51 protein-coding genes, 3 tRNA genes and 1 pseudogene (1 of these 55 running past the window's edge) are annotated in these 57,671 nt (G+C 64.4%); 52 read left to right on the top strand and 3 right to left on the bottom strand.

The genetic code is table 11. The features are described from left to right. Positions 1–271 carry the 5' portion of a P-II family nitrogen regulator gene (locus tag WBG82_RS01100; RefSeq protein WP_424420301.1) on the bottom strand. Its footprint begins 68 nt before the window's first position, so only the first 271 of its 339 coding nucleotides appear in the window; it begins with the start codon at positions 269–271; the stop codon falls past the left edge of the window. A gap of 290 nt (positions 272–561) precedes the next feature. Here WBG82_RS01100 and WBG82_RS01095 point away from each other — a divergent pair, with 290 nt between their 5' ends. From WBG82_RS01095 to WBG82_RS01020, 16 genes are all read left to right on the top strand, one after another. After that, the gene (locus WBG82_RS01095; RefSeq protein WP_424420299.1) at positions 562–1,734 is read left to right on the top strand and encodes an aminotransferase; all 1,173 of its coding nucleotides are present in this window, start codon (positions 562–564) and stop codon (positions 1,732–1,734) included. Between the two features lie 75 nt (positions 1,735–1,809). After that, positions 1,810–2,466, top strand: a complete 657-nt coding sequence (locus tag WBG82_RS01090; RefSeq protein ID WP_424420296.1) for an alpha/beta hydrolase — start codon at positions 1,810–1,812, stop codon at positions 2,464–2,466. A 204-nt stretch (positions 2,467–2,670) separates the two neighbouring features. Further along, positions 2,671–2,892: a DUF4167 domain-containing protein gene (locus WBG82_RS01085; RefSeq protein ID WP_424420294.1), complete on the top strand. Its 222-nt coding sequence runs from the start codon at positions 2,671–2,673 to the stop codon at positions 2,890–2,892. A gap of 101 nt (positions 2,893–2,993) precedes the next feature. Continuing rightward, positions 2,994–3,854, top strand: a complete 861-nt coding sequence (locus WBG82_RS01080) for a TonB family protein (RefSeq protein WP_424420292.1) — start codon at positions 2,994–2,996, stop codon at positions 3,852–3,854. A 242-nt stretch (positions 3,855–4,096) separates the two neighbouring features. Next, positions 4,097–5,119 carry an aspartate-semialdehyde dehydrogenase gene (locus WBG82_RS01075; RefSeq protein ID WP_424420289.1) on the top strand — a complete coding sequence of 341 codons (1,023 nt, stop codon included), beginning with the start codon at positions 4,097–4,099 and terminating at the stop codon, positions 5,117–5,119. A 117-nt stretch (positions 5,120–5,236) separates the two neighbouring features. Further along, entirely contained in the window at positions 5,237–6,790 is a 1,554-nt protein-coding gene (locus WBG82_RS01070) for an acetyl-CoA acetyltransferase (RefSeq protein ID WP_424420286.1), read from the top strand. A gap of 149 nt (positions 6,791–6,939) precedes the next feature. After that, positions 6,940–7,686: an outer membrane protein gene (locus WBG82_RS01065; RefSeq protein WP_424420283.1), complete on the top strand. Its 747-nt coding sequence runs from the start codon at positions 6,940–6,942 to the stop codon at positions 7,684–7,686. Positions 7,687–7,831: 145 nt separating this feature from the next. Next, positions 7,832–8,401, top strand: a complete 570-nt coding sequence (locus WBG82_RS01060; protein WP_424420280.1) for a histidine phosphatase family protein — start codon at positions 7,832–7,834, stop codon at positions 8,399–8,401. Between the two features lie 73 nt (positions 8,402–8,474). Beyond that, entirely contained in the window at positions 8,475–9,965 is a 1,491-nt protein-coding gene (locus WBG82_RS01055; protein ID WP_424420278.1) for an NAD(P)H-hydrate dehydratase, read from the top strand. A gap of 205 nt (positions 9,966–10,170) precedes the next feature. Next, positions 10,171–10,255 (top strand) — tRNA-Leu (locus WBG82_RS01050). Positions 10,256–10,324: 69 nt separating this feature from the next. Further along, on the top strand, positions 10,325–11,839 hold the full coding sequence (gene tig, locus WBG82_RS01045; protein WP_424420276.1) for a trigger factor: 1,515 nt from the start codon (positions 10,325–10,327) through the stop codon (positions 11,837–11,839). A 354-nt stretch (positions 11,840–12,193) separates the two neighbouring features. Then, positions 12,194–13,498, top strand: coding sequence for a type III PLP-dependent enzyme (locus WBG82_RS01040; protein ID WP_424420273.1), 1,305 nt, complete (start codon positions 12,194–12,196; stop codon positions 13,496–13,498). Positions 13,499–13,744: 246 nt separating this feature from the next. Next, the gene (locus tag WBG82_RS01035; protein ID WP_424420271.1) at positions 13,745–14,368 is read left to right on the top strand and encodes an ATP-dependent Clp protease proteolytic subunit; all 624 of its coding nucleotides are present in this window, start codon (positions 13,745–13,747) and stop codon (positions 14,366–14,368) included. A 319-nt stretch (positions 14,369–14,687) separates the two neighbouring features. After that, a complete protein-coding gene (clpX, locus tag WBG82_RS01030; RefSeq protein ID WP_424420268.1) occupies positions 14,688–15,953 on the top strand; it encodes an ATP-dependent Clp protease ATP-binding subunit ClpX in 1,266 nt (421 codons plus the stop codon). Between the two features lie 327 nt (positions 15,954–16,280). Further along, positions 16,281–18,719, top strand: coding sequence for an endopeptidase La (gene lon, locus WBG82_RS01025; RefSeq protein ID WP_424420265.1), 2,439 nt, complete (start codon positions 16,281–16,283; stop codon positions 18,717–18,719). Between the two features lie 201 nt (positions 18,720–18,920). After that, entirely contained in the window at positions 18,921–19,196 is a 276-nt protein-coding gene (locus WBG82_RS01020) for an HU family DNA-binding protein (RefSeq protein WP_324300140.1), read from the top strand. A gap of 120 nt (positions 19,197–19,316) precedes the next feature. On the opposite strand, the gene WBG82_RS01015 is transcribed toward WBG82_RS01020, so the two are convergent. Then, positions 19,317–20,564, bottom strand: coding sequence for an MFS transporter (locus WBG82_RS01015; protein WP_424420262.1), 1,248 nt, complete (start codon positions 20,562–20,564; stop codon positions 19,317–19,319). A gap of 184 nt (positions 20,565–20,748) precedes the next feature. Between WBG82_RS01015 and WBG82_RS01010 the strand changes: the two genes are divergently transcribed. From WBG82_RS01010 to WBG82_RS00915, 20 genes are all read left to right on the top strand, one after another. Beyond that, positions 20,749–20,824: transfer RNA gene (locus WBG82_RS01010), tRNA-Val, on the top strand. Positions 20,825–20,943: 119 nt separating this feature from the next. Beyond that, positions 20,944–21,020: transfer RNA gene (locus WBG82_RS01005), tRNA-Asp, on the top strand. A 262-nt stretch (positions 21,021–21,282) separates the two neighbouring features. Further along, positions 21,283–21,648, top strand: coding sequence for an NADH-quinone oxidoreductase subunit A (locus WBG82_RS01000; protein ID WP_324300144.1), 366 nt, complete (start codon positions 21,283–21,285; stop codon positions 21,646–21,648). A gap of 89 nt (positions 21,649–21,737) precedes the next feature. Continuing rightward, complete coding sequence (locus WBG82_RS00995; protein ID WP_324300157.1) at positions 21,738–22,211, top strand: NADH-quinone oxidoreductase subunit B family protein; 474 nt, start codon at positions 21,738–21,740, stop codon at positions 22,209–22,211. 72 nt (positions 22,212–22,283) lie between these two features. Further along, on the top strand, positions 22,284–22,892 hold the full coding sequence (locus WBG82_RS00990; protein WP_424420259.1) for an NADH-quinone oxidoreductase subunit C: 609 nt from the start codon (positions 22,284–22,286) through the stop codon (positions 22,890–22,892). Then, on the top strand, positions 22,889–24,067 hold the full coding sequence (locus WBG82_RS00985; protein ID WP_324300149.1) for an NADH-quinone oxidoreductase subunit D: 1,179 nt from the start codon (positions 22,889–22,891) through the stop codon (positions 24,065–24,067). The genes WBG82_RS00990 and WBG82_RS00985 overlap by 4 nt, the downstream gene beginning before the upstream one ends. Then, complete coding sequence (gene nuoE / locus WBG82_RS00980; RefSeq protein ID WP_424420256.1) at positions 24,064–24,672, top strand: NADH-quinone oxidoreductase subunit NuoE; 609 nt, start codon at positions 24,064–24,066, stop codon at positions 24,670–24,672. Before WBG82_RS00985 ends, nuoE begins: the two co-directional genes overlap by 4 nt. Next, positions 24,672–25,964 (top strand): NADH-quinone oxidoreductase subunit NuoF, encoded by a 1,293-nt coding sequence (gene nuoF / locus WBG82_RS00975; RefSeq protein WP_424420254.1) that lies wholly within the window; start codon positions 24,672–24,674, stop codon positions 25,962–25,964. The genes nuoE and nuoF overlap by 1 nt, the downstream gene beginning before the upstream one ends. 4 nt (positions 25,965–25,968) lie before the next feature. Then, positions 25,969–28,002: an NADH-quinone oxidoreductase subunit NuoG gene (gene nuoG / locus WBG82_RS00970; protein ID WP_424420251.1), complete on the top strand. Its 2,034-nt coding sequence runs from the start codon at positions 25,969–25,971 to the stop codon at positions 28,000–28,002. Positions 28,003–28,008: 6 nt separating this feature from the next. Next, positions 28,009–29,040: an NADH-quinone oxidoreductase subunit NuoH gene (nuoH, locus tag WBG82_RS00965; protein ID WP_424420248.1), complete on the top strand. Its 1,032-nt coding sequence runs from the start codon at positions 28,009–28,011 to the stop codon at positions 29,038–29,040. Positions 29,041–29,059: 19 nt separating this feature from the next. Next, positions 29,060–29,551: an NADH-quinone oxidoreductase subunit NuoI gene (nuoI, locus tag WBG82_RS00960; protein WP_324298555.1), complete on the top strand. Its 492-nt coding sequence runs from the start codon at positions 29,060–29,062 to the stop codon at positions 29,549–29,551. Positions 29,552–29,631: 80 nt separating this feature from the next. Beyond that, positions 29,632–30,240: an NADH-quinone oxidoreductase subunit J gene (locus WBG82_RS00955; RefSeq protein WP_424420246.1), complete on the top strand. Its 609-nt coding sequence runs from the start codon at positions 29,632–29,634 to the stop codon at positions 30,238–30,240. 18 nt (positions 30,241–30,258) lie between these two features. After that, on the top strand, positions 30,259–30,567 hold the full coding sequence (nuoK, locus tag WBG82_RS00950) for an NADH-quinone oxidoreductase subunit NuoK (RefSeq protein WP_324298552.1): 309 nt from the start codon (positions 30,259–30,261) through the stop codon (positions 30,565–30,567). Positions 30,568–30,575: 8 nt separating this feature from the next. After that, a complete protein-coding gene (gene nuoL, locus WBG82_RS00945) occupies positions 30,576–32,507 on the top strand; it encodes an NADH-quinone oxidoreductase subunit L (protein ID WP_424420244.1) in 1,932 nt (643 codons plus the stop codon). Beyond that, positions 32,507–34,051 carry an NADH-quinone oxidoreductase subunit M gene (locus tag WBG82_RS00940; protein ID WP_424420242.1) on the top strand — a complete coding sequence of 515 codons (1,545 nt, stop codon included), beginning with the start codon at positions 32,507–32,509 and terminating at the stop codon, positions 34,049–34,051. The genes nuoL and WBG82_RS00940 overlap by 1 nt, the downstream gene beginning before the upstream one ends. A 22-nt stretch (positions 34,052–34,073) precedes the next feature. Continuing rightward, positions 34,074–35,528 carry an NADH-quinone oxidoreductase subunit NuoN gene (nuoN, locus tag WBG82_RS00935; RefSeq protein ID WP_424420240.1) on the top strand — a complete coding sequence of 485 codons (1,455 nt, stop codon included), beginning with the start codon at positions 34,074–34,076 and terminating at the stop codon, positions 35,526–35,528. Beyond that, positions 35,491–36,300: a biotin--[acetyl-CoA-carboxylase] ligase gene (locus WBG82_RS00930; RefSeq protein WP_424420238.1), complete on the top strand. Its 810-nt coding sequence runs from the start codon at positions 35,491–35,493 to the stop codon at positions 36,298–36,300. Before nuoN ends, WBG82_RS00930 begins: the two co-directional genes overlap by 38 nt. Before the next feature lie 10 nt (positions 36,301–36,310). Beyond that, on the top strand, positions 36,311–37,999 hold the full coding sequence (locus WBG82_RS00925; protein ID WP_424420236.1) for a ribonuclease J: 1,689 nt from the start codon (positions 36,311–36,313) through the stop codon (positions 37,997–37,999). A gap of 73 nt (positions 38,000–38,072) precedes the next feature. After that, positions 38,073–38,477, top strand: a complete 405-nt coding sequence (gene mce, locus WBG82_RS00920; RefSeq protein WP_424420234.1) for a methylmalonyl-CoA epimerase — start codon at positions 38,073–38,075, stop codon at positions 38,475–38,477. A gap of 39 nt (positions 38,478–38,516) precedes the next feature. Beyond that, positions 38,517–38,819, top strand: a complete 303-nt coding sequence (locus WBG82_RS00915; RefSeq protein ID WP_424420232.1) for a DUF1467 family protein — start codon at positions 38,517–38,519, stop codon at positions 38,817–38,819. A gap of 301 nt (positions 38,820–39,120) precedes the next feature. Here the strand turns inward: WBG82_RS00915 and WBG82_RS00910 are convergent, their stop codons facing one another. Next, positions 39,121–40,443, bottom strand: coding sequence for an NCS2 family permease (locus tag WBG82_RS00910; RefSeq protein WP_424420230.1), 1,323 nt, complete (start codon positions 40,441–40,443; stop codon positions 39,121–39,123). A 99-nt stretch (positions 40,444–40,542) separates the two neighbouring features. Between WBG82_RS00910 and WBG82_RS00905 the strand changes: the two genes are divergently transcribed. From WBG82_RS00905 to WBG82_RS00830, 16 genes and pseudogenes are all read left to right on the top strand, one after another. Further along, on the top strand, positions 40,543–40,989 hold the full coding sequence (locus WBG82_RS00905) for a hypothetical protein (protein WP_424420228.1): 447 nt from the start codon (positions 40,543–40,545) through the stop codon (positions 40,987–40,989). 89 nt (positions 40,990–41,078) lie between these two features. After that, the gene (locus tag WBG82_RS00900; protein WP_424420226.1) at positions 41,079–42,746 is read left to right on the top strand and encodes a hypothetical protein; all 1,668 of its coding nucleotides are present in this window, start codon (positions 41,079–41,081) and stop codon (positions 42,744–42,746) included. 130 nt (positions 42,747–42,876) lie between these two features. Then, positions 42,877–44,196 (top strand): proline--tRNA ligase, encoded by a 1,320-nt coding sequence (gene proS, locus WBG82_RS00895; RefSeq protein ID WP_424420224.1) that lies wholly within the window; start codon positions 42,877–42,879, stop codon positions 44,194–44,196. A 42-nt stretch (positions 44,197–44,238) separates the two neighbouring features. Next, on the top strand, positions 44,239–45,537 hold the full coding sequence (locus WBG82_RS00890) for a lipoprotein-releasing ABC transporter permease subunit (RefSeq protein WP_424420222.1): 1,299 nt from the start codon (positions 44,239–44,241) through the stop codon (positions 45,535–45,537). Continuing rightward, a complete protein-coding gene (locus WBG82_RS00885) occupies positions 45,537–46,256 on the top strand; it encodes an ABC transporter ATP-binding protein (protein WP_424420220.1) in 720 nt (239 codons plus the stop codon). The genes WBG82_RS00890 and WBG82_RS00885 overlap by 1 nt, the downstream gene beginning before the upstream one ends. Positions 46,257–46,380: 124 nt before the next feature. Then, positions 46,381–47,445, top strand: coding sequence for a YeiH family protein (locus WBG82_RS00880; RefSeq protein ID WP_424420218.1), 1,065 nt, complete (start codon positions 46,381–46,383; stop codon positions 47,443–47,445). Positions 47,446–47,484: 39 nt separating this feature from the next. After that, positions 47,485–48,390, top strand: a complete 906-nt coding sequence (locus WBG82_RS00875) for a LysR family transcriptional regulator (RefSeq protein ID WP_424420216.1) — start codon at positions 47,485–47,487, stop codon at positions 48,388–48,390. 67 nt (positions 48,391–48,457) lie between these two features. Continuing rightward, positions 48,458–48,598: a hypothetical protein gene (locus WBG82_RS00870; RefSeq protein WP_324298521.1), complete on the top strand. Its 141-nt coding sequence runs from the start codon at positions 48,458–48,460 to the stop codon at positions 48,596–48,598. 102 nt (positions 48,599–48,700) lie between these two features. Next, positions 48,701–52,117: a DNA polymerase III subunit alpha gene (gene dnaE / locus WBG82_RS00865; RefSeq protein WP_424420213.1), complete on the top strand. Its 3,417-nt coding sequence runs from the start codon at positions 48,701–48,703 to the stop codon at positions 52,115–52,117. A 242-nt stretch (positions 52,118–52,359) separates the two neighbouring features. Beyond that, positions 52,360–53,130 (top strand): 30S ribosomal protein S2, encoded by a 771-nt coding sequence (rpsB, locus tag WBG82_RS00860; protein WP_424420211.1) that lies wholly within the window; start codon positions 52,360–52,362, stop codon positions 53,128–53,130. 92 nt (positions 53,131–53,222) lie between these two features. Further along, positions 53,223–54,149: a translation elongation factor Ts gene (gene tsf / locus WBG82_RS00855; protein WP_424420209.1), complete on the top strand. Its 927-nt coding sequence runs from the start codon at positions 53,223–53,225 to the stop codon at positions 54,147–54,149. 155 nt (positions 54,150–54,304) lie between these two features. Next, positions 54,305–55,030: a UMP kinase gene (gene pyrH, locus WBG82_RS00850; RefSeq protein ID WP_424420207.1), complete on the top strand. Its 726-nt coding sequence runs from the start codon at positions 54,305–54,307 to the stop codon at positions 55,028–55,030. Between the two features lie 33 nt (positions 55,031–55,063). After that, positions 55,064–55,630 carry a ribosome recycling factor gene (frr, locus tag WBG82_RS00845; RefSeq protein WP_424420205.1) on the top strand — a complete coding sequence of 189 codons (567 nt, stop codon included), beginning with the start codon at positions 55,064–55,066 and terminating at the stop codon, positions 55,628–55,630. 69 nt (positions 55,631–55,699) lie between these two features. After that, positions 55,700–56,455, top strand: a complete 756-nt coding sequence (locus WBG82_RS00840) for an isoprenyl transferase (RefSeq protein WP_424420203.1) — start codon at positions 55,700–55,702, stop codon at positions 56,453–56,455. Positions 56,456–56,457: 2 nt separating this feature from the next. After that, positions 56,458–57,303 (top strand): phosphatidate cytidylyltransferase, encoded by an 846-nt coding sequence (locus WBG82_RS00835; protein WP_424420201.1) that lies wholly within the window; start codon positions 56,458–56,460, stop codon positions 57,301–57,303. Continuing rightward, positions 57,294–57,671, top strand: a pseudogene (locus WBG82_RS00830) (1-deoxy-D-xylulose-5-phosphate reductoisomerase); the annotation flags it as partial. The gene WBG82_RS00835 and the pseudogene WBG82_RS00830, both read left to right, overlap by 10 nt.

Genomic DNA, 57,671 nt, shown 5'->3' with positions numbered 1-57,671 from the left:
TCTTGCCGTCGCCGATGCGGCCCGTGCGCGCGGCCTGCTGAATGGCCTCGACCGCCTTCGCCACCATCGCATCGTCGAGGACGACCTCGATTTTCACTTTCGGAAGAAAATCGACGACATATTCCGCGCCCCGGTAGAGTTCGGTGTGACCCTTCTGGCGCCCGAAGCCCTTCGCCTCGGTGACCGTGATGCCCTGCAGCCCGACTTCCTGAAGGGCCTCCTTCACTTCGTCGAGTTTGAATGGCTTGATGATCGCCTCGATCTTCTTCATGTCTGACATCCTATGGCTTGGGTCGGAGCATCCGCCGTCAACAGCCTGATAGCATGTGTCGTGCCACACGACGAGAACTAGAATGTTGTTTGAAATCAAATAGTTGCGAATAAGCGCCGAGAGCTTGCCCGGTAGTGGCCGAAAGCGCTGCACAATAAACGGTCAGTTTGGGTAAAAAGCGGGCATGCGGCAAATCGGGCGGAGATTTGCAGGCGCGCCGGCGGTTTGACATTCTCCCGCCCGCCGGCACGGCCGGGCAAGGGTAATAAAAAGGTAAGGGGGAAGGCGCGATGCGGCCGGTGAACGGTGTTTTCGGGAATCTGGGCACGACGATTTTCACGGTCATGTCCGCGCTCGCGGCCGAGCATGGCGCGCTCAATCTCGGGCAGGGCTTCCCGGACGATGAGGGCCCGGACGACGTCCGCGCCGTAGCCGCAAGGGCGATCGTCGATGGGCCAAACCAGTATCCGCCCATGCCCGGCATGCCTGCCCTTCGTCAGGCGGTCGCCGCCGTCAACAAGCGCTTCTATGGCCTCGATGTGGACTGGCAGAAGGAAGTCCTTGTCACCTCCGGCGCGACCGAGGCGCTGAACGACTGCCTGCTCGGCCTCCTCAATCCGGGGGACGAGGCGATCATCCTCGAACCCGCCTATGACAGCTACAAGCCGATCATCGAGGCGGCGGGCGCGAAGGTGGTGAGCGTCGCGCTCGAGCCGCCACTCTGGTCGCTGCCGCTGGAGAAGCTCGCGGCGGCCTTCTCGCCCCGGACGAAGCTCATCCTGCTCAACACGCCGATGAACCCGACGGGCAAGGTCTTCACCCGCGCTGAGCTCGACGCCATCGCCGCGCTTCTGATCGAGCACGACGCCTATGCCGTTTGCGACGAGGTCTATGAGCATCTCGTCTTTTCCGGCCATCGCCATGTGCCGCTGATGACGCTGCCCGGCATGCGCGAGCGCTGTGTGCGGATCGGCTCGGCGGGCAAGACCTTCTCGCTCACCGGCTGGAAGATCGGCTATGTCACGGGCCCCGAGCATCTCATGACGCCGATCATGAAGGTGCATCAGTTCGTGACCTTCACCACGCCGCCGGCGCTGCAAACGGCCGTCGCCTACGGGCTCGGCAAGGGTGACGATTACTTTGCGGGCCTTGCGGGCTCGCTGGAAGCAAAGCGCGATCTCATGGCGCGGGGGCTGAAAGAGGCGGGCTTCGATGTGCTGCCGGCGGACGGCACCTATTTCATCAGCGCCGATTTCCGGCCGCTCGGCTTCAACGGCACGGATGAGGAGTTCTGCCGCGACATCACGGTCAAGGCCAAGGTCGCGGCCATTCCGATCTCGGCCTTCTATGCAGATCCCGCCGCCGCGCCGCGCTATCTCGCGCGCTTCTGCTTCTGCAAGCAGGACGCCGTCATCGCGGAGGCGAGCGCGCGGCTCGGAGCCTACGCGCAGCGCCGGGCCTGAACCGGAAAATTCCGCCATGCGTCTTCGGTTCGCGGCATGACGGTGTATGCTGGCGGCCAAAGAGAAAGCGTTCCCATGCTCAATGCCCTTCGCCGCGATCCGGACAGCGCCGACGCCAGATGGCTCATCGTGTTTCTGCATGGCTATGGCTCGAACGGCGCCGACCTCATGTCATTTGCCGATTTCTGGCAGGGCTCCATGCCCACCGTCGCCTTCGTCGCGCCGGATGCGCCGACGGCAACGGCGGATGGCGGCTATCAATGGATCGGCAAGCGGCCGGGGAGCGATCCGCGCCTTTATGACGATGCGGTCGCCGCGCAGGCGGGCGTCGATGAATTCATCGACGGCGAGCTTCAGCGCCTCGGGCTCGATGCCTCGCGGCTTGCTCTCGTGGGCTTCAGCCAGGGAACGGTGATGGCGCTGCACGCGGGGTTGCGCCGCAAGGCCGCGCCTGCGGCCATTCTCGGCTATGGGGGTGGACTTGTCGGGCGCGAGCGGCTGGCGGCGGAGATCACGGCGCGCCCGCCCGTCATGCTCATCAATGGCGAACTCGACGAACTGGCGCCGGTCTATGGCATGCATGTCGCCGTGAAGGCGTTGAGCGAGGCGGGCGTTGTCGCGGCGGGGCAGGCGCTTCCCGGGCTCGGCCATGCCGTCAATGCCGACGCCCTCATTCTCGGCGGGCGCTTCCTTCTGTCGGCTTTCGCCTATCGCGAGCGTCATGGGGGCTGAGGGCTTGTAAAGAGCGCGCTTCACCCCATTTAAGTTCCAAGCGCGAAGGTTCGCTGCGCGGGGTCGCCCCGGCGCCGGACCTGCGGCATTACAGGCCGGATGTACGCCGTGATGCCTCGCGCCACTTCCCCCTTTTTTCTTTGCCGATACGCAATCGTTTCGCAAAGCAAGGACGCCGTCCCTTTGGGCGGCCTCGAATGACATATGACATCAAGAACTGACCGGAGGACCTCCGGCTCGTCGCGGCGCCATTCGCCGGGGCGCGCGCAGGCGGTGAACCCTGCCCAGTGGCGCCAGAATCTCGAGCGCTACCGCGCGCTCGCCGAAGAGGCGGGCCGTGTCGCCGACCCGGTGGCCCGTGAGAATTACTACCAGCACGCCGAGCATTACCTGCGGCTGATCCATGAGGCTGGCGGACAGGACTAAGCGGCCAGCGTCGGATTTTCCGGGTCTGGCCGTTTGTCTCTGCCGCAGGTAACGTCCGCCCGAGGTGGCGCGGACATTCCGCCGCCCGGGAATTATGTGTTGTGACCCTGACCCTGACGCATGAGCCGGCTTCCGGCACCGTCCAACTCGACCCGTCAGACCCGCTCGCGCCACCGCCGCCAGCCGGGAACGAGCGCTGGAACATTCCCGTCACCCTGCTGCTCGCGCTGCTGCTGAACGCGCTTCTGCTATCGGCGCTTTTTCTTCGCCTGCCTGTCCGTCCGCTGAAACACCCGGCCGAGCCTCCCTCGATCCCGGTTGAACTCGTCCGGCCGCCGCAGCCGCAGGAGCCACCCAGGCCTCAGCCCCAACCGCAGCCAAAGCCGGAAGAAAAGCCGCAGGAGCAGCAGCGTATTCGCGAATCCGGCGGATCGAAGGACATTGCGCCCGGCAAGGCGCCGAAGAGCACGGAAAAGCCGGTCAAGAACGAGCCACCAAAACCCGAGGCGAAGATCAAGAAGCCGGAGCCGCCCAAGACGGCGATGCCCGATTGGGCCCGTCAGCTTCGGCCCGGCTATGGCGTCACGCGGTCGCAAGACAGGACGACCTCGTCGCAGCCGAGCAGGGCGGCGCCGAACGACGCGTTCAGCGACACTCTGGGGCAGGGCGGCGGCGATCCTTATCTGAACCGAATGCGCGACCGGATTCTGGCGGCGCTTGTCTATCCCGCGGAGGTCGCGCGCGGCGCGATCGGCGAGGCCAAATATCAGGTGCTCATCGATCGCTCGGGCATGCTGCGCCGGTTGCGACTGACCAGATCGTCCGGCTCCGTGGCGCTCGACCGCGCCGGTGCCGTGGCGATCCAGAATGCGAGCCCATTCGAGCCGCCGCCATTCGACTTGCCGGGCGAGGTCATCGGCGTCGAATTTGCGCTCCGCATCCAGCCGAAGACGGGCGAGTGAGCCTTGCCGGGCGGGCCTTTTGACAGCTGCGCGACGCTGCTCTATGGTCCGGCCATCATGCAGAACGCGTCGCAGATGCTCAAAAAACAGACCGTCACCACGACCGCCACTCGGCGGGCGTCGAAGGCGCGTATCTGAACGAAAGAGCAGAGCGACCCTTGGACAAGCCCCGCCGGAACCGGACGGGGCTTTTGCTTTTGCGGTCTGGCCCCTCCGTTCATCCGGCATAACGGAGACGAAAAATGGCCTCGAACCTCTCTTCACCTCTCGTCGCGGTGGTTGGCGCGACGGGCGCCGTCGGCGTCGAAATGATCCGCTGCCTCGAGGAGCGGAATTTTCCGCTATCGGGCTTGCGCCTGCTTGCGTCGCCCCGCTCGGCCGGCCGCAAGATGAAATTCCGCGGCGAGGAAGTCGCCGTCGAGGCGCTCACGGAAGAGAGCTTCAAGGGCGTCGGCATCGCGCTCTTTTCGGCGTCGGGTTCCGTCTCCCGCCAGTTCGCGCCCGTCGTGGTGCGCGAAGGTGGCGTCGTGGTCGACAATTCCTCGGCCTTCCGCATGAGTGACGACACGCCGCTCGTCGTGCCGGAGATCAATGGCGGCGAGATCGCGCGCCACAAGGGCATCATCGCCAATCCGAATTGCGCGGCTACGATTTCCATCACGCCGCTCTGGCCCGTGCACCAGCGCAACCGGATCAAGCGCCTCATCATCGCCACCTATCAGGCGGCGTCGGGCGCGGGGGCCGCAGCGATGGAGGAACTGCGTGCCTCGACGGAAGCCTATCTGCAGGGCCGCGACTATCAGAACACGGTGTTGCCGCATCCTTATGCCTTCAACCTCTTCAGCCACAACACGAAGGTCGATCCCGTGACCGGCTACAATGACGAGGAGACGAAGGTCATCAACGAAACGAAGAAGATTTTCGGCGACCCGGACATCTGCGTTTCGGCCACCTGCGTGCGCGTGCCGGTGCTTCGGGCCCATTCCGTCGCGCTCACATTCGAGTGCGAGCGCCCGATCGCGGCGCAGGAAGTGCGCGAGCTGCTGAAGACCGCGCCCGGCGTCAAGCTCGTCGATGACTGGGAGAACAACTACTTCCCGATGCCGAAGGACGCGTCCGGCCAGGACGACATTCTCGTCGGCCGCATCCGCCAGGACCTCAGCGATCCTAGCGGCCGCTCGGTAACGCTCTTCAGCGCGGGCGACCAGCTTCTCAAGGGCGCTGCGCTCAATGCGGTGCAGATCGCCGAGCGTCTCGTCGCCTGACGCAGCGGAAACCGCGATGCCTCGCCTCCCGCTGGACATAGGGAGGCGAGGCATTATTCTCCCCCGCCATTGCAATCAGTGAAGCGCCGTGCACGCGGCCGGAGGAGAATGAACGCGATGTCGAACGTCCAACCCGAAGACCGTACACCGATCCTTGTCGGCTGCGGCCAGCTTGTGCAAAAGGAAAAGGACGTCGAGAAGGCGAAGTCGCCCATGCATCTGATGGCCGATGCGGCGCAGCTCGCGGCGGCGGATACGGGGCTCGGCGACGCGCTCTGGAAGGCCGTCGACAACATCACCGTCGTTCGCTTCATCACTGACAGCCCGGATTCGGGCCGCCTGACCTTCGGCCGCTATCCGAACGCGCCGAAGACGCTCGGCAACATGCTCGGCGCCAACGCCTCGAAGAACTGCTACGGGCCGACCGGAGGCAACACGCCGCAATATCTCGTCAACCACACGGCGGAGCTGATCGCCGAGGGCGAAACCGATGTCGCGCTGGTGGCGGGCGCCGAATGTTTCGCGACCCTCATGCGCGCGCTCGGGCGCGGGCAGACGCTGCCCTGGCATGACGAGCCCGGCGGCACGCGCATCGACATCGGCAATGAGCGCCTCGGCGTCAGCGAGGTGGAGAAGCGGCACAAGGTCCAGTATCCGGTGAACATCTACCCGATGTTCGAGAATGCGATCCGCGGCCAGAAGAAGCTGAGCGTGCGCGAGCACCAGCTCGAGATCGGCCGCCTCATGGCGCCTTTCACCGAAGTCGCGGCGAAGCATCCGCAGGCGTGGTTCCCCGTCGCGCGGACGGCGGAAGAGATCGCGACCCCCGGCGACGACAACCGCTATGTCGGCTTTCCGTACACGAAGTATATGAACGCCATCATGCAGGTCGATCAGGCGGCGGCAGTGGTGATGATGTCGGTGAAGAAGGCGCGCGAACTCGGCGTGCCCGAGTCGAAGTGGGTCTATCTGCATGGCTGCGGCGATGCCAATGACATCTGGTATCTGAGCGAGCGCGTGAACTTCCATTCTTCGCCCGCGATCCGCACCATCGGCCGCAAGGCTCTCGACATGGCGGGCTGGTCGATCGGCGACATCGACTTCTTCGATCTCTATTCCTGCTTCCCCTCGGCTGTGCAGATCGGCCGCAATGAACTCGGCATCGCCGAGGACGATCCGCGCCCGCTGACCGTCACGGGCGGCCTTCCTTACTTCGGCGGCGCGGGCAACAACTACGTCATGCACTCCATCGCGACGATGATGGAGAAGCTGCGCGCGAAGCCGGGCTCGAAGGGGCTCTGCACGTCGAACGGCTGGTATGTGACGAAGCATGGGCTCGGCCTTTATTCGACCGAGCCGGTGAAGGGGTCGTGGAAGCGCGAGAACCCGGCAAGCTATCAGGCCGAGATCGACAACGAGCCGCATCCGCAGGTGGACGAGACGCCGAACGGCAAGGCGAAGATCGAAACCTATACGGTCGTCAACGGGCGCGACGGCCCCGACTTCTCGATCGTGTTCGGCCGCCTCGACGATACGGGCGCGCGCTTCATCGCCCACACGCCGAAGGACCCGGTCACGCTCATGGACATGATGGAGCGCGAGCAGCTCGGACGCGGCGGCACGGTGAAGGCGGCGTCGGACGGAAGCGTGAACATCTTCACGCCCGAGTAAACTGAAACGTCCCGTTTCGCTCGGACGCCGGTCCGCGAAAGCCCGGCCACTATCCATATGCGTCGCCACGGCTGATTATTTACCGTGGCGACACATGTGACCGGACGATAAAATCCCCGCGCTCAGTCAACTGAGGTGAGGGGAAAATCATGCGCATTCTGTTTGCGATCTTGATTGCGTCTCTGGCTTTGGTGAGCGGCGCGAAGGCGGAAGTCTACAACTGGACCGGTTATTACATCGGTGCGAATGCGGGCTATGGCTGGGGCGATTCAGACGTTTCCACGACGACATCGGCAGGCAGCTATTTCGCGCCATCGAGCGTGACCGCTGTCAATGCGGCGGGCCATGGCAAGGTCCATCCCGACGGTTTCGTCGGTGGCGTGCAAGCCGGCATGAACTGGCAGAACGGCAATCTCGTTCTGGGCGGCGAAGTCGATTTCGACGCCTATGACCTCAGCAAGTCGCGAACCGTCACGGCCATCTATCCGGCATTTTCGCCCGACACGTTCACGCTTGGCCAGTCGGTCAAGGCGGACTGGCTGCTGACATTGCGGCCGCGCGTCGGCGTCGCCATGGACAATCTTCTCGGCTATGTGACGGGTGGGCTCGCCGTCACCAATCTGAAGAACTCCAATTCGTTCAGCGACACGCTCGGCCTCGGCGCCGCCGAATATGCTTCCGGCTCCAAGACCAAATATGGCTGGACGCTGGGCGCGGGCGTCGAGTATGCGCTGATGGACAAGTGGTCGGCCAAGCTCGAATATCTTTACACGGATTTTGGTAGCGTCTCTTCGAGCGGGACGCTCACGGCGGCGGGGCCGAGCGCCGCGCCGTTCAGCCATTCGGCGGATCTGACATCGAGCACGCTGCGCCTCGGCATCAACTACAAATTCTGATCGGCCTCGACGGCGAACGGAAAGGTCCGGGCGGTTCTCCGTCCGGGCTTTTTCTCATCCGTGCGCCGCTTCGGCCATGCATGCTTGCTGGATCGGCCATGGGGCGCCTATGTTCCGCCATCGCAATTCGCATGGGAACGAGCAGATGCCCCTCATCTATATGATCCGACATGGCCGCGCGGCGGCGAGCTGGGACGCGGATATGGACCCCGGCCTTGATGATCTCGGCCGCGCGCAGTCGGAAGCGGTCGCGCGCGAGATCGAGGCGCGGGCAGGGCGGAAGCTGCCGCTCGTCACGTCGCCGCTGCGCCGCTGCCGGGAGACGAGCGTGCCGCTCGCCGAACTCTGGGGCGCGAGCCCGCGCGTCGAGGCGCGTGTGGGCGAAATTCCTTCCCCGACGCATGATCTGAAGGAGCGCGGCGAATGGCTTCGCGCTTTCATGGCCGGAAGCTGGGCCGCGGGCGCCGAGCCGCAGGGCGGCGTCGATTTCATGGCCTGGCGGAGGGGCGTCGTCGAGGCGCTGACGGCGCTCGAGGAGGACACGGTCGTCTTCAGCCATTTCATCGCGATCAATGTGGCGGCGGGCGCGGCGCTTGGCGACGATCGCGTGGTCGCCTTCCGGCCGGACAATTGTTCCGTAACGGTGCTCGAAGTGAAGGGGTCCGCGCTTTCACTCATCGAGAAGGGGCGCGAAGCCGACACCAAGGTGAACTGAGGGCGCCGGACGCCGGGACGCAGGCCTGATTTGCCGCCTTGGCGACTCGCCTCATGCCGCTATAGTGGCGCGCATGTTCGATACGAGACATGCCCTGCTCAGCGTTGATGAAATGTCGCGTGCCGATCGGCTGACGATCGAGCGCGGGCGTCCCGGAATCCTTCTTATGGAAAACGCAGGCCGCGCGGTCGCGGATACTGTCTCCGAGCGCTTCGGGGGAGGGCGCGTCGCTGTTCTCTGCGGGCCCGGCAACAATGGCGGCGATGCCTTCATCGCGGCGAGCCTGCTCAAGGAGCGGGGGCGGGACGTTTCGCTCTTTCTTCTGGGCGAGCGCGAGCGGCTGACAGGCGACGCGGCCGAGGCCGCCCATCGCTGGAACGGGCCCGTGCACCCGCTGACGGCCGATGCGGCGGAGGGCGCGGCCGTCATCGTGGATGGCATTTTCGGCGCGGGGCTCTCGCGCGACGTGAACGGCGCGACTGCGGAACTCATCCGCCGTGTGAACCGGGCCGGGCTTCCCGTCGTCGCCATCGACGTGCCGACGGGCCTCGACGGCGATACCGGGCAGGTGCGCGGCGAAGCCTTCAGCGCGCGGGTCACCGTCACCTTCTTCCGCAAGAAGCCCGGCCATGTGCTCTATCCCGGACGCACGCTTTGCGGCGAACTCGTCGTCGCCGGCATCGGCATCGAAGATGACGTGCTGTCGGAGGTCGCGCCCGCGACGTTCGAGAACGGCCCGGCTGTCTGGGGCGCGAATTTCCCGCAGCGGAGGGCCGAGGATCACAAATATTCGCGCGGCCACGCCATCGTCGTCTCCGGCGGCCCGTCCAATACGGGCGCCGCGCGGCTCGCGGCTCGCGGCGCGCTTCGCGCAGGCGCGGGGCTGGTCACCGTCGTCTCGCCGCCCAATGCGGTGGCGATCAACGCCGCGCAGCTCACCGCCATCATGGTCAAGCCGTTCGCCGGGGCGGACTCGCTGACGAAGATCCTCGAGGACAAGCGCAAGAACGCATGCCTCATCGGACCGGGCTGCGGCGTCGGCCCGACCACGCGCGAGAATGTGCTGGCGGCCCTTCTGTCCGGCGCCGCCATGGTGCTCGACGCCGATGCGCTGACCTCGTTCGCCGAGATCCCGCGTGATCTCTTCGTCGCCATCAAGGGCTATTTCGCCGGGCCGACCGTGCTCACCCCGCATGAGGGCGAGTTCCGCCGCATCTTCCCGGCCATCGAAGGAGGCAAGCTCGCCCGCGCCCGCGCCGCGGCGGCGGAGTCGGGCGCCGTCGTCCTGCTCAAGGGCCCCGATACGGTGATCGCCGCGCCGGACGGACGGGCCATCGTCAATACGAATGGCGGTCAGGAGCTTGCCACGGCAGGCTCGGGCGACGTGCTGGGCGGGATCATTCTGGGCCTCCTCGCGCAAGGCGCGCCGGCCTTCGAGGCGGCGGCCATGGCGGCCTGGCTACATGGCGAAGCCGCGAGCTATTTCGGCATCGGCCTCGTTTCGGAGGATTTGCCCGAAATGCTGCCGGCCGTGTACCGGGACCTCGTGCCCGCCCTTCGCTGATCCCGCACCTTGGGCCGGGCGCGGGGCAGAAGGGGTAGAACGGCCCCGATTTTCGCCCGAAAGGGGGCCGAAAGGGCCGCTTCGGGGCGCTTTCTTTCGCCGTGCGGCGCTTCTCTTTTGCTGGCGTTCCCCCGGGTCCCTTGCTATAGAGAGCGCCGATTTGGACACGGGATGGCGGTCGAATGTCGCTGCCCGGGCGGGCCTTGCGGGCGTGGCGGAATTGGTAGACGCGCTGGATTTAGGTTCCAGTGCCGCAAGGCGTGGGGGTTCAAATCCCTCCGCCCGCACCAGGCCGGAAAGCCCAGCAATGACAATGGCCAGGAAGAAAAAACGGCCTAGCTGAAAGAACGGATTGCAAGATGCAGGTTACGGTCACGAGCGCTGAAGGTTTGAAGCGCGAACTCAAGGTTCAGGTTCCCGCCGGCGATCTGGAGACGCGCGTCGGTGCGAAGCTCGACGAGCTGAAGAACTCGATCCGCCTCAAGGGGTTCCGCCCGGGCAAGGTCCCGGTCGCGCATTTGCGCAAGACCTTCGGCAAGCAGGTGATGTCGGAAGTCATTCAGGAGGCCGTGGGCGAGTCGAGCCAGAAGGCGCTCGAGGAGCAGACGCTGCGCCCCGCGCTTCAGCCCGAGATCAACCTCGAGGGTGAGATCGAGGAGGTCATGAACGGCAAGGCCGACCTGACCTACAAGATGACCTTCGAGATCATTCCGAGCTTCGAGATCGCGGACTTCTCCAAGATTTCCGTCGAGAAGCCGGTGGCCGAGGCGACCGACGCCGATGTGGACGAGGCGCTGAAGCGTCTGGCCGAGAACCAGAAGAATTTCGAGCCCAGGGCCGAGGGCGCGGCGGCCGAGGAGGGCGACCTCCTGACCATCGACTTCATCGGCCGGATCGACGGCGAAGCCTTCGAGGGCGGCTCGGCGGAAGATGCGAGGCTCGAGATCGGCTCGGGCCGGTTCATCCCGGGCTTCGAGGATCAGCTCAAGGGCGCCAAGGCGGGCGACAAGGTCGACGTCAAGGTGACCTTCCCGGCCGATTACGGCGCGGAGAACCTTGCCGGCAAGGACGCCGTCTTTGAAGTGACGGTCAAGGAAGTGCAGGCGCCCGCCGAAGCGACGATCGATGACGAATTCGCCAAGCGCTTCGGCTTCGACGCGCTGGACAAGCTGCGCGAAGTCCTCACCGAGCAGATCAAGTCCGATTTCGCCCGCATGTCGCGCATGCATCTGAAGCGCGCGCTTCTCGATGCGCTCGATGCCGAGCACAGCTTCGAACTGCCGCCCACGATGGTCGAGCAGGAGTTCAGCCAGATCTGGTCGCAGTTCGAGCACGAGCTTCAGCATCAGGGCAAGACGCCCGCCGACCTCGAGGAGCCGGAGGAGCAGATCCGCGGCGAATACCGCAAGATCGCCGAGCGCCGCGTGCGGCTCGGGCTCGTCCTTGCCGAAGTCGGCGAGAAGAACAAGATCTCCGTGACGGATCAGGAACTCAATCAGGCGCTGATGGATCGCGCCCGCCAGTTCCCGGGCCAGGAGCGCCAGGTCTTCGAATTCTATCAGCGCAATCCGCAGGCGATTTCCGAGCTGCGCGCGCCGATCTTCGAAGAGAAGGTTGTGGACTTCATCGCCGAGCTGGCGAAGGTCAGCGAGAAGACGGTTACGCGGGACGAGCTGTTCGCCGACCCGGATGCCGACGAGCATGACCATCATCACCACCATGATCATGATCATGACCACGGGCACGTCCACGACGAGAACTGCGACCACGACCATGATCACGATCATGGCGATGAGGAAAAGCCGGCGAAGAAGGCCGCGGCCAAGAAGCCTGCTGCCAAGAAGGCGCCAGCCAAGAAGAAAAAGGAAGATTGAGCGCATTACCGTTCACTCACGCAAAAGGCCCGGAGCGTACCTCCGGGCCTTTTTCATTTGCAAGGCGTCCGGCGGCACTTGTTCCGTAAACGGATTGTGACGCAGGCGGAGGGCGGGCGCGGGAGGGGCGGCGGTGGCTCCGAATGTGACGGAATTGGGGCGGCTTCCTTTGTGGCTCGCCCGGAAAAAATTTCGTCCGGGGCCAGAAACAGCTTGCGCAGACTCAGGCGAGGCCATATGTGTGCGCGCACAAGACGCACACGCACGTGCCGCTGGCCCCTAGTTGGTTTATGCAACGACGGAAGCGTCCTTTTTGATCACGCCGGCTTCGCCGGGTCTTAAAGGGTGTTGACGATGTTCGCTTCCGAGCCGGGCCGCCGTGCCCGTTCGCGCCTGTCCACGAAATCCGAAATCACGACGCAGCCGGCAGGCAGTACCCCTCGCGGGTCGGCCAAGCCTGCCGCGCGCAAGCGGACGAAGCTCGCGCTCGTTCACCGTGAAGCCGAGCTTCCGGCGGAGCGCGGTGGCCTGCCGCCCAAGATCGCACGCTTCCTAGAAACCGCCGAGCTGCCCTCGCCATGCCTCGTGGTCGATGTCGATCTCGTCGCGCATAACTGGCTGGAGCTTTCGCGCGCTTTGCCCGAGGCGCGGATCTTCTATGCCGTGAAGGCCAACCCGGCGAACGAGATCGTCGCGCGGCTCGCGCGGCTCGGCTCCTGCTTCGACACGGCGAGCATGGGCGAGATCGACCTCTGCCTTCGCCACCGCGTCTCGCCGGACCGCATCTCCTTCGGCAACACGATCAAGAAGGAGCGCGACATCGCGGCCGCCTTCGCGAAGGGTGTGCGCCTCTACGCCTTCGATTCAGAGGCCGAGCTTGAAAAGCTCGCCCGCTCCGCGCCGGGCGCGCGCGTCTATTGCCGCGTGCTGATGGAGTGCGAGGGCGCGGAATGGCCGCTGTCGCGCAAGTTCGGCTGCGAACCGGAGATGGCCGCGGACCTTCTCGTCCGCGCGCGTGACCTCGGCCTCGATCCCTATGGCGTTTCGTTCCATGTCGGTTCGCAGCAGACGGATCTGACGCAATTCGACAAGGCGCTCGCCGGAACGGTCGCGCTTTTCGAGAAGGTGGCGGCGCAGGGCATCGCGCTTCGCATGGTGAACATGGGCGGCGGCTTTCCGTCGCGCTATCGTACCGACGTGCCCTCGATCGAAGCCTATGGCACGGCTATTCGCGAGGCGCTGTCGCGCCGCTTCGGCGAGAAGCTGCCGGACATCATCGTCGAGCCGGGTCGCGGCGTGGTGGGCGATGCTGGCGTCATTCAGTCCGAAGTGGTGCTGGTTGCAGAGAAGGGCGGCACCGACAACCGGCGCTGGGTCTATCTCGATGTCGGCAAGTTCCACGGCCTTGCCGAGACGATGGACGAGGCGATCCGCTACCGTCTCCAGACCTCCCGCGACGGCGGCGAGACGGCGCCCGTCGTGCTCGCGGGCCCGACTTGCGACAGCGCGGACATTCTCTACGAGAAGGCCGATTACCGCCTTCCCGTGGCGCTCGAGGCGGGCGACAAGGTGCTGATCCTCGCCACCGGCGCCTATACGACGACCTATTCGGCGGTGTCATTCAACGGGTTCCCGCCGCTGGCGAGCGTCTGCATCTGAGCGGCGGGCGGCCGCGGAAAGCCCGGCAAAATTCGGTACTTGCAGCCGGCGGAGTGGCCCTCCGCCGGTGGCTTGCCGGCGCCGGAAGGGCGGGGGCTTAAATCACCGGCCTCTCGCCTTATATAAGCGTTGAGCTAAGATGCACCGTCCATTTACCGAATCGCTTTATGCCGTTCAGGGGCGTGATTGGCCGAAGGATGACTATGCCCGCCCGGCCCCGCGACGCGCTGACGCTCAGGAGAGAGAATGAAAGACCCGCTCGATACTTACATGAATCTCGTGCCGATGGTGGTCGAGCAGACCAACCGGGGCGAGCGCGCCTATGACATCTTCTCGCGTCTCCTGAAGGAGCGGATCATCTTTATCGCGGGCCCCTTCGAGGACGGCATGGCGACGCTGGTGACGGCGCAGCTCCTCTTCCTCGAAGCCGAGAATCCGAAGAAGGAAATCTCGCTCTACATCAATTCGCCGGGCGGCGTCGTGACCTCGGGTCTCGCCATCTACGACACGATGCAGCACATCCGTCCGCCGGTCGCGACCGTCTGTCTCGGTCAGGCCGCGTCGATGGGCTCGCTGATTCTGACTGCGGGCGAGAAGGGCATGCGCTTCGCGCTTCCGCATTCTCGAATCATGGTGCATCAGCCTTCCGGCGGCTTCCAGGGCCAGGCGACGGATATCGAGATCCATGCGCGCGAGACGCTCGCGATCCGCGAGAAGCTGAACATGATTTATGTGAAGCATACCGGCCGGAGCCTCAAGGAAGTGCAGGATGCACTTGAGCGCGACAATTTCATGAGCCCCGAAAGGGCTCTGGAGTTCGGTCTCGTCGACCATGTCGGCGTTCCGCGCTCCGAGGAAGCCACGAAATAACGAGCGGCAAATCCGGGCCGGCGTTGCGGATTTCCGACAGCAGCCGGCCGGTTTTTCGGCGAAACATGCGCAATTCCGTAGCGCGGAGACCGGGATTCCGGCCCGGCGAAGGGTGAGTTTCGCTTATTTGTAATGAAATCTTGATCCCTCGCCGAATAACATGCTCGTATGTCGGAGAAGTGACGGATCGGGGATCCGTTTGAGTCCCTCAAGCGATTGAGAAATGAGGGTTTTTCGATCGGTACTGGCGGCGGGCAAGAACGGTGCAAAGGATGAGGCGATCCGGTTTCTTTCGCCGGCAGATGCCTAAGGAGTTTCTATGAGCAAGGTGAGCGGCGGCGACTCCAAGAACACGCTTTACTGTTCCTTCTGCGGCAAGAGCCAGCACGAGGTGCGGAAGCTTATCGCGGGGCCGACCGTCTTTATCTGCGACGAGTGTGTCGAGTTGTGCATGGATATCATCCGTGAGGAGAACAAATCCTCGCTGGTGAAGTCGCGCGACGGCGTTCCGACGCCGCAGGAAATCTGCAACGTGCTGGACGATTACGTGATCGGCCAGGCGCATGCGAAGCGCGTGCTTTCGGTCGCGGTGCATAATCACTACAAGCGCCTGAACCACGCGGCGAAGAACAACGACGTCGAACTGGCGAAGTCGAACATCCTGCTGATCGGCCCGACCGGCTGCGGCAAGACGCTGCTCGCGCAGACGCTTGCCCGCATCCTCGATGTGCCCTTCACCATGGCCGATGCGACGACGCTGACCGAGGCCGGCTATGTCGGCGAGGATGTCGAGAACATCATCCTCAAGCTGCTTCAGGCTGCCGACTACAATGTCGAGCGCGCGCAGCGCGGCATCGTCTATATCGACGAGGTCGACAAGATCAGCCGCAAGTCCGACAACCCGTCCATCACTCGCGATGTATCGGGCGAGGGCGTGCAGCAGGCCCTTCTGAAGATCATGGAAGGCACTGTCGCTTCCGTTCCGCCGCAGGGCGGACGCAAGCACCCGCAGCAGGAGTTCCTGCAGGTCGACACGACCAACATACTCTTCATCTGCGGCGGCGCCTTTGCGGGCCTCGAAAAGATCATCGCCCAGCGCGGCAAGGGCTCGGGCATTGGCTTCGGCGCCACCGTGCGCGCGGACGACGATCGCAGGACCGGCGACATCCTGAAGGAGCTCGAGCCGGAGGATCTGCTGAAGTTCGGCCTGATCCCCGAATTCGTCGGCCGCATGCCGGTTCTGGCGACGCTCGAGGATCTGGATGAGTCGGCGCTGATCCAGATTCTGACGGAGCCCAAGAACGCGCTCGTGAAGCAGTATGAGCGCCTCTTCGAGATGGAGAATGTGAAGCTCACCTTCTCCTCCGACGCGCTGCACTCGATCGCCAAGAAGGCCATCGAGCGCAAGACGGGCGCTCGCGGCCTGCGCTCCATCATGGAAGCGATCCTGCTCGACACGATGTTCGACCTGCCGACGCTGGAAGGCGTGGAAGAAGTCGTCATCAGCGCGGAAGTGGTAGAGGGCAAGGCGCGTCCGCTTTACATCTATGCGGAACGCAAGGGTGACGTTGGGACAAGCGCCTGACCGGACCTGCCGGAAAGGTCCGTGTGAACGGGCCTGACCCGGCGCCCCGTGCACCCCGCGCGATTATTTCACCGGATATGGAGTGGCCTTGAAAGCGGAAGCTCTCAGGGCCATTTTCCTTTCAATCATGGTCAATTCCGGCCACGTCCCGGTGCCGTTGCGCCATGTCGGGAAACCGGCTCGCGGAGCAGGCGCTTTCGAGAAGCGCGCCCCGAACTCCGAATCCGGCTATCCTTCGGCAGGCACTCTCGCAATCAGCATTCGTTCAGTTTCGGATGCTAGGGTCGAACGTCGCCAAGGGCGGTTAGTAAAAGCAGGTATCAGAGAATGACTGATAAGGACGAACGGACACCTCAGGCGGGCGGCGAGGGCGAGAAGCTCGTTCTGCCGGTTCTGCCGTTGCGCGATATCGTCGTCTTCCCCCACATGATCGTGCCGCTCTTCGTGGGCCGCGAGAAATCGGTGCGCGCGCTCGAAAACGTCATGCAGGACGACAAGCAGATCCTGCTCGTCGCGCAGAAGAACGCCGCTGACGACAATCCCGAAGTGGGCAGCATCTATCAGGTCGGCACCATTGGCTCCGTGCTTCAGTTGCTGAAGCTCCCCGATGGCACGGTGAAGGTGCTGGTCGAGGGCGTGAAGCGCGCGCGCGTCACGAACTACACCGACAACGAGCAGTTCTTCGAGGCCAATGTCGAGACGATCGAGGAAGTGGAAACCGACGACGAGCAGCTCGAGGCGCTGGCGCGTTCGGTCGTGTCGCAGTTCGAAGGCTATGTGAAGCTCAACAAGAAGGTGCCGCCGGAGGTTCTGGGTTCCGTGACCCAGATCGACGAGCCGGCCAAGCTTGCCGACACGATCGCGAGCCACATCAATCTCAAGATCGCCGAGAAGCAGGAGCTTCTGGAACTGCCGTCGGTCGCAGAGCGGCTGGAGCGCGTCTACTCGCTCATGGAAGGCGAGATCAGCGTGCTGCAGGTGGAAAAGCGCATCCGCTCGCGCGTGAAGCGCCAGATGGAGAAGACTCAGCGCGAGTACTATCTGAACGAGCAGCTCAAGGCGATCCAGAAGGAGCTGGGCGACGGCGAGGACGGCAAGGACGACTTGCGCGAACTCGAGGAGCGCATCCAGAAGACCAAGCTCTCCAAGGAAGCGCGCGAGAAGGCGCAGGCCGAGCTGAAGAAGCTGAAGCAGATGAGCCCCATGTCGGCCGAAGCGACCGTCGTGCGGAATTATCTCGACTGGCTGCTGTCGGTTCCGTGGAACAAGAAGAGCCGTATCAAGCGCGATCTCAACAATGCGCAGAAGATCCTCGATGCCGATCACTTCGGCCTCGACAAGGTCAAGGAGCGCATCGTCGAGTATCTGGCCGTGCAGAGCCGCGCCAACAAGCTGAAGGGGCCGATCCTGTGCCTTGTCGGCCCGCCCGGCGTCGGCAAGACCTCGCTCGGCAAGTCGATCGCCAAGGCGACGGGACGCGACTTCGTGCGCATGTCGCTTGGCGGGGTGCGCGACGAGGCTGAAATCCGCGGCCACAGGCGCACCTATATCGGCTCGATGCCCGGCAAGGTCATCCAGTCGATGAAGAAGGTGAAGCACACCAACCCGCTCTTCCTGCTCGACGAGATCGACAAGATGGGCGCGGATTTCCGTGGCGACCCTTCGGCGGCGCTTCTCGAGGTCCTTGACCCCGAGCAGAACAACGCCTTCGCGGACCACTATCTGGAGGTCGATTACGATCTCTCCGACGTGATGTTCGTGACCACGGCCAACACGCTCAATATCCCCGGCCCGCTGATGGACCGCATGGAGATCATTCGCATCGCCGGTTACACCGAGGATGAGAAGGTCGAGATCGCGCGCCGTCACCTCATCGCCAAGGCGCTTGAGGCCCACGGGCTGAGGAGCGGCGAGTGGTCGATCGACGACGAGGCGCTGCGCCAGCTCATCCGCGTCTATACGCGCGAGGCGGGCGTCCGCAACCTCGAGCGCGAGATCAACAATCTCGCCCGCAAGGCGGTGAAGGAGATCCTCACCTCCGATCACAAGTCGATCGCGGTGACGAAGGACAACATCGAAACCTATGCCGGCGTCCCGAAGTATCGCTATGGCGAGGCCGAGGGCGAGGACCAGGTCGGCGTTGTCACGGGTCTGGCCTGGACGGAAGTGGGCGGCGAATTGCTGACCATCGAAGGCGTGATGATGCCCGGCAAGGGCCGCATGACGGTTACGGGCAACCTTCGCGACGTGATGAAGGAATCGATCTCGGCAGCCAACTCCTATGTCCGCTCGCGGGCGACGCGCTTCGGCATCGAGCCGCCGCTCTTCGACCGCAGGGACATCCACGTCCACGTGCCGGAAGGCGCGACCCCGAAGGACGGTCCTTCGGCGGGCGTGGCCATGACGACGGCGATCGTCTCCGTCATGACCGGCATCCCGGTCCGCAAGGACGTGGCGATGACGGGCGAGATCACGCTGCGCGGTCGCGTGCTTCCGATCGGCGGGTTGAAGGAGAAGCTCCTGGCGGCGCTTCGGGGCGGCATCAAGAAGGTGTTGATCCCGCAGGACAACGCCAAGGATCTGGCCGACATCCCGGACAATGTGAAGAACGTGCTCGAGATCGTGCCGGTGTCCACAGCCGACGAAGTGCTCAGGAACGCGCTGACGCGCATGCCCGAGCCGATCGAGTGGGACGAGGCGGCCTATGCCGCCCAGCAGGCAGCCGACAGGCAGCGCGATTCCAGCGAGCCGGTGATCGCCCACTGAGGGCGGCGGCGGCACGGACGACGAAGCGTTTCGCAGCGGCGAAATATCCCGACGGGGGCCCTCTGGGCCCCCGTTTTCCGTTTCGGGTGCTGAAATATCGCGGATTTCCGCAGTTTTTACTTTGACCCCCTTCTTGGGCGGCGGGTAAAGTCACCCCGTTGGCGGGACAGATTCCCGTAATCGCATCCAAAGGGGCCTGACGTGAACAAGAACGATCTCATTGCAGAAGTGGCGGACCGGACCGGTCTATCCAAGGCCGATGCGACCAAGGCGGTTGACTATACGTTCGACATCATCACGGACGCCCTCAAGAAGGGCGACGAAGTCCGCCTCGTGGGCTTCGGGACGTTCACGGTGTCGAGCCGTGCGGCGACGGAAGGCCGCAATCCGCGTACCGGCGAGGCGATCAAGATCCCCGCTTCCAAGCAGCCCAAGTTCAAGGCAGGCAAGGGGCTGAAGGACGCCGTCAACGCCTGATCGGCATCAGCCTGAGGGCAAGCGAGTTTAGAGGCCGGCAGAGCCCTTAAAGGGGCCGCCGGCCTCTTTGCGTTCGAGAGGGCGCGTTTTCCCTTCAACGGCAGGCGAGAGCGGGATCGCTCAGGTCGTTTCCTCGCCGGCGGCCCGCGGCTCGAACTCCGGCTGGGCAGGCTCGGTGGGCGGGAAGGGCTGGGCGACGAAGCTGCTGCGCTGCTCGGCCGGAATGGGCTCCCGCACAGCCATGCGGAAGAGCGTGAAGACCGCGAAGAGGACGTGAATGGCGGCGCTGAAGACGAAGATGAAGGGCATGCCCCAATGCCCCGTGCCGAGCGAGGCCGCGGACGGGCCGACAATGGCCCCGACCGCATAGGCGAGAAGCAGCCCGCCCGAGACGCTGACGAAGCTCTCCCGGCTCGCGTGGTCGTTCGTATGGGCCACGCAGACGGAATAGAGCGTGAGGGCGAAGGCGCCGAAGAAGAAGCCCGCGACGAGCAGCAGAACCTCGCTCCCCGTTCCATAGGCCGCGATGAGCCCGAGCTCGCCGATGGCAGAGCCGATGGTGATGATGAGGATGACGCGCCTGCGGTCGGCGCGGTCGGAGAATCGCCCGATCGGGATCTGCGCCAGCGCGCCGCCGATGATGGCGGCGATCATGAAGAAGGAGATGCCCTTGACGTCGAGGCCGCTCGCCTTGGCGAAGACGGGGCCGAGCGTCCAGAACGGCGCATTGGTGAGCCCGACGACGAAACTGCCCATAAGACCGACCGGCGAGAGCCTGTAGAGACTGGCGATGTTGATTCGACTCGAGCCGATAGGGGCGGGCTGGACCGAGGTGGTGAGCGACACCGGCACCAGCGCGAGCGAGGTCAGGATCGAGCACACCGCAAAGAGCGTGAAGGTCGCCGGGGACGCCATGTTGAGCAGGAGTTGTCCCAGGGTGAGCGAGGCGAGATTGACGGCGAGATAGAGCGAGAAGAGACGCCCGCGCGTCTCGTTGGTCGCCCGCTCGTTGAGCCAGCTCTCGATGACCATGTAGAGGCCGGCGAAGCAGAAGCCGTTGAGCGCGCGCAGGACCGCCCAGACGACGGGGTCGATGACGATCGCGTGCATGAGCGGCACGGCGGACGCAAGCGCCCCGAGGGCCGCGAAACTTCGGATATGGCCTGCGCGCCGGACGATGGCGGGACAGAGAACGCAGCCCGCCATGAAGCCCGCGAAATAGACGCTGCCGATCATGCCGACGGTCGTGGTCGCGAAATGCTCGATATCGGCGCGTATGGGGATCAGCGTGCCTTGCAGCCCGTTGCCGATGAGGAGGATGGACGTGGCGAGAAGGAGCGAGAAAACGGGGGCGATGGTCCGGTTCAAATTGACACCGATGCGCGGGCGGTCGAAGGCGGGCCGGGACGGCGCTGGACCGAGGCTACGCGATCAAGATCGGGCCTTTGCGGGTATATTGCAATGGCGTCGGGAGGACAGGCGGGCAGGGATCGCGGGGATTGAAATGGCCCGACCCATCCGATAGGAGTGGCGTGCCGGTTTACGTCCCGGCGGGCGGTTAGCTCAGTTGGTAGAGCGCCTCGTTTACACCGAGGATGTCGGGAGTTCGAGTCTCTCACCGCCCACCAGACGAAATGCCCGATGGTCCTGAAAAATATAGAGGAATTTCCGCGAAAGGTTCCTTGACAGAACTGGGGCCTTGACGTACGAACCGCGCACCTTCCGGGCGGTTCCGCCGCTCGTGTTTGGGGGTGTAGCTCAGTTGGTTAGAGCGCCGGCCTGTCACGCCGGAGGTCGCGGGTTCGAGCCCCGTCACTCCCGCCACTTTCTCATCAGAAATCGGTTCGCAGAAGTTTCCGCGCTCCCGCGTTGCGGGAGAGTGACGCACCGCGAACCGTTCGCCGCAACATCAAATAGCATAAGGACTTTTTGCGCTGGTCGCCGGCAACACGGCGTTTGATTCTGCGGTTGCGATGGCTATACTGCGCGCGGAATTCGGCAGCCGTTCAAGTACCGAACGAGTCGGCATATCGGTTTGCGATCATGCTTCCTCATGGGACGGCGCGGCGAGTTGTGAGGACGACCCATGGAAGACCTGCTTCGCGAGTATTTGCCCATCATCATTTTCATGGGCCTTTCCCTCGTGATTGGTCTCGCTCTGCTGATCGCACCGTTCCTGATCGCGCCGAGCAAGCCCGACCAGGAAAAGCTTTCGGCCTATGAGTGCGGCTTCGACGCGTTCGACGACGCGCGCATGAAGTTCGACGTGAAATATTATCTCGTCGCCATCCTCTTCATCATCTTCGATCTCGAAGTGGCCTTCCTGTTTCCCTGGGCGGTCGCCCTCGGCGATGTCGGCATGTTCGGCTTCTGGTCGATGATCGTGTTCCTCGGTGTGCTGACGATCGGCTTTGCGTATGAGTGGAAGAGGGGGGCGCTGGAATGGGAGTGACGGAATCCGGAGCGATCGGCGGGCACCTGCCTGCGGAACGGACGGCATCTGGCGGCGTTCCCGACATCGCCGATCCCAACTTCGACAACATGTCCGATCAGCTCGCCGACAAGGGCTTCGTGCTCACGACGGTGGACGATCTGATCACCTGGGCGCGCACCGGCTCGCTGATGTGGATGACCTTCGGCCTTGCCTGTTGCGCGGTCGAGATGATGCACACCTCCATGCCGCGCTATGACAGCGAGCGCTTTGGCTTCGCGCCTCGCGCGAGCCCGCGCCAGTCGGACGTGATGATCGTGGCGGGAACGCTGACGAACAAGATGGCTCCCGCGCTGCGCAAGGTCTATGACCAGATGCCCGAGCCGCGCTATGTGATCTCGATGGGATCCTGCGCGAATGGCGGTGGCTACTACCATTATTCCTATTCCGTGGTACGCGGCTGCGACCGGATCGTTCCGGTCGACATCTACGTTCCCGGATGTCCTCCCACCGCCGAGGCGCTGCTTTACGGCATCCTCGCGCTTCAGAAGAAGATCCGCCGGACGGGTACGATCGACCGGTGATTTTCATGGCCCGGACGGCATTCCCGCTTCCTCGTGAAGCGGGAGCCGTTCACGAGTTTTGAGACTGCTTCGATGGACGAGAGTCTGAAATTACTCGGCGATCACATCCGCGGGAAAATGGCGGATGCGGTCATCGACTGCTCGGTCGCATATGGCGAGCTGAACGTGACTGTGCAAGCCGCGCAGATCGTTTCCGTGCTCGCTTTTTTGCGTGACGATGACGAGTGCCGCTTCACGACGCTGATCGACATCACGGCAGTCGACTATCCGGAGCGCGAGCGACGCTTCGACATCGTCTATCACCTCCTCTCGATGGAGAAGAACCGGCGCATCCGCGTTCGCATCGAAGTGGACGAGGAGACGCCGGTCGCAAGCTCGGTCGATATCTTCCCGGCCGCGAACTGGTTCGAGCGCGAGACGTTCGACATGTATGGCGTGCTCTTCTCGGGCCACCCGGACCTTCGCCGCATTCTCACCGACTACGGTTTCGCCGGCTATCCGCTCCGCAAGGACTTCCCGCTCACCGGCTATGTCGAGGTGCGCTACGACGGCGAGCAGAAGCGCGTCGTGTACGAGCCCGTGAAGCTGGTGCAGGAATTCCGCAGCTTCGACTTCCTGAGCCCCTGGGAAGGCGCGGAATACATTCTGCCAGGTGACGAGAAAGCGGAGACGAAGCCATGACCGAGCAGAAGCTCCGCAATTTCAGCCTGAACTTCGGCCCGCAGCACCCCGCGGCGCACGGCGTTCTGCGTCTCGTCCTCGAACTCGAGGGCGAGATCGTCGAGCGCGTCGATCCACATATCGGTCTGCTTCATCGCGGCACCGAGAAGCTGATCGAGTACAAGACCTACCTCCAGGCGCTGCCCTATTTCGACCGGCTCGATTACGTCGCGCCGATGAATCAGGAACATGCCTACTGCCTCGCGGTCGAGCGCCTGCTCGGCATCGAAGTGCCGCGCCGCGGCCAGTTCATCCGCGTCATCTATTCCGAGATCGGACGTCTGCTCTCGCACCTTCTCAACGTGACGACGCAGGCGATGGACGTCGGCGCGCTGACGCCGCCTCTCTGGGGCTTCGAGGAGCGCGAGAAGCTCATGATCTTCTATGAGCGCGCATCCGGTGCCCGCATGCATGCTGCCTATTTCCGGCCGGGCGGGGTGCATCAGGACCTGCCGCCCAAGCTCGTCGAGGACATCTACAATTTCTGCGATCCTTGCGCGAAGGTGCTCGACGATCTCGAAGTGCTGCTCACCGGCAACCGCATCTTCATGCAGCGCAACGCCGATATCGGCGTGGTGACGAAGGAGGACGCGCTGGCCTGGGGCTTCTCGGGCGTGATGGTGCGCGGCTCCGGCATGGCCTGGGACCTGCGCCGCTCGCAGCCTTACGAGGTCTATTCGGAACTCGATTTCGACATTCCCGTCGGCAAGAACGGCGACTGCTACGACCGCTATCTCGTGCGCATGGACGAGATGCGCCAGTCGCTGCGCATCATCAAGCAGGCGATCGAGAAAATGCCGGAAGGCCCCGTCCACACGACGGACGGCAAGGTCTTCCCGCCCTCGCGTGGCGAGATGAAGCGCTCGATGGAAGCGCTCATCCACCACTTCAAGCTCTATACCGAGGGCTATCACGTTCCGGCGGGCGAGGTTTATGCCGCCGTCGAGGCGCCCAAGGGCGAGTTCGGCGTCTACCTCGTGTCCGACGGCTCGAACAAGCCTTACAAGTGCAAGATCCGCGCGCCCGGTTACGCGCATCTGCAGGCGATGGATTTCCTCTGTCGGGGCCATATGCTGGCGGACGTGTCCGCCATCCTTGGTTCGCTCGACATCGTGTTCGGTGAGGTTGACCGATGAGCGTCCGGAGACTGGCTGCCAACCAGCCCGAAAGTTTTGCCTTCACGCCCGAAAATCTTGAATGGGCGAAAGGTCAGATCGCGAAATATCCGGAAGGCCGTCAGGCTTCCGCCATCATTCCGCTCTTCTGGCGCGCGCAGAAACAGGTTGGCGGCTGGCTGCCCGAACCGGCGATCCGCTATGTCGCCGACATGCTGGGCATGGAATACATCCGCGCGCTCGAGGTCGCGACGTTCTACACCATGTTCAACCTGTCGCCGGTGGGCGAGCACTATGTGCAGCTCTGCGGCACGACGCCCTGCTGGCTGAGGGGTGCGGACGAACTGAAGGAAGCCTGCCGCAAGCATATCGGCCCGGAAGGGCAGATCAGCGCCGACGGCAAGCTCTCCTGGCTGGAGGTCGAGTGCCTCGGCGCCTGCGCGAACGGGCCGATGGTTCAGATCAATGACGATTATTTCGAGGATCTCGATGCCGAGAAGCTCGGCGAGATCATCGAGGCGCTGCGCGCGGGCCGCGAAGTGAAACCGGGCCCGCAGAACGGACGCCGTTCCTCCGAGCCGCTCGGCGGACTTACGAGCCTGACGACGCTGGAGGAGGGCGAGTGATGCTGCAGGACAAGGATCGCATCTTCACCAATCTCTATGGCTATGGCGAACCGGGACTTGCCGGCGCACGCCGCCGTGGCGACTGGGACGGCACGGCCGCGATCATCGCCAAGGGGCGCGACTGGATCATCGATGAGATGAAGAAATCGGGCCTTCGCGGCCGCGGCGGCGCGGGCTTCCCGACGGGCCTCAAATGGTCCTTCATGCCGAAGGATTCGGGTGGACGTCCGCATTATCTCGTCGTCAATGCCGACGAGTCCGAGCCCGGCACCTGCAAGGACCGCGAAATTCTCCGCAACGATCCGCAGAAGCTGATCGAGGGTTGTCTGATCGCAAGCTTCGCGATGAACGCGCATGTCTGCTACATCTATGTGCGCGGCGAATTCATCCGCGAGCGCGAGGCGCTGCAGCGCGCGGTGGACGAGGCTTACGCGGCCGGCCTCATCGGCAAGAACGCGGCGGGCTCCGGCTGGGACTTCGATCTCTACGTTCATCACGGCGCGGGCGCCTATATTTGCGGCGAGGAAACGGCGCTCCTCGAAAGCCTAGAGGGCAAGAAGGGCATGCCGCGGCTGAAGCCGCCATTCCCCGCCAATATGGGCCTTTATGGCGCGCCGACGACGGTGAACAACGTCGAGTCGATCGCGGTCGCGCCGACGATCCTGCGCCGCGGCGCCGACTGGTTCGCGAGCCTCGGCCGCCCGAACAATACGGGCACCAAGATTTTCTCGATCTCGGGCCATGTGAACAAGCCCTGCAACGTCGAAGAGGAAATGGGCATTCCGCTTCGTGAACTCATCGACAAGCATGCAGGCGGCGTTCGTGGCGGCTGGGACAATCTCCTCGCCGTCATCCCCGGCGGGTCGTCCGTACCCCTCATTCCGAAATCCATCTGCGACGACGTGCTGATGGACTTCGACTCGCTCAAGGCCGTGCAGACCGGCCTCGGCACGGCTGCCGTGATCGTCATGGACAAGTCGACTGACCTCATCAAGGCGATCGCGCGCATCTCCGCTTTCTACAAGCATGAGAGCTGCGGCCAGTGCACGCCCTGCCGCGAAGGCACGGGCTGGATGTGGCGCGTGATGGAGCGCATGGCGGCGGGCAATGCGGCCATCGAGGAAATCGACATGCTGCTCGATGTGACCAAGCGCGTCGAGGGCCACACGATCTGCGCGCTGGGCGATGCGGCTGCCTGGCCGATCCAGGGGCTCATCCGGCACTTCCGGCATGTAATCGAAGAGCGGATCGTTTCGCGCAAGAGCGGCAATTCGCAAGCGGCGGCGGAGTAAGACCATGCCCAAAGTTACAGTCGACGGCATCGAGGTCGAGGTCCCGCAGGGCGCGACGCTGCTGCAGGCCTGCGAGGCGGCGGGCGCCGAGATTCCGCGCTTCTGCTATCACGAGCGCCTTTCCATCGCGGGCAACTGCCGCATGTGTCTGGTTGAGGTGGAGAAGTCGCCGAAGCCGGTGGCGAGCTGCGCCATGCCGGCGACGGACGGCGCCGTCGTGCGCACCACCACCGAGCTTGTGAAGCGCGCGCGCGAAGGCGTGATGGAATTCCTGCTCATCAACCATCCGCTCGATTGCCCGATCTGCGATCAGGGCGGCGAATGCGATCTGCAGGATCAGGCCATGGCCTATGGCACCGATGGCTCGCGCTTCTACGAGAACAAGCGCGCCGTCGAAGAGAAGTATATGGGGCCGCTGGTCAAGACCGTGATGACGCGCTGCATCCAGTGCACGCGTTGCGTCCGCTTCGCCACCGAGGTCGCTGGCACGCCGGAGATCGGCGCCATCGGCCGCGGCGAGGACATGGAGATCACGACCTATCTCGAACATGCTCTGACCTCGGAGCTTTCGGCCAATGTGGTCGATCTCTGCCCCGTGGGTGCGCTCACCTTCCAGCCCTTCGCCTTTACGGCGCGGCCCTGGGAGCTGCGCAAGACGGAATCGATCGATGTCATGGATGCCGTTGGCTCGAACATCCGCCTCGATACGCGCGGGTCGGAAGTGATGCGGATCCTTCCGCGCCTCAATGAAGACGTCAACGAGGAGTGGATTTCCGACAAGACGCGCTTCATCTGGGACGGGCTGAAGACGCAGCGTCTCGACCGGCCCTATATCCGCGAGAACGGGAAGCTCCGCGAAGCGTCATGGGACGAAGCCTTCGCCGCGATCACAGCGAGGCTCAAGGGCGCGAAGGGCGAGCGCATCGGCGCCATCGTCGGCGATCTCGCCGCCGCCGAGGAAATGAAGGCACTGAAGGATCTCTGGGCGAAGCTCGGTTCGGCCAATATCGATTGCCGGCAGGATGGCGCGAAGCTCGCCGGCCCGCGTTCGAGCTATGTCTTCAACACGACCATCGCCGGGCTCGAAGAGGCCGATGCCGTTCTCGTCATCGGCTCGGACATGCGCCGCGAGGCGCCGCTCGTCAACACGCGCCTTCGCAAGCGCTATCGCATGGGCAATCTCAAGGTCGGCGTCATCGGGCCGAAGCACGACCTGACCTATCCTTATGAATATCTGGGCGCTGGCCCCCAGACGCTGAGGGAACTTGTCGAGGGCCGCGGCTTCGCCGAGGTGCTGAAGGCGGCGAAGAAGCCGGTCATCATCGTCGGGCAGGGTGCTCTGGCACGCAAGGATGGCGCGGCCGTGCTTGCCGCCGCGATCCGTCTCGCCAAGGCCACCAATGCGGAATTCAACGTGCTGCACACGGCGGCGGCGCGCGTCGGCGGTCTCGATCTCGGCCTGGTGCCGGGCGAGGGCGGGCGCGATGTCGATGGCATTCTCGATGGCGCCGCGAAGGGCGAGATCGACACCGTCTATCTGCTCGGCGTGGACGAGATCGACATGGCGCGCCTCGGCAATGCTTTCGTTATCTATCAGGGCACGCATGGAGATGCGGGCGCGCATCGCGCCGACGTCATTCTGCCGGGCGCGGCCTATACGGAGAAGGCCGGCACCTATGTGAACACGGAAGGCCGCGTACAGCTTGGGCAGCGCGCCGTTTTCCCGCCCGGCGACGCACGCGAGGACTGGGCGATCCTGCGCGCGCTCTCCGAAGTGCTTGGCGCGAAGCTTCCCTATGACAGCCTCCCGCAGCTTCGCGAGGCGCTTGTCGCGGATGCGCCGCATTTCGCGGAAGTGGGCGAAGTGGCCCCGGCGGGCGAACTGCCCGATCTTGCGGGCGGAGAACTCGACGCGGCGCCCTTCGAGACGCCGATCAAGGATTTCTATCTGACGAACCCCATCGCGCGTGCGAGCAAGGTCATGGCCGAATGTTCGGTCCAGAGCCGGGCGAGCGGCCGCGCCGAGGCGGCGGAGTGATGAGGCATGGCTGACTTTCTGACGACATACGGCATTCCGCTGGCCATCATTCTGGCTCAGTCGCTTGCGCTTCTGGTCGCGCTGCTCCTGTTCACGGCTTACATCCTGCTCGCCGATCGCAAGATCTGGGCGGCGGTTCAGCTTCGCCGCGGACCAAACGTGGTCGGCGCCTTCGGCCTGTTCCAGTCCTTCGCCGACCTGCTGAAATTCGTTTTCAAGGAACTGGTGATCCCCGCCAGCGCGAACAAGGGCGTCTTTCTGCTTGCGCCTCTCGTCACGGTGACGCTCGCGCTGTCGGCCTGGGCCGTGGTGCCGCTCGCGGATGGCCTCGTCATCTCCGACATCAATGTCGGCATCCTCTATATTCTCGCCATCTCCTCGCTCGGCGTTTACGGCGTCATCATGGCGGGTTGGGCGTCGAACTCGAAATATCCCTTCCTGTCGGCGCTTCGCTCCGCCGCGCAGATGGTCTCCTACGAAGTGTCGATCGGCTTCGTCATCGTCACCGTGCTCATCACGGTCGGCTCGCTCAACCTCTCCGACATCGTGCGCGCGCAGGATGGCCGCTTCGGGCTGCTCAACTGGTACTGGCTGCCGCATCTGCCGATGTTCGTGATCTTCTTCGTCTCGGCGCTGGCTGAAACGAACCGGCCGCCCTTCGATCTCGTCGAGGCGGAATCGGAACTCGTGGCGGGCTTCATGGTCGAGTATTCCTCGACCCCCTACATGATGTTCATGCTCGGCGAATATGTGTCGATCATCCTCATGTGCGCGATGACGACGATCCTGTTCCTGGGCGGGTGGCTGCCTCCGTTCAACTTCGCGCCCTTCACATGGGTGCCGGGCATCGTCTGGTTCCTGCTGAAGGTCTGTCTCGTCTTCTTCATGTTCGCCATGGTGAAGGCATTCGTGCCGCGCTATCGCTACGACCAGCTCATGCGTCTCGGCTGGAAGGTGTTCCTCCCGATCTCGCTGTTCTGGGTCGTGCTGACGGCAGGCGTTCTCGTCGGTTTCGGCCTCGTGCCGCAGCACGGTTAAGCAAGGAGGGACGGGAAACATGGCCTCGATCAACCAGACGGTCCGCTCGCTCTTCCTGAAGGAATTCGTGGCGGGATTTGCGGTCGCCATGCGCTATTTCTTCAAGCCCAAGGCGACGGTGAACTACCCCTTCGAGAAGGGCCCGCTCTCGCCGCGCTTCCGCGGCGAGCATGCGCTGCGTCGCTATCCGAATGGCGAGGAACGCTGCATCGCATGCAAGCTGTGCGAGGCGATCTGCCCCGCGCAGGCCATCACCATCGAGGCGGGGCCGCGCCGCAATGACGGCACGCGCCGCACGACGCGCTACGACATCGACATGACGAAGTGCATCTATTGCGGCTTCTGCCAGGAAGCCTGCCCGGTGGATGCGATCGTGGAAGGTCCGAATTTCGAGTTCTCCGTGGAGACGCGCGAAGAGCTCATGTACGACAAGGAGCGGCTGCTGGCGAATGGCGACCGCTGGGAACGCGAGATCGCCAAGAATATCGCGCTCGACGCGCCGTATCGCTGACGAATGAAACCGCTGACGGGCGAAACAGAAAAGAAGTTCGGCCTTGCGGCCGGTGAAGGAAAGAGGGACGAGGGGTCCATATGATTTTTTCCGCCATAGCATTCTACGTCTTCGCGGCCATGGCCGTGGCGGCGGGGTTCATGGTGATCGCGTCCCGCAATCCGGTGCATTCGGTCCTCTTTCTGATCCTCGCCTTCTTCAACGCGGCCGCGCTCTTCGTGCTGATGGGTGCGGAGTTCATCGCGCTCCTGCTGGTGATCGTCTATGTGGGCGCCGTCGCGGTACTGTTCCTGTTCGTCGTCATGATGCTCGACATCGACTTCAACGAACTGCGTCAGGGCTTCCTGCAATATCTGCCCTTTGGCGGCCTGATCGGGATCATCCTTCTGATCGAGCTCATCCTTGTCGGCGCGGCCTGGGTCATCACGCCCGAGGCGTCGGCGGTCGCCGCCTCGCCGGTGGTCGCGAACGTGACCAACACGCGCGCGCTCGGCCAGGTGCTCTATACGCAATATGTCCTTCTGTTCCAGGTGGCGGGGCTCGTGCTTCTCGTCGCCATGATCGGCGCCATCGTTCTGACGCTCCGCCACCGCACGGACATCAAGCGCCAGGTGGTCGGGCGTCAGGTCGGCCGCGCGCGCACGGAAGGCGTCGAGCTCAAGAATGTGAAGCCGGGGCAAGGTCTTTGAGAGAAGTGAGACACTGACATGGAAATCGGCCTTGGACATTATCTGGCTGTCGCCGCGATCCTCTTCACGATCGGGGTCTTCGGCATCTTCCTCAACCGGAAGAACGTCATCGTCATGTTGATGTCGATCGAGCTGATGCTGCTTGCGGTCAATATCAACCTCGTCGCATTCTCGAGCTTCCTCGGCGATCTCACCGGGCAGGTGTTCGCGCTTTTCGTGCTGACCGTGGCCGCCGCCGAGGCCGCCATCGGTCTTGCCATTCTCGTTACCTACTTCCGCAACCGCGGCTCCATCGCGGTTGAGGACGTCAATCTGATGAAGGGCTAGGAGACAACATGTACTCTGCCATCGTCTTCCTGCCGCTTCTCGGTTTTCTCATCGCCGGCCTTTTCGGCCGCTGGATCGGGGTGCGCGGCGCCCAGCTCGTCACCTCGGGCCTTCTCGTCGTCTCGGCGGCGCTTTCGGTCGCGGCTTTCGCTACCGTCGCCTTTGGCGGCGCGACGGAGCACATCCAGGTCATGACCTGGATCGATTCCGGCGCCTTCGAGGCGGACTGGCGCCTGCGCATCGACACGCTGACGGCGGTCATGCTCGTCGTCGTGACCTCGGTTTCCGCGCTCGTGCACATCTATTCCATCGGCTATATGAGCCACGATCCGCACCAGCCGCGCTTCTTCGCCTATCTATCGCTCTTCACCTTCGCCATGCTCATGCTGGTGACGGCGGACAACTTCATCCAGCTCTTCTTCGGCTGGGAAGGCGTGGGTCTTGCCTCCTATCTGCTGATCGGCTTCTGGTATCAGCGGCCGAGCGCGAACGCGGCGGCAATCAAGGCGTTCGTCGTAAACCGCGTCGGCGATTTCGGCCTTATCCTCGGCATCTCGGCGATCTTCCTCGCCGTCGGCTCGGTCGAGTTCGACACGGTGTTCAAGGCGATCCCGCATCTCGCGGAGAAGAACTTCGTCTTCCTCGGCTTTGAAGTGTCGATCGTGACGACCATCTGCCTGTTGCTCTTCATGGGCGCCATGGGCAAGTCGGCGCAGATCCTGCTTCACACCTGGCTGCCGGACGCGATGGAAGGCCCGACGCCGGTTTCCGCCCTCATCCATGCCGCCACCATGGTGACGGCGGGAGTCTTCCTTGTTGCGCGTTGCTCGCCGATCTTCGAGTTCTCGCCCTTCGCGCTCACCACGGTGACGGTGATCGGCGCGACGACGGCCTTCTTCGCGGCGACCGTCGGCCTCGTCCAGAACGACATCAAGCGCGTCATCGCCTATTCGACCTGTTCGCAGCTCGGCTACATGTTCGCCGCGCTCGGCGTCGGCGCCTATGAGGCGGCGATGTTCCACCTCTTCACGCATGCCTTCTTCAAGGCGCTGCTGTTCCTCGGCTCGGGCTCGGTCATTCATGCGATGAGCGACGAGCAGGACATGCGCAAGATGGGCGGCCTCTACAAGCTCATTCCCGCAACCTATGCGATGATGGTGATCGGCACGCTCGCGCTCACCGGCTTCCCGCTGACGGCAGGCTATTTCTCGAAGGATGCGATCATCGAGGCGGCCTATGCGGGCCAGAACCCGGCGCACATGTTCGCCTTCACGCTGACAGTGTTCGCCGCCTTCCTGACCTCCTTCTATTCGTGGCGCCTCATCTTCATGACGTTCCACGGCAAGTCGCGCGCCGATCAGCACACGCTGGAGCATGTGCATGAATCGCCGCTCGTCATGCTCGTGCCACTGATCGTCCTGGCGATCGGCGCTCTCGGTGCCGGCCTTCTGTTTGAGCGCTACTTCATCGGCGAGGCTCATGAAGCCTTCTGGCTCGAGTCGATCTATCGCGGCGCGGAAAACCACATCATGCATGCGATGCATTCTGTGCCCTCATGGGCGGCGCTGCTGCCGACCGTCATGATGGCGCTGGGCTTCCTGCTGTCGTGGTACTTCTACATCGCGCGGCCCGACCTGCCGGTGGAACTCGCGCGTACCCAGGCGCCGCTCTACAAGTTCCTGCTCAACAAGTGGTACTTCGACGAGCTTTACGACTGGATCTTCGTGCGTCCCGCCTTCTGGCTCGGCCGCGTGCTCTGGAAGCAGGGGGACGGCCGCATCATCGACGGCATCGGGCCTGACGGCGTCTCCGCCCGCGTGCTCGATGTCACCCGCGGCGTCGTCCGGCTGCAGTCCGGTTATCTCTATCACTATGCCTTTGCCATGCTGCTCGGTGTTGCTGCGCTGGCGACCTACTTTATCCTCGGGGGAACGCACTGATGAACGACGGAAATATTCTTTCGCTCATCACCTTTCTGCCGTCGGTCGGTGCGCTGCTGATACTTATGTTTCGTGGCGACGAAGCGACCGTGGCGCGGAACGCAAGGTGGGCGGCGCTCTGGACGACGCTGATCACCTTCGTCCTGTCGCTCTATATCTGGCGGAATTTCGACGCCTCGACTCCGGCCTTCCAGTTCGTTCAGAAGACGGAATGGCTGGGCGGCGCGATCAACTATCACATGGGCGTCGACGGCATTTCGATGCTGTTCGTCATCCTCACGACGTTCCTCATGCCCGCCTGCATCCTGGCGAGCTGGAACTCGATCGAGACGCGCGTGCGCGAATACATGATCGCGTTCCTCGTTCTCGAGACGCTGATGATCGGCGTGTTCTGCGCGCTCGATCTCGTGGTCTTCTATCTCTTCTTCGAGGGCGGCCTCATCCCGATGTTCCTCATCATCGGCATCTGGGGCGGCAAGCGGCGCATCTATGCGACGTTCAAGTTCTTCCTCTACACGCTGCTCGGCTCGGTGCTGATGCTGCTCGCCATCATGGCGATGTATTGGGATGCGGGCACGACCGACATTCCGACGCTGCTCGCGCATGACTTCTCCTCGCGCATGCAGACATGGCTATGGCTCGCCTTCTTCGCGTCCTTCGCGGTCAAGATGCCGATGTGGCCGGTGCATACATGGCTTCCCGACGCGCACGTCGAGGCGCCGACGGCCGGCTCGGTCATCCTTGCGGGCATCCTGCTCAAGATGGGCGGCTACGGCTTCCTGCGCTTCTCGCTCCCGATGTTCCCGGTGGCTTCCGCCGAGTTCGCGCCGCTCGTCTTCACCCTGAGCGTCGTCGCCATCGTCTACACCTCGCTTGTGGCGATGGTGCAGGAGGACATGAAGAAGCTCATCGCCTATTCGTCGGTTGCGCATATGGGCTTCGTGACCATGGGCATCTTCGCAGCGACGCAGCAGGGCGTGCAGGGCGGCATCTTCCAGATGCTGAGCCATGGCTGGGTTTCGGGCGCGCTCTTCCTCTGCGTCGGCGTGATCTATGACCGGATGCATACGCGCGACATCGAGGCCTATGGCGGCCTTGTGAACCGCATGCCCCTCTATGCCGCTGCCTTTCTCATTTTCACCATGGCCAATGTCGGCCTGCCGGGCACCAGCGGCTTTGTCGGCGAATTCCTGACGATCGTCGGAACCTTCCGCATCAACACCTATGTGGCCTTCATCGCCGCGACGGGTGTGATCCTCTCGGCCTGCTATGCGCTCTACCTCTACAAGCGCATCGTTTTCGGCAAGCTCGAGAAGGAGACGCTGAAGAACATTCTCGATCTCAACCGGCGCGAAGTGGTGACGCTGCTTCCGCTGATCATTGCCACCATCTTCTTCGGCGTCTATCCGGCGCCGGTCTTCGACGTGACGGCCGCGTCGGTGGAGCATCTGATTGCGAACTACACGGCGGCCGTGGAGGCGCACAGAATAGCCGAGGCCGGGCAGGGCGTGGCGGACGCCGCGCGCCTGATCGCGGGCCGATAAGGGAAAGCCAGGATTGAATTCGATGGAAACCGCTGCTTCGACCTTGCCGGCTTTCGGCCCCGCCATTCCCGAGATCGTGCTCGCTGCGGGCGCGATGCTGCTGCTCATGCTCGGCGTCTTCCGCAAGGAGAGCCCGACACGCGCCATTTCCTATGCCGTGGTCGTGCTCTTCATCGCCATCGCCGCCCTGATACTGGGGCAGGGCGACATCAAGACCAGCACCTTTGGCGGCATGTTCGTCATCGATCCGTTCACGCGCTTCATCAAGCTGCTTGTCCTGCTTGGCGCGGGATTCGGCGTCATCATGTCGGTGACGTTCATCCGGCGCGAGAACATGGATCGGTTCGAATTCCCGATCCTCATGGCGCTCGCGGCTCTCGGCATGATGCTGATGGTTTCGGCCAACAGCCTCATCGGTCTCTATCTCGGCATCGAGCTGCAAAGCCTCGCGATCTATGTGATCGCGGCCTTCAACCGCGATTCCGCGCGGTCGAGCGAGGCGGGCCTCAAATATTTCGTGCTGGGCGCGCTCTCCTCGGGCCTCATGCTCTATGGCTGCTCGCTCGTCTACGGTTTCACCGGCAGCGTCGATTTCAACACGATCGCCACGGCCATCGGTTCGGAGAACAAGTCGATCGGCCTCATCTTCGGCCTCGTCTTCATCATGGCGGCGCTGGCCTTCAAGATCTCGGCCGTGCCCTTCCATATGTGGACGCCGGACGTCTATGAAGGCGCGCCGACGCCCGTGACCTTCTTCATCGCGGGCGCGCCCAAGGTGGCGGCCATGGCGCTGACGCTCCGCGTGCTCTTCGTCGCTCTCCCCGGCATCATGGCGCAGTGGCAGCAGATCGTCGTCTTCATCTCGATCGCCTCGATGATCCTCGGCGCCTTCGCCGCCATCGGCCAGCCCAACATCAAGCGCATGATGGCCTACAGCTCCATCGGCCATATGGGCTATGCGCTGGTCGGTCTCGCGGCCGGCACGACCGAGGGCGTTCGCGGCATCCTCCTCTATCTCGTGATCTATGTGGTGATGTATGCGGGTGTCTTCTGCTGCATCATCGCCATGCGGCGCCCCGACGGGGAGCAGGTCGAGGGGATCAACGATCTTGCCGGGCTTTCCCGCAGCCAGCCGCTGGTGGCCTTCTTCATGGCCATGCTGATGTTCTCGCTTGCCGGCATACCGCCGCTCGCGGGCTTCTTCGCCAAGTTCTACGTCTTCATGGCGGCGATCAAAGCGGGGCTCTACGGCCTGTCCGTCATCGGCGTGCTCTCCAGCGTGGTCGGCGCCTACTACTATCTGCGCGTCATCAAGGTCATGTATTTCGACGAACCGGCGCCGGCCTTCGAGAGGCCGGTTCCGGGCGAGATCAGCGTCGTGCTCGGCCTGACGGGGCTCTTCACGCTGTTCTATTTCGTCTACCCGGCTCCCTTGCTCGTTGGGGCGCAGGCGGCCGCTGCCGCTCTGCTGCCCTGATCCCGTGGTCGCGCTTCCGCAAGGCTACTCGCTCCGCGCTTTCGCGGAGATCGACAGCACGAATGAGGAAGCGCGACGCCTCGGCGATGCGGGTGTGCCGGGGCCCATCTGGATCACGGCCGAGCGTCAGACGGCAGGGCGCGGCAGGCGTGGCCGGGAATGGGTCTCACCCAGCGGCAACTTCATGGGAACGCTGTTCCTGCGCCCGCAGGTGGGGCCGCGCAAGGCGGCGGAGCTTTCCTTCGTCGCCGCGCTTGCGGTGCATGACGCGGTCGACGCGCTTCTGCCGCCACCGCTGCGTCCGGGCCTCAAGCTCAAATGGCCGAACGATCTTCTGCATGATGGCCGCAAGCTCGCGGGCATCCTGCTGGAATCGTCCGGCATCGCGGGCAGCGAACTTGCCTGGCTTGCGATAGGTATCGGCATCAATCTCGCGCGCTATCCCGATAACGTCGAATATCCGGCCACCTCGCTCGCGGCGCTCGGCCTTGCCGATGTCACGCCCGAGCGCGCGCTCGAGTTTCTGGCCGCCGCATTCGATCGTCGCCTCCGGCAATGGAACGAGGTGCAGGGCTTCGCGGCGATCCGAGAGGCGTGGCTCGCGCGCGCCGCGGGCCTTGGAGGCCCCGTCACGGTGAGGCTGGTGGACGAGACCTTCGAGGGCGTCTTTGTCGGCCTTGCGCCCGACGGCGCGCTCGATGTGCGCCTTCCATCGGGTGAAATCAGAAAGATTGCTGCGGGAGATGTGTTCTTCCGCACCGCTTCGCACTAGTTTGTCAGACATGGCTTCCGCAGAACGACGATCGACGCATCGGGACGAACTCGTCTTCCTGCCGCTTGGCGGCACGGGCGAGATCGGAATGAATCTGAATCTCTACGGCTTCGGGCCCGAGGACGACCGCAAATGGATCATCGTCGATCTCGGCGTCACTTTCGGCGATGAGCGCACGCCGGGCGTCGATCTCATCATGCCGGACCCGGCCTTCATCGAGGAGCGGCGCGACGAGCTTCTCGGCATCGTGCTCACTCATGCGCATGAGGATCACATAGGTGCCGTCGCGCATCTCTGGCCCAGGCTGCGATGCCCCGTTTACGCGACGCCATTCACGGCGACGCTCGTGCGCGCGAAGCTCATCGAAGAGGGCATCGAGAACGATGTGCCGATGAATGTCGTGCCGCTCGGCAGCCGTTTCGCGCTCGGGCCCTTCGACATCGAACTCGTGACGCTGACGCACTCGATCCCCGAGCCCAACGCGCTCGCGATCCGCACGCCGCTCGGTCTCGTGCTTCACACAGGCGACTGGAAGATCGACCCCGACCCGCTGGTCGGCGACGAGATGGATGTGAAGCGCCTTACCGAAATAGGCGACGAGGGCGTGCGCGCCATCGTCTGCGATTCGACCAATGTGTTTTCGCCCGGCAGCTCCGGCTCCGAGGCCGATGTCGCCAAGAGCCTCGTCGAAGTCATCCGCGCCTGCCCGCAGCGCGTCGCGGTGACGACCTTCGCCTCCAATGTCGCGCGGCTCGAGAGCATCGCCAAGGCGGCAGCCGCATGCGACCGCCGCGTCGTGCTGGTCGGGCGCTCCATGTTCCGCGTCGTCGGCGCGGCGCAGGACGCGGGCTATCTCGCCGATCTGCCGCCCTTCCTCACGGAACACGATGCCGGCTACTTCCCGCGCGACAAGGTCCTCTATCTCTGCACCGGCAGCCAGGGCGAGCCGCGCGCGGCGCTTGCCCGCATCGTCGAGGACACGCATCCCAACATCGCGCTTTCGGAAGGCGATGCGGTCATCTTTTCCTCGCGCATCATTCCCGGCAATGAGGCGTCGATTTTCGACCTCCAGAACCGGCTTGCCGAGCGGGGTATTCGCGTCATCACCGAGCGGGATCATTTCGTTCACGTCTCGGGCCATCCGTGCAGGGACGAACTTGCCCGAATGTATCAATGGGTGAGGCCGCAAGTGGCCGTGCCCGTGCATGGCGAGGCGCGTCACATCGCCGAGCACGCCGTGCTCGCGCGCGAGCTTCAGGTGCCCGAAGCGGTGGTGCTGCGAAACGGCCTCATGCTGCGCCTCGCGCCGGGACCCGCCGAGGTCATAGACGAGGCGCCGGCGGGCCGCCTCTATCTCGACGGCGACGTGCTGATAGATGCCCATGAGGGCGCCGTTCAGGAGCGCCGCAAGCTCGCCTTTGCGGGGGCGGTCTTCGTCAGCCTCGTGCTCGACAGGGACGGAAAGGTGAGGGGCGACCCTCAGGTGCGGCTGATGGGCCTGCCGGAGGAAGATGGGCACGGCGTCAGCTTCGAGGATTGTGCGCTCGACGCGATCGACGCGGCGCTGGACCGACTGCCGCCCAAGCGGCGAGGCGACGATGATGCGGTCGCGGAGCTTCTGCGGCGGGCCGTCCGGGGGGCGCTCAGGCGCGAATGGGGCAAGAAGGCCCAGGTCGAGGTCGCGGTGATCCGGATCTAGGGTGCTTGCCCACAGCTTTGAGCCGCTCTAAACATGAACCAACGAAATTCATCCTTCGGATAGAGAGGCATCCATGCTCGGTCAGCTCAACCATGTTGCGATTGCGGTTCCCGACGTTCGCGCGGCCGGCGACATGTATCGCAAGAAGTTCGGGGCGAAAGTGTCGGAGGCGGTGCCGCAGCCCGATCACGGCGTCACGACCGTCTTCGTCGATCTCGGCAACACCAAGCTCGAGCTTCTGGAGCCTCTGGGCGAAGACTCGCCCATCGCCGGCTTCCTCGCCAAGAACCCGAAGGGCGGCATCCACCATATCTGCATCGAGGTGGACGACATCAACGCGGCCTGCGAGCGCGTGAATGCCGAAGGCATCACCATTACTGGAACGGGCAAGCCGAAGATCGGCGCGCATGGAAAGCCGGTCGTTTTTCTGCACCCGAAGGATCTTTTCGGTACGCTGGTCGAACTGGAGCAGGCCTGAGGCCAAAGGCCCCGGGGCGCGCTTGCCTGAGGTGACAGCATGACTTTGACGGCAGGACTTGCGATCTACCTCGTCATCTGGTGGACGGTGCTGTTTGCCGTGCTGCCCTGGGGCATCGTTTCGCAGCATGAGGAGGGCGCCGTTACCGACGGGACGGATGCGAGCGCGCCCGTTCGTCCGCGGCTCCTCCGCAAGGCGCTGATCACGACGATCATCGCCGCCGTTCTCTGGTGCGTCGTCGCCTATATCTACACCTATCAGCCGATCAGCTTCGACAGCATCCCTTTCCTGCCGGAACTCCACGACTGGTACGGCCCCACCGACGGCCAGCCGGCGAACTGAGCTTCGCCGCCGCCTCGGACGCGCGAAGCAGAGACAGCAAAAGCGAAACTGCGGACAAAAAAAAGCAAGGTCCACTTTCGTGGCCTTGCTTGATGAGTGTTCCCTCTTTGTCGCGCCTCCGGCGGCATTGTGTCGCCACCGCAGTCAGCGTTCCCTCCCTAAACTTGGGCCGCGCTTTCCGCGCCGTCCCCTTTGTTGTGAGCACTATAACTACGCATCTTGAGCGTGTCACGAAATTTTCTCATGAGAAAATCGCTTTTGGCGCAATTTCAGGAATCAGTATCGCGATGTCTCTTGCGCTTCATTGCAAGGCGAGCTTGATCGCGAAAGCAACCGCGATGAGGAGCACGGCGCCGTTCACTTCGCGCGGCCGTCCCGCCAGCACCTTGACGGCAACGTAGGTGAGGATGCCGATGCCGATTCCGCTGGCGATGGAAAAGGTCAGCGGGATGGCAAGCGCCATGACGACGGCAGGAACTGCCTCCGTCACATCGTCCCATGCGATATCGGCGAGGCTCCGTGCCATGAGGCAGGCGACGAAGAGAAGCGCGGGCGCCGTCGCATAGATCGGCACGGCCTCAGCGAGCGGCGCGAGAAAGAGGCTCGCGATGAAGAGCAGCCCCACCACAACGGCGGTGAGCCCCGTGCGCCCGCCGGCATCGACGCCCGCGGCGCTTTCGATATAGCTCGTCGTCGTCGATGTGCCGAGCATCGCGCCGATGATGCTCGCGGAGGAATCGGCGACCATCGCCTTGCGCAGACGCGGCAGGCGTCCTTCCGCATCGAGCATGTTCGCGCGGTCGGCGACGCTGACGAGCGTGCCCGCCGTGTCGAGAATGTCGACGAGCAGAAAGACGAAGACGATGGTGACGAAGCCCGCCCTGATCGCGCCGGAGAGGTCCATTTGCAGGAAGGTCGGGGCGAGGGAGGGCGGCGCCGACGCAATACCCGCGAACGGCTGATATCCGAGTGCTATGGCCGCGGCCGTGACCGCGAGAATGGAAATGATGATGGCGCCGGGCACGCGCCGCGCCTGGAGCGCCGCCAGCACGACGAAGCCAGCGGCGGCGAAGAGGGCGGGCTGGGTGAGCTTGCCCATGGTCACGAGCGTTGACGGATCGGCGACGACGATGCCTGCGTTCTTGAGCCCAATCAGCGCGAGGAAGAAGCCGATGCCGGTCGCTATTGCGCTTTTGAGCGAGCGAGGGATCGAATTGATGAGCCATTCCCGCAGCGGCGAAAGCGAGAGGGCGAGAAAGAGCACGCCTGAAAGAAACACGCAGCCGAGCGCCACGCGCCAGTCGCCGCCGAGTTCCGGCACGGCGACGAAGACGAAATAGGCGTTGAGCCCCATGCCGGGAGCGAGCGCCACGGGATAGTTCGCATAAAGGCCCATGATCAGCGTACTGATCGCGGCGGCAAGGCAGGTGGCGACGAAGACGGCGCCGAAATCCATGCCCGCGCCGGACAGGATCGCCGGATTGACGAAGATGATATAGGCCATGGCGAGGTAAGTGGTGACGCCGGCCAGAACCTCGGTGCGGATGCTGCTGCGGTTCTCCGCGAGCTGGAAGAAGCGGTCGAGAACAGTGCGGCCTTGCCCGCCTGTCGGCACGTCAGTCATCGTTTCCCTCCGGACCGCCCCTCGCGGCGGCGCGCATTTTGACCAAGACGCGGCGCTCCGGAAAGATATCTTTAAGCGCGCGGGCGCAGGATCGAAGACATGACACGACCCGGACATCTGGCTCTTTTCGCCGTCATTCTGGCGGCGGCCCTTACCCCCGCCTCGGCTGAAGAGCTTGCGGGCGCGGAGGCGCCGTTTCAGGTGGTCGAGATCGGCGGGGAGGGATGCGCGGCGCTTGCGACCTATCTCCCGAACGGCGAGGCGGACTACAAGCCCGGCGTCGCGGCGGATGGCAGCGCGGTGGCGCCCGCCGATCTTGGCGGCGGCTACGGGATCGAGCCGCGGACGCAATACACGTTTCAGGTGAGGATCGCGCCGCTTGGCGCCGCCAATCCGAAATACAGCCCCGATTCCTCGTTCGAGGTTGCGACGGTCGAGATCGACACGAAAACCGGCCGCGTCTCCGTCGATGGCGCGGAGGTGAGCGGCGCGGGCCACGCTCTCGCGGAGGCCTGCGCGCGTCAGCGCCGGAAATCCGGCGACTGATCATCCGTTAACCATGTTTTCCGTCGCCCGCTTCCTTGACAAGCGAGGGGGCGCCGCCGAGTCTCGCAAGCGGGCTGGCGGGGGAAGACATGCGTTTGGCGACAGCGGGGGCGGCGCGGGCCGTCATTGGCCTTCTTGCGTTGTTCCTGTGGGTGCTGCCGGCCGAGGCCGGCGTGATGACGAGCTGGCGCATCACCAAGGACCATTGGGACGAGGCGGACGAGAAGGGCTGGCAGGACTTCGTGACGCGGCTCGGCGCGGAAGATTGCTGGACCATCGACGCCTGCATCAAGAGCCCGGCAAATCCCTATCGCCATACCGATCCCAAGGTGACGTTCCTTGTCGATTGCGCCGACGTGCCCTATTTCCTGCGCGCCTATTACGCCTGGAAGAACGGTCTTCCCTTCGCCTGGCAGAGCGCGATGCAATCGAATGACGGGCCGGGGGGCGACATTCGCTATTCGTCGAGCGGCAATCGCGTCGTGGGGCGGAGTTCCGTGCCGGCGACCGCTCAGGGCGTCCCCGCCATTTCGCTCCTCTACCAGATCGTCAACACCGTCTCGACGGCGATGTTCCGGCACGATGCGACCTCGGACAGCGCGACCATGTTCACCGACATGTATTCGCCGCGCCTCGACCGGGAGGCGATCAGACCGGGGACCGTCGCCTATGACGTGAACGGCCATGTCGCCATGGTCTGGAAGGTGGAGGAGAGCGGACGCATCCTGATCTTCTCCTCGCATCCCGACCATACACTCGACCGCACCTTTGTCGGCCGCGAGTTCTTGCGCACGGGGCCGGAACTCGGCTCGATCTTCCAGAACTGGCGCCCGATCCGGCTGGCGGGCGCGAAGCGCCTGGCCGATGGCACGCTGGTCGGCGGCCGCATCGTCGGCACGCCCAATTCCGAAATTCCCGAATTCTCGCTCGAACAATACACGGGCAACCCGCCGACCAATCCCTCGCTCTGGGCGCTTGCGAATTTCGTCAGGGATGGCGAGCAGATGGATTTCTACACCTATCTGCGCGCGCGGCTTTCGGTCGGCGACCTCGAATACAGGCCCGTCGAGGAGATGCACGTCATGATGCAGACCCTCTGCCAGGATCTGAAGGCGCGAAAGCAGGCCGTCGAGATCGCGCGAAATGAAGGCCGCACCACTTCCATGCCGCAACCCGGCCGCCTGCCGCGGAATATCTACGGCACGGATGGCGTCTGGGAGCTTTATTCGACGCCCTCGCGCGACGCGCGGCTCAAGACGGCGTTCAAGGAGATGTATGACCAGACGCGCGAATTCATCCGCATGAAGGAGGCGAACGCGCCGCGCCTGCAATATGGGGGTGCGGACCTGCCCGGCGATCTCCTGCGCGCCTACAATCAGGAAGATGCCGCTTGCCCGATCACCTATCGCAAGACCGATGGGTCCAAGGTGACGCTGACCATCGACGATGTAGTCCACCGGCTCTTCAAGCTCTCCTTCGACCCCTATCACTGCGTGGAGCGCCGCTGGGGCGCGAGCGATCCGACGGAGCTTGCCTCCTGTCCGGACGGGGCGCTCAAGACGCGCTGGTACGAGGCCGAGCAGCCCCTCCGCAACCAGATCGACCGGACTTATGACGTCGAGATGGGATCGAGCCTCGAGGAACTGGAGCGAGGACCCTTCGGGCTCGAGACCGGGCGCGGCGTCGCCGAGGCGCCCGAGGTCGACGTAAAAGCCTATCTCACGGGGTTGACGGGCAGGCTCTCGGCCGAGCGCTGAGGCAGGATTGCGGCAGGCCCCGGGCGGGGCTTTGGATCGTCCGGTTGGCTACATTGCCAAGCCCGGCGCGACCCCCTAATACTTGAGCCCCAATTCGCCCCCCAGGACGGCCTTCGAGGCCACGGTAATCATGCGCCTTTCCAGATATTTTCTGCCCACCCTCAAGGAAAACCCCGCCGAGGCCCAGATCGTCTCGCACCGCCTGATGCTGCGCGCCGGCATGATCCGGCAGGAGGCGGCCGGCATCTATGCCTGGCTGCCGCTCGGGCACCGCGTGCTTCGGAACATCGAGCAGATCGTGCGGGAGGAAATGGACAGGGCAGGTGCCGTCGAGCTTCTCATGCCGACGCTTCAGCTTGCCGATCTGTGGCGCGAGAGCGGCCGCTACGACGCCTACGGGCCGGAAATGCTGCGCATCAAGGACCGCCACGAGCGCGAGCTGCTCTACGGTCCGACCAATGAGGAAATGATCACGGAAATCTTCCGTGCCTATGTGCGCTCCTATCGCAGCCTGCCGCTCAACCTCTATCACACGCAATGGAAGTTCCGCGACGAGCAGCGTCCGCGCTTCGGCGTGATGCGCGGCCGCGAATTCCTGATGAAGGATGCCTATTCCTTCGATCTCGACGAGGCGGGCGCGCGGCTCTCTTACAACCGCATGTTCGTGGCCTATCTGCGCATCTTCGCGCGCATGGGGCTGAAGGCGATCCCGATGCGCGCCGAGACGGGGCCCATCGGCGGCGATCTGAGCCATGAATTCATCATTCTCGCGGAAACCGGCGAGTCGGGCGTCTTCTGCAACAAGGACGTGCTCGATCTTCCCAGTCCCGGCGCGGATGTCGATTATGACGGCGACCTCACGCCCATCATCCGGCAGTGGACGGAGCTTTATGCCGCGACCGAGGACGTGCACGATCCCGAGCGCTTCGAGCGCGAGGTCAGCGCCGACAAGCGGGTGAACACGCGCGGCATCGAAGTCGGGCAGATCTTCTATTTCGGCACCAAGTATTCGGAGGCGATGAAGGCCGTCGTGTCCGGCCCCGACGGCGTCGAGCGGCCGATCCATGGCGGCTCCTACGGCGTCGGCGTGTCGCGCCTCGTCGGCGGCATCATCGAGGCGAGCCACGACGAAAGCGGCATCATCTGGCCGGAGAGCGTTGCGCCCTTCCGCGTCGGCCTCGTCAATCTGAAGCAGGGCGACGCCGAGGCGGATGCCGCTTGCGAGGATCTCTACGGCAAGCTCGAAGCGGCGGGCGTCAGCGTTCTCTATGACGACACGGAAGAGCGCGCGGGCGCCAAGTTCTCCAACATGGACCTGATCGGCCTGCCCTGGCAGCTCGTGGTGGGGCCGCGCGGCCTCAAGAACGGGGTCGTCGAACTAAAGAACCGGGCGACGGGCGAGCGCGTCGAACTTTCGCCTGAGGCGGCGCTCAACAAACTGATAGGCTGAGCCGGCAGAACGAGTCGGGCGGGCGCACGACGGGAAGAGGACATGGAAGCTCAAGGCTTCGCCAACACCACCCCCAGAGGCCGGGGCAGGAGCTTGCCCTTCGGGGCGTTTGAATGGCTCCTTGCCATGCGCTATCTGCGGGCGCGCCGCCGCGAGGGCTTCATCTCCGTCATCGCCGGCTTCTCCTTCGCGGGCATCATGCTTGGCGTCGCGACGCTCATCATCGTCATGTCGGTGATGAACGGTTTTCGCACCGAGCTTCTCGGCAAGATACTCGGTCTCAACGGGCACATGTTCGTGCGCGGCGTGACGAGCTATGTGACGGACTTCGACGCGGTCGCGAGCAAGCTCGAAAAGATCAGCGGCATCGTCAGCGCGACGCCGATGGTCGAAGGGCAGGTCATGGCCTCGAGCCGCAGCAATGCGCAGGGCGCGCTGGTGCGCGGCCTGCACGAAAAGGACCTCAGGCGACTGAAGGTCGTCTCGGATCACATTCTGCTCGGCTCGCTCGACGGTTTCGACAATGGCGATGGCATCGCCATAGGAGCGCGCCTTGCGAAGAATCTCGGCCTCTCGGTCGGCGACAGCGTCACGCTGCTCTCGCCGCGCGGCGCGATCACGCCCTTCGGCACAGCGCCCCGCGTCAAGGCCTATAACGTCGCCGCGATCTTCGAGATCGGCATGTCGGAATATGATGCGAGCTTCATCTTCATGCCGCTTCAGGAGGCGCAGCAATATTTCCGCACGGGCGACGGCGTCACAGCGCTCGAAATCAAGGTGCAGAATCCCGACCGCGTGAAGGCGCTCGTGAAACCCGTTGCCGATACGGTCGGTCCCTGCTGCGATGTCATCACCTGGGAAGAGACGAACAGGACCTTCTTCAGCGCCTTGCAGGTCGAGCGCAATGTGATGTTCCTCATCCTCACGCTCATCCTCATCGTCGCGGCGCTCAACATTGTCTCTGGCCTCATCATGCTGGTGAAGGACAAGGGACGGGACATCGCCGTGCTGCGCACCATGGGCTCGACGCGCGGCGCGATCATGCGCGTGTTCTTCATATCCGGCGCCTCGATCGGCGTCGTCGGCACCATTGCGGGCTTCCTGCTCGGCACGCTCTTCTGCCTCAACATCGAGACGCTGCGGAAGTGGCTGTCGGAGCTTTCTGGCACCGAGCTTTTCTCGCCCGAAATCTATTTCCTGAGCCACATGCCGGCTGAAATTCAGGCGGGCGAGGTCGCCGCCGTCGTCGGCATGGCGCTCTTCCTTTCATTCGCCGCGACGCTCTATCCGGCCTGGCGCGGCGCGTCGCTCGATCCCGTCGAAGCGTTGAGGTACGAGTGATGGCGAGCGACGGCGCGAGCGAATATCCGGTGCTGAGCCTGCGCGGGATCACGCGCATCTATCGGCAGGGCGATGAGGAGCTTCGCATCTTCGAGGAAGCGGCGCTCGACATCTGGGCGGGCGAGATCGTGGCGCTGGTCGGCCCTTCGGGCTCGGGCAAGTCGTCGCTGCTGCATATTGCGGGGCTTCTCGAAGCGCCGGATGCGGGGCAGGTCTTCATCTCGGGGCGGGACTGCATTCCGCTGAGAGACAATCTGCGCACCGCCGTTCGCCGCCGCGAACTGGGCTTCGTCTATCAGTTCCACAATCTTCTGCCCGAGTTCTCGGCGCTCGAAAATGTCGTGCTGCCGCAGATGATCGCGGGCGTGCCGCGCAAGGCGGCGGATGAGTTCGCCCTTTATCTTCTCGACCGCATGGGGCTCGCGGCCCGTGCGACGCACAGGCCCGCGGAGCTTTCGGGAGGCGAACAACAGCGCGTGGCGATCGCGCGGGCGCTCGCCAATCGGCCGCGGCTTTTGCTTGCGGACGAGCCGACCGGCAATCTCGATCCGCGCACCGCGCGCATGGTTTTCAACGAGCTTCTGGAAGTCTGCCGCACGCAGGGCGTCGCCGCTCTCATCGCGACGCATAATCTCGACCTTGCCACGCATATGGACCGCGCCGTGCTGCTGCATGAAGGGCGCCTCCTCGAAGGCGCGGACGTCGCCGCTCACTACTGACGTCCGCGCGCCGAGCGCCCGACGATTGATCGATTCCCTCGAATGAAACGAGTGCTGCAATGCGTTGGACGCGGCGGCGGCGTCCTCGCATCTTCCTCGTCATCGGTGATCGAGGGAGATCGTCATGCCTGCGAGCGATGCGGCCGCGCCAGCGGCGGATGAAACGGGATCGGCCGGTGCCGCGGAAGCACGGCCCGGCATCCGCGCCCAGGGCGCGCGCATGCTTCCGGGCCTTCTGCTGACCGCCGCGATCGCCGCCCTCGCCATGGCGCTTCACCGCTTCGCGGGGCTTGCCGGCCTCAGCCCGCTCATCCTGTCGATCCTGCTCGGCACGGCCATCCACAATTTCATCGGCACGCCTGCGGCGGCGAAGCCGGGCGTCGGCTTCGCGCTGCGGCGCGTTCTGCGCGCGGCCATTGTGCTGCTCGGCCTGCAACTGACGGCGAGCCAGATCGCAAGCGTCGGCCTTGCGGGCATATTCGTAACGGCGCTGACGCTCGGCGCGACATTCCTCTTCACCACATGGGCGGGCAGGCGGCTCGGCGTCGCGCGGCCGCTGACGGCGCTCATCGCCGCCGGCACCTCGATCTGCGGCGCCTCGGCCGTGGTCGCCGCCAATGCGGTGGTCGATGCGGCCGACGAGGACGTGGCCTATGCGGTGGCGAGCGTGACGATCTTCGGCTCGCTGTCGATGCTGCTTTTCCCGCTGCTCAATGCGTGGCTGCAACTCGCGCCTCATGCCTATGGCCTCTGGGCGGGCGCTTCCATTCACGAGATCGCGCAGGTCGTCGCGGCTTCATTCGCGCAAGGGGAGGCCGCCGGCCATTTCGGCACCGTGGTCAAGCTCACGCGGGTTCTGATGCTCGCGCCCGTGGTGATCCTGCTCGCCTCGCTCTGGCGGCGTGGCGGGACGCAGGCCACTGGCAGCGGCCGGGTGACGGCGCCCTGGTTCGCCCTCGGCTTTCTCCTGATGGTCGGCCTCAACAGCGTGATGCCGCTGTCCGAGGCCATCCGGGCCGATGCTGCGGCGATCACCACTTTTCTGCTCGCCATGGCGCTTGCTGCGATGGGCCTCGAGACGGACATCGCCAAGCTCAGGGCCAAGGGCATGAGGCCGCTGGCGCTCGGGGCATCTTCCTGGCTTTTTATCACCGGCTTCGGTCTGGCGATGGCGGCTGTCGCCATGTAATGCTTGCCCGCCATTTCCGTCGCAAGGACCCGCGCCCACGTGACCCTTGACCAGTTGCGAATTTTCGTCGCCGTCGCGGAGCGCGAGCATGTAACGCGCGCGGCGAGGGCACTCGGCCTGACTCAGTCGGCGGTGAGTTCGGCCATCGCCGCGCTCGAGGCGCGGCACGATACGAGGCTCTTCGACCGCGTGGGGCGGCACATCGAGCTGACGGCGGCGGGCCGCCTCTTTCTCGACGAGGCGCGCGCCGTGCTGGCGCGGGCCCATGCCGCGGAGCTGATGCTGAGCGAGCTTGGCTCGCTCGGGCGCGGCACGCTCAATGTTCATGCGAGCCAGACGATAGCGAGCTACTGGCTTCCGGCGCAGCTCGTGCGCTTTCGCGAGGCATATCCGCGCATCGAGGTTCGCCTTGCCGCCGGAAACACCGAAACCGTCGCCCGCGCGGTGCTCGAGGGCAGCGCCGATCTCGGCTTCGTCGAAGGGGCCGTGAAAATTCCCGCGCTCGCCTCCGTCGAGGTCGGCGCCGACCGGCTCGTTCTCGTCGTCGGTGCGAGCCATCCGCTCGCCCGGCGCAAGCGGGTCGGCCTTGCCGAGCTTGCCGGGGCGGCCTGGGTCGTGCGCGAGGCTGGTTCCGGCACACGCTCGGAGGTCGAGGCGGCGCTCACCGCGATGAAGCTTCCCGTTCATGCGCGGGAGATCGCGCTAGAACTGCCGTCGAACGAGGCGGTCCGCGCGGCCGTCGAGGCGGGGGCGGGCGTTGCCGGACTTTCCGATCTGGTGGCGGCCCCCGGCCTCGAGGCGGGGACGCTTCGTCGGCTCGACGTCGACATGCCGGCGCGGCCCTATCTCGCGCTGCGCCACCGCGAAAGGCGGCTCAGCAAGGCCGCCGAAGCCCTGCTGGCCAGTTGCGGACGGCCGGCGGGAGGCGGGCGCGGCCGATCCTGACCCCCTTGACAGATGTGAACAGAACAGGAACAATCCGCATCAGAACATTCCATGAACGGAGAGGGTCATGAGTGAACTGGTCGCGAAGGCAGCCGATGCACGGAGAAATCCCTGGCTGAAGGACGTGGCGGCGCTGGCGTCGATCGGCGCTTTCGTCTGGGTCGCCGGGACCTGGGCTGAGATCGCCCGGTCGCTGCTCCAGAGCTGAGGCGCACGCCCGATGCGGGGCGGTGGCCTTGTCCACAACTATTCGCGGTTTCCCTGATCGCGGCAGGTGACAGGGGGCAAGCGGGGCCAGACAATGTCGCGCATGTCCGACTCAATGCTCCGTTTCGTCCATCTGCGCCTCCATTCGGCCTTTTCGCTGCTGGAAGGCGCGATCCGCGTCAAGGACATCGCCAAGCTCTGCAAGGCCGACGGCATGCCGGCCGTCGCCCTGACCGACACGGGCAATCTTTTCGGCGCGCTGGAGTTTTCAGAAACGCTGGCCGGCGCGGGCATCCAGCCCATCGTCGGCTGCACGCTGCCCCTCCTCATCGAGGACGAGGACGAGCCGGGCAGGGGCCCGCGGCGCGACATTTCCGGCACGCTGGCGCTCCTTGCCAAGGACGAGGCCGGCTACCGCAATCTGATGAAGCTTTCGAGCCGGGCCTTTCTGGGGCCCGAGGCGGGCGAGCCCCCTCACATATCGCTCGATCTGCTGGCCGCGCATCACGAGGGGCTGATCTGCCTGACGGGCGGCCCCGCGGGCATCGTCAACCGGAAGCTCGCGGCCGGGCAGCGGCCCGCCGCGGAGGATCTGCTGCTCCGGCTGAAGTCGATTTTCGACGACAGGCTCTATGTCGAGTTGCAGCGCCACGATCTCGATGTGGAACGCCAGACTGAACCGGCTCTCATCGACATGGCCTATGCCCATGAGCTGCCGCTGGTGGCGACGAACGAGCCTTATTTCGCGCGGGAAGACGAGTTCGAGGCCCATGATGCGATGATCTGCATCGCGGAGGGCGCCTATGTCACGCAGGGAAACCGTCGGCGCCTGACGCCCGAGCACCGCTTCAAGACGCAGGCCGAGATGGCGGCCCTGTTCGACGATCTGCCGGAGGCGATCGCGAACACGATCGAGATCGCCCGGCGCTGCGCCTACCGCCCGCGCACGCGCAAGCCCATCCTGCCGAAATTCGGCGTCGACCATAGCGAGGCGGAGGAGCTGCGGCGGCAGGCGGAAGAGGGGCTGACCGCGCGGTTGGCGCAGGTCACGCCGGTTTGTCCGGAGGAGGAATATCGCGCGCGGCTGCGCTTCGAGCTCGACGTCATCATCAAGATGGACTTCCCGGGCTACTTCCTCATCGTTGCCGACTTCATCAAATGGGCGAAGGCGCATGGCATTCCCGTCGGGCCGGGCCGTGGCTCGGGCGCGGGCTCCGTGGTCGCCTGGGCGCTCACCATCACCGATCTCGACCCGCTGCGCTTCGGGCTTCTGTTCGAGCGCTTTCTCAATCCCGAGCGCGTCTCGATGCCGGACTTCGACATCGACTTCTGCCAGGACCGGCGCGACGAGGTGATCCGCTACGTGCAGGCGCGCTATGGCTACGATCAGGTGGCGCAGATCATCACCTTCGGAAAGCTGCAGGCGCGCGCCGTGCTGCGCGATGTGGGTCGCGTGTTGCAGCTTCCCTACGGGCAGGTCGACCGGCTCTGCAAGCTGGTGCCGAACAATCCCGCAAACCCGGTGACGCTGGCCGAGGCGATCAGGGGCGAGCCGCGCCTTCAGGAGGCGCAGAGAGCCGAAGAGGCCGTGGCGAAGCTTCTCGAAATCGGCCAGAGCCTCGAAGGGCTCTATCGCCACGCATCGACCCATGCGGCGGGCGTGGTCATCGGCGACCGGCCGCTCGACGAGCTTGTTCCGCTCTATCGCGATCCGCGCTCCGACATGCCGGTCACGCAATTCAACATGAAGTGGGTGGAGCCCGCCGGCCTCGTCAAATTCGACTTCCTCGGGCTCAAGACGCTCACCGTGCTCGATCAGGCGGTGAAGCTCGTCGCGCGGCGCGGGATCGGGATCGATCTGCTGCACCTGCCGCTCGATGACCGCAAGACCTACGAGATGCTCGGGCGCGGCGAGACGGTCGGCGTGTTCCAGCTTGAAAGCTCGGGCATGCGCGACGTGCTCCGCAAGCTCAATGCCGACCGCTTCGAGGACATCATCGCGCTCGTGGCGCTCTATCGCCCCGGCCCGATGGACAACATCCCGAAATATATCAACTGCAAGCAGGGGCGGGAGGAGCCCGATTATCTCCACCCGCTGCTGGAGCCCGTGCTGAAGGAGACGAACGGCGTCATCATCTACCAGGAGCAGGTGATGCAGATCGCGCAGATCCTCTCCGGCTATTCGCTCGGCGAAGCCGACCTTCTGCGCCGCGCCATGGGCAAGAAGATCAAGGCGGAAATGGATGCGCAGAAAGAGCGCTTCGTGACCGGCGCCATCGCCAAGGGCATCGACAAGACGCAAGCCTCAAACATCTTCGAGCTGGTGGACAAGTTCGCAGGCTACGGTTTCAACAAGTCGCACGCCGCCGCCTATGCGCTCGTCGCCTATCAGACGGCGTGGCTCAAGGCGAACCACCCGGTTGAGTTCCTCGCCGCCTCGATGAGCCTCGACCTCGGCAACACCGACAAGCTCAACATCTTCAAGCAGGACGCGCAGCGTCTCGGCATCAGGATCAGGCCGCCAAGCGTGAACGAGTCCGAAAGCGTCTTCGCGGTGAAGGATGGCGACATCATCTACGCGCTCTCCGCCATCAAGAATGTCGGCCGGCAGGCGATGGATCATCTCGTCGAGGTGCGCGAGGAGGGCGGGCCCTTCCGCGACCTCTTCGATTTCGCCCGCCGCATCAATCCCCGCTTCATCAACAAGCGCGCCTATGAAAACCTCGCGCGGGCAGGGGCTTTCGATTGTCTGAACCCAAATCGCGCGCAGGTGCTGGCGGCCGTCGATCTCGTGCTCGGAACTGCGAGCGCGGCGGCGGAGGAGCGCGAGTCCCGGCAGAACAATCTTTTCGGCGAAGCGACAGGGGCCAGGGTCGCAAATCCGGCGCTTCCCAATGTCGATGGCTGGACGCCGATCGAGCGCCTCAATGAGGAGTTCAACGCGATCGGCTTCTACCTTTCCGGCCACCCGCTCGACGACTACCAGACGGCGCTGCGCCGCTCGAATGTCGTCACCTATGCGGAGCTGATCGCGCGCGGCAACCAGGCCGAGCTCGTGGCGGGCACCGTCACCGCGAAGCAGGAGCGCAAGTCGAAGAAGGGCAACCCCTTCGCCTTTCTCAGCCTCTCGGACCCGAGCGGCCAGTTCGAGATCGTCGTCTTCTCCGAAGTGCTCGGCCAGTCGCGCGACCTGATGGAGCCCGGCAGGTCGGTCGTCATCTCGGTCGAGATCGACCGCTCCAATGACGAGGTGAAGCTCCGCGCCCAGTCCGTCCGTGCGGTCGACGAGGTGGTGGCGAACGCGGCGGCTGGCATGAAGATCTTCGTCGATGCGGAGGAGCCCCTAGCGGCGCTGAAATCCCGGCTTTCCGAAAGGGGCCGGGGCCTCGTCTCGCTGGTGCTCATGGGCGAGGGCGGGCGCGAGGTCGAACTGAAACTCCCCGGCGGCTACAAGGTTACGCCCCAGATCCGGGGCGCGATCAAATCGGTGACCGGGGTCATCGAGGTGCAGGAGATCTAGGCGAACGCCCTCATGGAGCACGTTTTTCGGCCCCTAAGACCCTGCGACCCTTGCCAATTTCTTCGATTCCCCCTATACCCGCGCCATTCCACACGCGGGGTTCGGCGATCCCACGCCCGCTCGGTGCTGCCCCTCAAAGGGGCGTGTTTCGAGGGCAACATAGGGTTCGTCGGTCCGGTGCGGCCGGTTTCCGGCCGTTCTTTCCCCCGCGGAGGTCCAACCGGAAAAGGAGCAAGAGTGTCATGGCACTCCCTGAATTCTCTATGCGTCAGTTGCTGGAAGCCGGCGTTCACTTCGGCCACCAGACCCACCGCTGGAACCCGAAGATGGCCCCGTTCCTCTTCGGCGACCGTAACAACATCCACATCATCGACCTGGCGCAGACCGTGCCGCTGCTTCATCAGGCTCTCGTCGCTGTCCGCGACGTGATCGCCGCCGGCGGCCGCGTCCTCTTCGTCGGCACGAAGCGCCAGGCCTCCGAGCCCGTGGCCCTCGCTGCCCGTCAGTGCGCCCAGTACTACATCAACCATCGCTGGCTCGGCGGCACGCTGACCAACTGGAAGACGATCTCGAACTCGATCCGCCGCCTTCGTCAGCTCGACGAGATGCTGGCGGGCGAGACGCGCGGCCTCACCAAGAAGGAGCTGCTGAACCTCAGCCGCGAGCGCGAGAAGCTCGAGCGCGCCATTGGCGGCATCAAGGACATGGGCGGCCTGCCGGACATCATGTTCGTGATCGACACCAACAAGGAAACGATCGCGATCGAGGAAGCCCGCAAGCTCGGCATCCCGGTCATCGCCATCCTCGACTCGAACTCGAACCCGGATGGCATCGCCTATCCGGTGCCGGGCAATGACGACGCCGCCCGCGCGATCGCGCTCTATTGCGACCTCGTCTCCCGCGCGGTCATCGACGGCATCTCGCAGAGCCACATCGCTTCGGGGTTGGATGTGGGTGCGGAAGTCGAACCGGCTGCCGACATTCCGGCTGAAGGCGAAGTGGCGGCGGGCTGAACGGCCCAGTCGCCTGCGTGACGATTTCGGCTCCGGCAGCACCCTCGGGCGTTGCCGGAGCGTACGCATTTTAAGCTTGAGAGGATATGGGAATGGCTGAGATCACTGCAGGCATGGTGAAGGAGCTCCGCGAGAAGACCGGCGCGGGCATGATGGACTGCAAGTCGGCCCTGAACGAGACGAAGGGCGACATGGAGGCCGCGATCGACTGGCTGCGGACCAAGGGTCTCGCCAAGGCGGCCAAGAAGTCGGGCCGCGTGGCGGCCGAGGGCCTTGTCGGCGTCGTCGCCGACGGCACGCGCGGTGCGCTGGTCGAGGTCAACTCCGAGACGGATTTCGTCGCCCGCAACGATCAGTTCCAGAAGATGGTCTCCGATATCGCTCAGGTCGCGCTCGGCGTGGAAGGCGATCTCGACAAGCTGCTCGCCACGACCTATCCGGGCGCCACGAAATCGGTGAAGGATTACGTCACCGAGCAGGTCGGCACCATCGGCGAGAACATGAATGTCCGCCGCGTTGCCTCCATGAGCGTCTCGCAGGGCGTCGTCGCCGCCTATATGCACAATCAGGTCGTGCCGGGCCTCGGCAAGATCGGCGTGCTGGTCGGTCTCGAATCCGCCGGCGACAAGGCGAAGCTCGCCGAGCTCGGCAGGCAGATCGCCATGCACATCGCCGCGACGAGCCCGCTTGCCACCCGCCGCGAGGAACTTGATCCGGCCGTGGTCGAGCGCGAGCGCAACGTTCTTATCGCCGAGGCGAAGGAATCGGGCCGCCCCGACAACATCATCGAGAAGATGGTCGAGGGCCGCATCCGCAAGTTCTACGAGGAAGTTGTTCTCCTTTCGCAGGTCTTCGTGGTCGATCCCGACAACACCGTCGAAAAGGCAGTCAAGAATGCCGAAGCCGGTGTCGGCGCGCCGATCCAGGTCGTCGGCTTTGTCCGCTTCGCCCTTGGCGAGGGCATCGAGAAGGCCGAGACGGACTTCGCCGCCGAAGTGGCCGCAGCCGCTCGCGGCTGATCTTTCCGGAATCTGACATGCGCCCCCTTCGCCGAACGGCGTTGGGGGCGCTATTGTCATGCAGGCCGGTCTGGATTCGCCCGCCGGGGCATCGGGGCCGGTCACGGGGGTAACCGCCCCGCATGTCCCCATCTGTCCATCGGAAGCGCCCCTGCATGTCCCGAAAGCCCATCTACAAGCGCGTTCTCCTCAAGGTCTCGGGCGAGGCCCTCATGGGCAGGCAGCAATATGGGATCGACGTCGAGACAGTCGATCGCATCGCCCGCGAGATCAAGCAGGCGACGGATATAGGCGCCGAGGTCTGCCTCGTGATCGGCGGGGGCAATATCTTCCGCGGGCTGTCGGGCGCGGCAAAGGGCATGGAGCGCGCCAGCGCCGACTATATGGGCATGCTCGCCACCGTCATGAACGCGCTCGCCATGCAGAATTCGCTGGAGCGTCTCGGCGTGCCGACGCGGGTTCTCTCCGCCATCCCCATGATGACCGTCTGCGAGCCATATATTCGCCGCCGTGCCGTGCGACACATGGAAAAGGGGCGGGTGGTCATCTTCGCTGCGGGGACCGGAAACCCCTTCTTCACGACGGACACGGCCGCCGCGCTCCGCGCCACAGAGATGGGATGCAACGCCCTTCTGAAGGGGACGCAGGTCGATGGTGTCTATTCCGCCGATCCGCACAAGGTGAAGGATGCCGAGCGTTATGAAAGGCTCACTTACATGGATGTCCTCACCAAGGATCTGCAGGTGATGGATACCTCCGCCGTCGCGCTGGCGCGAGAAAATGACATCCCCATCATCGTCTTCTCGATCCACGACGATGGCGGTTTCGTGAACGTTCTGACAGGCGCGGGCCGCTGCACTATCATCAGTGACGCAGCTTGAACCGGAACATCAACAAAAGCCCGGAAGGATAAGATGGCTGAACAGAAGACTCTCGATATTGCCGATGTTGAGCGGCGCATGCGTGGCGCGCTCCAGTCCCTGAAGCAGGATTTCGCTGGCCTGCGCACCGGCCGGGCTTCGGCCGGCCTCCTCGATCCCATCACGGTCGAGGCCTATGGCCAGACGATGCCCCTGACGCAGGTCGGCACCGTCGGCGTCCCCGAGCCCCGCATGCTCACCATCCAGGTCTGGGACAAGGGCATGGTTTCGGCGGTGGACAAGGCGATCAGGAATTCCGGCCTCGGCCTCAATCCGGTCGTGGACGGCACGCTCATCCGCCTCCCGATCCCCGAGCTCAATCAGGAGCGCCGGACGGAGCTTGCCAAGATCGCGGCCAAATATACCGAGCAGGCGCGTGTCGCCATCCGCAACGTGCGCCGCGACGCCATGGACGAGCTGAAGCGACTCGAGAAGGACGGCCATATGGGGCAGGACGACCACAAGGCCGGCACCGACAAGGTTCAGAAGCTCACGGACAAGGTCATCGCCGAGGTCGATGCGGCGCTGGCCCACAAAGAAGCCGAAATCATGCAGGTGTGAGGCGCTGTTCCCTGAATTGATGAACAAGTGCCGCTAACCATATGAAATGTCGTTGGAAAGCCTGACCAGGTGAAACGAACTTCCGACCAGCCGGCAAACGAACCGAAGGCCGTGGAAGTGCCTCGGCATGTCGCCATCATCATGGACGGCAATGGTCGATGGGCGGCGCAGCGCCATCTTCCGCGCAAGATCGGGCACCGGCAGGGCGTCGAGGCGGTTCGCGTCATCGTGCGCGCCGCCGGTGAGATGGGCATCGAGTATCTGACCCTTTATGGCTTCAGCTCCGAGAACTGGAAGCGCCCAGCTGAGGAGGTCAGCGACCTCATGGGCCTCCTTCGCCTCTTTATCCGCAGGGACTTGGCGGAGCTTCATCAGAACGGGGTTCATGTCCGCATCATCGGCGAGCGCGATCATCTGGAGCTGGACATCGTTGCACTCATCGAGGAGGCCGAGGCGCTTACGCGCGACAATGACAGGCTGAAGCTCATAATCGCCTTTAACTATGGCGGGCAAAACGAGATCGTTGCGGCGATGCGCCGGATCGCGGGCGAGGTGAAGGCCGGCCGTCTCGACCCGGCGACGATCACGCAGGAGACGATCTCCGCCCATCTGGACACGGCGGGCGTACCCGACCCCGATCTCGTTATCCGCACGAGCGGCGAGAAGCGCCTCTCGAACTTCCTCATCTGGCAGAGCGCCTATTCGGAGCTCGTCTTCACCGATGTGTTCTGGCCCGACTTCACGCCGGAGCGGCTGAGGGAAGCGGTGATGGAATTCAACCTCCGGGAGCGCCGCTTCGGCGCTGTCGGCAGCGCCGGGTCGTGACCATGGCCGAGCCCGCATCGCAGGCCAAATCGAGCGACCTCGGAACGAGGGTTCTCTCCGCCATCATTCTCGCGCCGCTGGCCCTGGCCATCGCCTGGATCGGGGGCTGGCCCTTCGCGGCGCTGATCGGCGCGGCGAGCATCGCCATGGCGGTCGAATTGTCCTGGCTCCTGCCGGGTGGCCAGCGCCGGGAGAGCATCTGCCTCGCCATCTGTGCGGTCGCCGCGGTCGCCCTGACCGCCGCCGACCTCGCCGTGGTGGCGCTGATCGTGGGCGCGGCCGGGCTTTGTCTCTCGCTTGCGGTCCGGCTCTGGCGCGGCGAGCCGCTCTGGGCTGCCTTTCTCGCCTATCCCTATCTGGTTATCCCCGTCATCTCCATCGTCTGGCTCCGCTCGGACCCGAGCCTCGGGCGGGCGGTAATTTTCTGGCTTCTGGGCACGGTCTGGGCGATCGACACATTTGCCTATTTCACGGGCAGGACCATTGGCGGGCCTAAGATCTGGCCGCGCCTCTCGCCCAAGAAGACCTGGGCGGGGCTCATTGGCGGCATGGCGGGCGCCGCCACGGTGGGCGCGGCGAGCGCCTATCTGCTCGACCTGGGCGCGGGCGCGGCCATCGTGCTCGCGCTGCTCGGTCTGCCCTTCGCGGTGATCGAGCAGGCGGGAGATTTTGGCGAATCCGCCCTGAAGCGGCGCGCGGGCGTGAAGGATTCGGGTAAGCTCATCCCCGGGCATGGAGGCATTCTCGACCGGGTCGATGGCCTGGTCGCGGTGGCCACGGGGGCTGCCCTGCTGTCGCTCCTTCACGGCGGCACGAGCGCGGGCGCGGGAGTACTGATTTGGTTCTGACGGCAGAACTTCGTAAAGCCGGCCGCAGCGCGGGCGAAGCGCGGCGCAGCGTCACCGTGCTCGGATCGACGGGCTCCATCGGCTGCTCGACGCTCGACCTGATCGAGAGGGAGCGGGAGCGCTTCGATCTCGTCGCGCTCGTCGCGAACAGGAATGTCGGTGCACTGATCGAACAGGCGCGCCGTCTGCGCCCGCAATTTGCCGTGATCGGCGATGCGACCCTTTATCCGGACCTCAAGGCGGGGCTCGAAGGGACCGGCATCGAGGCGGGCGCGGGCCGCGATGCGGTCATCGAGGCGGCGCTCCGCCAGGCCGACTGGGTGATGGCGGGCATTGTCGGCGCCGCTGGCCTTGCGCCGACGCTCGCC

The organism is Parvibaculum sp. (assembly GCF_049671045.1).
GTDB lineage: Bacteria > Pseudomonadota > Alphaproteobacteria > Parvibaculales > Parvibaculaceae > Parvibaculum.
This window is presented reverse-complemented; position numbering and strand designations above follow the sequence as displayed.

Excerpts from the sequence above, each read along its gene's own strand:
- nuoE (WP_424420256.1), top strand. The coding sequence starts at position 24,064 with ATGAGCGTCCGGAGACTGGCTGCCAACCAGCCCGAAAGTTTTGCCTTC.
- WBG82_RS00990 (WP_424420259.1), top strand. The coding sequence starts at position 22,284 with ATGGACGAGAGTCTGAAATTACTCGGCGATCACATCCGCGGGAAAATG.
- dnaE (WP_424420213.1), top strand. The coding sequence starts at position 48,701 with ATGTCCGACTCAATGCTCCGTTTCGTCCATCTGCGCCTCCATTCGGCC.
- WBG82_RS01040 (WP_424420273.1), top strand. The coding sequence starts at position 12,194 with ATGTTCGCTTCCGAGCCGGGCCGCCGTGCCCGTTCGCGCCTGTCCACG.
- WBG82_RS00870 (WP_324298521.1), top strand. The coding sequence starts at position 48,458 with ATGAGTGAACTGGTCGCGAAGGCAGCCGATGCACGGAGAAATCCCTGG.
- WBG82_RS00900 (WP_424420226.1), top strand. The coding sequence starts at position 41,079 with ATGCGTTTGGCGACAGCGGGGGCGGCGCGGGCCGTCATTGGCCTTCTT.
- nuoH (WP_424420248.1), top strand. The coding sequence starts at position 28,009 with ATGGCTGACTTTCTGACGACATACGGCATTCCGCTGGCCATCATTCTG.
- tsf (WP_424420209.1), top strand. The coding sequence starts at position 53,223 with ATGGCTGAGATCACTGCAGGCATGGTGAAGGAGCTCCGCGAGAAGACC.
- WBG82_RS00925 (WP_424420236.1), top strand. The coding sequence starts at position 36,311 with ATGGCTTCCGCAGAACGACGATCGACGCATCGGGACGAACTCGTCTTC.
- WBG82_RS01035 (WP_424420271.1), top strand. The coding sequence starts at position 13,745 with ATGAAAGACCCGCTCGATACTTACATGAATCTCGTGCCGATGGTGGTC.
- WBG82_RS00940 (WP_424420242.1), top strand. The coding sequence starts at position 32,507 with ATGAACGACGGAAATATTCTTTCGCTCATCACCTTTCTGCCGTCGGTC.
- WBG82_RS01090 (WP_424420296.1), top strand. The coding sequence starts at position 1,810 with ATGCTCAATGCCCTTCGCCGCGATCCGGACAGCGCCGACGCCAGATGG.
- WBG82_RS00835 (WP_424420201.1), top strand. The coding sequence starts at position 56,458 with ATGGCCGAGCCCGCATCGCAGGCCAAATCGAGCGACCTCGGAACGAGG.
- nuoK (WP_324298552.1), top strand. The coding sequence starts at position 30,259 with ATGGAAATCGGCCTTGGACATTATCTGGCTGTCGCCGCGATCCTCTTC.
- WBG82_RS01060 (WP_424420280.1), top strand. The coding sequence starts at position 7,832 with ATGCCCCTCATCTATATGATCCGACATGGCCGCGCGGCGGCGAGCTGG.
- WBG82_RS00905 (WP_424420228.1), top strand. The coding sequence starts at position 40,543 with ATGACACGACCCGGACATCTGGCTCTTTTCGCCGTCATTCTGGCGGCG.
- nuoF (WP_424420254.1), top strand. The coding sequence starts at position 24,672 with ATGCTGCAGGACAAGGATCGCATCTTCACCAATCTCTATGGCTATGGC.
- WBG82_RS01095 (WP_424420299.1), top strand. The coding sequence starts at position 562 with ATGCGGCCGGTGAACGGTGTTTTCGGGAATCTGGGCACGACGATTTTC.
- WBG82_RS01055 (WP_424420278.1), top strand. The coding sequence starts at position 8,475 with ATGTTCGATACGAGACATGCCCTGCTCAGCGTTGATGAAATGTCGCGT.
- pyrH (WP_424420207.1), top strand. The coding sequence starts at position 54,305 with ATGTCCCGAAAGCCCATCTACAAGCGCGTTCTCCTCAAGGTCTCGGGC.
- rpsB (WP_424420211.1), top strand. The coding sequence starts at position 52,360 with ATGGCACTCCCTGAATTCTCTATGCGTCAGTTGCTGGAAGCCGGCGTT.
- WBG82_RS00985 (WP_324300149.1), top strand. The coding sequence starts at position 22,889 with ATGACCGAGCAGAAGCTCCGCAATTTCAGCCTGAACTTCGGCCCGCAG.
- WBG82_RS01065 (WP_424420283.1), top strand. The coding sequence starts at position 6,940 with ATGCGCATTCTGTTTGCGATCTTGATTGCGTCTCTGGCTTTGGTGAGC.
- WBG82_RS00880 (WP_424420218.1), top strand. The coding sequence starts at position 46,381 with ATGCCTGCGAGCGATGCGGCCGCGCCAGCGGCGGATGAAACGGGATCG.
- WBG82_RS00915 (WP_424420232.1), top strand. The coding sequence starts at position 38,517 with ATGACTTTGACGGCAGGACTTGCGATCTACCTCGTCATCTGGTGGACG.
- frr (WP_424420205.1), top strand. The coding sequence starts at position 55,064 with ATGGCTGAACAGAAGACTCTCGATATTGCCGATGTTGAGCGGCGCATG.
- nuoG (WP_424420251.1), top strand. The coding sequence starts at position 25,969 with ATGCCCAAAGTTACAGTCGACGGCATCGAGGTCGAGGTCCCGCAGGGC.
- proS (WP_424420224.1), top strand. The coding sequence starts at position 42,877 with ATGCGCCTTTCCAGATATTTTCTGCCCACCCTCAAGGAAAACCCCGCC.
- WBG82_RS01075 (WP_424420289.1), top strand. The coding sequence starts at position 4,097 with ATGGCCTCGAACCTCTCTTCACCTCTCGTCGCGGTGGTTGGCGCGACG.
- clpX (WP_424420268.1), top strand. The coding sequence starts at position 14,688 with ATGAGCAAGGTGAGCGGCGGCGACTCCAAGAACACGCTTTACTGTTCC.
- nuoI (WP_324298555.1), top strand. The coding sequence starts at position 29,060 with ATGGCCTCGATCAACCAGACGGTCCGCTCGCTCTTCCTGAAGGAATTC.
- WBG82_RS00995 (WP_324300157.1), top strand. The coding sequence starts at position 21,738 with ATGTCCGATCAGCTCGCCGACAAGGGCTTCGTGCTCACGACGGTGGAC.
- WBG82_RS00955 (WP_424420246.1), top strand. The coding sequence starts at position 29,632 with ATGATTTTTTCCGCCATAGCATTCTACGTCTTCGCGGCCATGGCCGTG.
- nuoL (WP_424420244.1), top strand. The coding sequence starts at position 30,576 with ATGTACTCTGCCATCGTCTTCCTGCCGCTTCTCGGTTTTCTCATCGCC.
- WBG82_RS00885 (WP_424420220.1), top strand. The coding sequence starts at position 45,537 with ATGGCGAGCGACGGCGCGAGCGAATATCCGGTGCTGAGCCTGCGCGGG.
- WBG82_RS01085 (WP_424420294.1), top strand. The coding sequence starts at position 2,671 with ATGACATCAAGAACTGACCGGAGGACCTCCGGCTCGTCGCGGCGCCAT.
- WBG82_RS00890 (WP_424420222.1), top strand. The coding sequence starts at position 44,239 with ATGGAAGCTCAAGGCTTCGCCAACACCACCCCCAGAGGCCGGGGCAGG.
- tig (WP_424420276.1), top strand. The coding sequence starts at position 10,325 with ATGCAGGTTACGGTCACGAGCGCTGAAGGTTTGAAGCGCGAACTCAAG.
- WBG82_RS00910 (WP_424420230.1), bottom strand. The coding sequence starts at position 40,443 with ATGACTGACGTGCCGACAGGCGGGCAAGGCCGCACTGTTCTCGACCGC.
- lon (WP_424420265.1), top strand. The coding sequence starts at position 16,281 with ATGACTGATAAGGACGAACGGACACCTCAGGCGGGCGGCGAGGGCGAG.
- WBG82_RS01070 (WP_424420286.1), top strand. The coding sequence starts at position 5,237 with ATGTCGAACGTCCAACCCGAAGACCGTACACCGATCCTTGTCGGCTGC.
- nuoN (WP_424420240.1), top strand. The coding sequence starts at position 34,074 with ATGGAAACCGCTGCTTCGACCTTGCCGGCTTTCGGCCCCGCCATTCCC.
- mce (WP_424420234.1), top strand. The coding sequence starts at position 38,073 with ATGCTCGGTCAGCTCAACCATGTTGCGATTGCGGTTCCCGACGTTCGC.
- WBG82_RS01000 (WP_324300144.1), top strand. The coding sequence starts at position 21,283 with ATGGAAGACCTGCTTCGCGAGTATTTGCCCATCATCATTTTCATGGGC.